Source organism: Leucobacter sp. USCH14 (genome assembly GCF_037619215.1).
Lineage (GTDB): Bacteria > Actinomycetota > Actinomycetes > Actinomycetales > Microbacteriaceae > Leucobacter.
The window spans coordinates 1-56,319 of record NZ_JAQPZP010000011.1 but is presented as its reverse complement, the minus strand read 5'-3'; the positions used below and the strand labels follow the sequence as shown (position 1 = coordinate 56,319).

Sequence of the window (56,319 nt, the reverse complement as noted above, 5' to 3'; positions counted from 1 at the left end):
GCAGCGTCGTGATGCGGCCGGCTTCGCGGTAGCTCCCGTATTCGGGGAAGGTCGGCTCGTGCTTCGGGCTTGGATGCGACATGATGAGACTCCATCCTATGCCGCCGTCGGCACGGCAGCGGCGATCCCCGTTCCGCTCGAGAGACGAGGCCGCATGTCCATCTCCACCGCATCGTACTCCCGCGTTGCGCTCATCACGGGTGCCGGAAGCGACAGCGGGATCGGCTTCGCAGCTGCGCGTGCGCTCGGGGAGGCGGGGTACCGTTTGGGCATCGCAGCCACCTCCGCCCGCATCGAGGAGCGGGCGGCCGAGCTGCGCGACACGGGGTGCGAAGTGGTATCGGTCGTCGCGGATCTCACCGATTCCGCCGAGGCGGATCGCGCGGTCGGCGAGGTGCTCGCGGCGTACGGGCGGCTCGATGTGCTCGTGAACAACGCGGGCATGACCTCGGTGAGCGACCCGGAGCAACCGGCGGGCATCGGCGACATTTCGAACACGCAGTGGGACTCCGCCCTGCGGCGCAATCTCGACACGATGCTCTTCGTCACCCGCGCAGCGACTTCAGCCCTGATACGCAGTGGATCGGGGCGCATCGTCAATGTCGCCTCGCTCTCCGGGCCGGTCACCGCGTATCCGGGCGACATCGCCTATCACGCAGCGAAGGCGGGAGCGGTCGGACTCACGCGAGCAGCCGCGATGGATCTCGCTGCGCACGGGGTGACTGCCAACGCAGTGGCCCCCGGATGGATCGCGACGGGTTCGTCCACTCCGCACGAGATCCGCATGGGCGACGCGACTCCAGTCGGCCGGTCGGGGCGGCCCGAGGAGGTCGCGAGCGCGATCGCGTGGCTCGCGGGGAAGGATGCGTCGTACGTGACCGGTCAGGTCATCATCGTCGACGGCGGGAATTCGATCATGGAGGATCGGGGAGCGGCGATTCGCGAGTGACGGTGCCGGGCCTCGTTCTCGATCGATGCGCATGTGCTTATATGTGCGTATGACTGAAGACCTCGAAGCCGCAGCGGAGCTGTTCAAGGCGCTGTCGTCGGCGTCCCGCCTGCGTCTGCTGACGATCCTCGCGGAAGCCCCGTCGACGGTGGGCAGGCTCGCGGAGGCGAGCTCCCTCTCCCAGCCGCTGGTGTCGCAGCACCTGCGAACGCTGCGCGCGGCAGGCCTCGTCTCGGTGCACCGGGAGGGGCGCGAGGCGCGGTACGAGATCGCCGACCTGCACGTCGCTCACATCGTCGCCGACGCCGTGAAGCACGCGCTCGAGCCCAGTTAAGAACGGTTCTCATTTGGCTGCACGTATTGCAATTTGTTTATATGTGTGGTCGACTGGTGTTGTTCGCGCCGCGGGCGATTGAAGAAGACACGATGAGATGAGCCGAGAGGGGCACCATGAGCGCCACCGACAACCACGCCGAGCACACCGTCGCCGAGCACGAGCACGGCACCGATTGCGGTCACGAGATCGTGCAGCACGGGGATCACGTCGACTACGTGCACGACGGGCACAAGCACGCAGCGCACGACGATCACTACGACGAGCACTAGGAGCGGCGCTGTCGCGCCGATGACGCACTGAGGGCCAGCGGATTCCGCTGGCCCTCAGTGCGTGAACGCGCATGATTCTCCTGCTCGGCGGAATCACGCGCCGCTCCAGGAAACGTTCAGTAGTGCGCGGGCGGGTCGCTTCCGGGGAAGGAATCCTCGCCCCATTCGTCCGCCACAGCGTCGGCGTGCTCGTGCGACACCTTGTCCGAGCCGGGGTTCTCCGCGATATCGTCGTGCGTCTCGGCGTTCTCGGTGACGTCCTGCGCCTCTTCGTCCCCGGGCAGTTGATCGTCGCCCACGTGATCAGCCATCAGTGCTCCTTCCTGTTCACACCTCGCGACGATGGATCCGCCGCGCAGTACCTCCATCGTCCGAGCGTCCCGGCCGCCGCGCAAGCCCCTGGCATCGCGAGTGCTCGATGTGCCTAGCCTCGCCGCGTCAGATCCACCCCTGCTGCCAGGCATGCTCGGCGGCGTCGTGCCGGTTGCTCATCCCGAGCTTCGTCATCGCGGCGGACAGGTAGTTGCGCACGGTGCCCGGAGAGAGGAACAGGGCGTGCGCGATCTCGCGCACGTTCGAATGCTCGCGCGAAGCGCGGAGGACGTCGAGTTCGCGATCGGTCAGCGGGCACTGCTCCGCGGTGAGTGCGGCCGCCGCGATCTCCGGGTCCACGTAGCGCCTTCCGGCTGCGACGTCGCGGACGACCTGCGCGAGTTCGCCCGCCGGCGTTGATTTCGGGACGAATCCGGCGACCTTCGCGGCGAGCGCACGACGCAGCACGCCAGGGCGCGCATGTCTGGTCACGATGATGACGCGCGCGTCGGGAGCGCCGTCGGCGATGAGCTTCGCGGCCTCGATGCCATCGGTGCCCGGCATCTCGAGATCGAGCAGACAGACGTCGGGTTGCAACTCGATGGCGAGCGCCGCCGCTGCGGCGCCATCGTCCGCGCCGGTGACGACATCGATGTCGGGCTCCAGTTCGAGGAGGGCTTCGAGAGCGCTGCGGATGAGCTGCTCGTCGTCGGCGATCAGGAGCCGGATCGTGCCGGTCATCGGGCCTCTCCATCTGGAATCCACGCGCTCAGTTCGAAGCGGTCAGGGCCGAGAGCTGCGTCCCGTCCGGCGGAGAGCGTGCCGTCCACGGCTGCGAGGCGGTCGCGCAATCCCGCGAGGCCGGATCCCTCGTTCGCGTTCGCCGTGTCTCCCGCGCCGTCGTTCGTCACCGTGAGTGCGAATCCCTCGCGGGACCGCGCGAGCACGATGGTCGCCCGGGCCGCGGTGCTGTGCCGCAGAATGTTCGTCGTCGCCTCCCGCACGGCGAAGGCGAGCACCTGCCGGGATGCCGGGTCGGCTGGAATGGCAGTGATCTCGAGCGCGCATTCGGCGCCCGCGAGCGTCAGCACCTCGCGGGCGTTCTCGAGTTCGTCGGAGAGGTCGACGTGGCGGAGTCCCGCGACGAGCGAGCGCGTCTCCTCCATCGCGTGCTTCGCGGTCAGGCGTATTTCGGCGAGTTGCGCGGCCGTGCGCTCGGCGTCGGCGCCGAGGGTGCGCTCCGCGAGTTCCGCCTGCAGTGCGATGACCTGCAGGTGATGCCCCTGGATGTCGTGGAGGTCGGCGGCGAAACGCAGCCGCTCCTGGGTGACGGCGAGTGTGGCCGCGAGAGCGCGTGCCTCATCGAGCCGACGGATGATCCGCCACAACCACAGGCTTGTGAAGAGCATGAACGGGAGCAGGGCCCCGTAGACGAGTACGAGCCAATCGGGGATCTCGATGGAGCGCTGGAGGGTCGCCGACCCCCGCGCAAGGTGGGAGAGCACGGGGAGTGCGGTCAGAATCAGCGTCAGGCCGGTGACTCCCCATCGGCGCGCTCCGGGGAGCACCGCGGCGAACAGCACGCCTGAGAACCAGATCTGCGCCGCCCCGTAGATCGAGAGTTCGGGCGAGGCGAAGGCGAGCGCCCACGAAGCAACTGCGGGAACGAACAGTGCGATGCTCCAGCCGAGCGGGGGCGTCGCGGCCGACTCGTCATCGCGCAGGAACCAGCAGTAGCGAATCCTGACTGCTGCGGCGAGCAGACCCGTCAGCAGCAGTGCGAGTACGAGCGGGCTTCGGGTCCTCGAGAACACGGCCAGGAAGTCGAGCGCGATGATCGCGTCGATGACGACGAACAGGAACACGATCGAGCCGAGCGTGTAGTTCCACGTCGCGGTGACACCGGCCGCTGGGGCCCGGTGAGTGTCGGCAGCATTCATAGCGCTGACCAGCCTACGAGGACCGGGGCGGGTGCGGCGGCAATGGGCGGTTCGTGTGACAGATGTCATGTCCGAGACGTGCAGATGCGCACGCCGTGAGGTGACGCGCGCGCACTACTGCACCGAAACGTCGCGGGGAACGATTGAGGTACTGCGCAAGCCGGGGCGCGTCTCGCCCCGGTGCAGCATGAATTCCCCTCGACACGAAAGGTCTCCATGATCACCACTCTCCAGGACTTCGCCGCTTCCCTCCCCGAACTGCTGCAGTGGCTCGGAGTGCTGATCATCGCCGCGATTCCCTTCGTCGAGTCGTATTTCGGCTCGGCGATCGGGGTGATCGTCGGAATTCATCCGGTCGTGGCCATCGCGGCCGCGGTCGTCGGAAACGTGATCTCGATGCTGATCTTCGTGCTCACCGCGCACGGCGTCCGTGCGAGTGCGACGAAGGGGAAGGCGGCGAAGCCGCTGAGCCCTCGCCGCGAGAAGCTGAAGCAGCGCTTCGACCGCTATGGAGTGCCGGGCGTCAGCCTGCTGGGGCAGCTGTTCCTGCCGAGCCAGATCACGTCTGCGGCGATGGTGTCGTTCGGTGCGCCGAAGAACCAGGTGATCCTCTGGCAGGTGATCTCGATCATCATCTGGGGCGTCGTGTTCGGTGTGCTCGCGGCCCTCGGCGTGGCCGTCGTCAGCTGACCATCAGGGCCCCGCGGGGATTCGCGCGATGAGCGCGGCGGCGCGGAGGTCATCGCCCCGCTCTCGCTATCGGCTCAGGCAGATGGTCCCAGCAGCAGGGCGACGGCGCCCCAGCCGTTGACGATGATGTGCACGACGATGATGGCGATGAGGTTGCGGTAGCGCCACCACATGATGCCGACGAAGAGCCCGAAGGATCCCTGCGCAACGATGACGCGGGCGATATCGAGCACGACCTCGCCGCTGCCGTGCGAGCCGAGGTGCATGAGCGCGAAGAGCAGCGCGGTGAGCGCGATGCCCGGCCACGCGCCGAGCGCGGCCTCGAGCCTCGTCTGAAGCCACCGACGGTAGAACAGCTCCTCCCCGACGCCGGCGGTCAGGGCGGTCAGCAGGGCGGCGACCGCGAAGTAGACGGGATCGATGTCCATCGCGGGCAGCGCGGGGTTCCAGGGTGCGACTTGCGACAGCACCGTCCACACCACGATCACGAGTGCCGGCGCCCACCACCTCCACGGTCCCGATGCTCGGTCGATGCGCACGCCCTTGGTTACCGCCACGACGACCGCAGCCGCGACGGTGATCACCAGGAACTTCATCAGGAGGTACTCGGGGGAGCCGCCGAGGTCGAGGGCGAGGACGAGTGCGGGGAAGAGCGCGGCGATCGCCACGAGCGCCCAGATCGACGATGCGAGACGAGCGGGTGACGTGCCGATCGCCGGTTGCGGCGCCGCCCGTGCCGGGAGCACGAGCGTAAGCAGGATGCCCACGGCGGCGGGCAGCAGCGTCACCCACCATGGAATCGCAGGGGCTCCCGGATCCCGTGATACGGGAGCCCCGTTCGGAAAAGCGATGAGTACGGTCACGAGCGACATCGCCCCGAGCGCCCCGCACGCGAGAAGAATCGCCCTGCCGAGACGATGGTGAGTGCGCATGCGTCCATCGTGCCAGGCCGGAGTCGCCGACATGCGGAAACGACAGAACCCCGCCGCATCTGCGACGGGGTTCTGAACAACTGGTGCGCCCCAAGGGATTCGAACCCCTGACCTTCTGATCCGTAGTCAGATGCTCTATCCAGCTGAGCTAGGGGCGCCCGTTGGTTTCCCAACTCGAAAGAGACTACACGAGACGTCGAGAAAACGAAAATCGGGCCGCAGGTGCGCCGGGACGCCGCGCGTGTCGCAGGCTCGCGGTAGCCTGGTTCGCGTGTCACTGAGCCCAGAACTCGCCCGCGCGGAAGCACTGATCCGCGAGATCGCCAACTATCCGTCGCCGGGCGTCCTGTTCCGCGACATCACGCCGTTGCTCGGCGATGCTGCCGCGCTGCGCGCGACCGTCGATGCTCTGATCGAGCCGTTCATCGGATCCTTCGACGTCGTGGCAGGGCTCGAAGCGCGCGGGTTTCTGCTGGCGAGCGCCGCCGCGTACGCCAGCGGCACCGCGCTGATGCCGGTTCGCAAGGCCGGCAAGCTGCCGCGGCCGGCGGCGAGCGTCGGCTACGAACTCGAGTACGGCACCGCGGAGGTGGAAGCTCACGACGACTTCGCGCCCGGCACTCGCGTGCTGCTCATCGACGATGTGCTCGCGACGGGGGGCACGCTCGCCGCCGCCCACGAGCTCATCGAGCGGCTCGGGTACGTCGCCTCCGGCACGTCGGTCCTCTTCGAGATCGAGGGTCTCGGCGGGCGCGAGACCGTCGGGGACGCCGCCCTGCACACGGTCTTCCGCAGCTGACGCTCATGCCCATGAGTCGACGAAATCGCGCAGCGTGAGCAGCCACCCAGCATGAGCCGGGCACCGAAGCGCAGCAGCGGGAGACTCCCGTCGCCGGATTTCTTCGATCTTGCGGGGAGCGACCCCGAAGTTCTCAGGTCCGGTAGGATCCCCGATCCGCAGCCCGGGCACACGCCGCTGTTCCGCTGGCTCGCTCGCGTGCTGCAGCTCGTCGAGACGCGCTTGCGGGCGCGCGGCGACACCACCATGCGGAATGCGATCCGCTACTTCTGGGCGCTCGTGGCTCTCGTGGGAGTGTTCCTCCTGGTCGGGCCGGTCATCAATGAGCCCCTCGACTTCGATGACGTCATCGCGTCGGCGGAGATCGACGACGTCGACTGGATCGCGCGCGACGCAGAGATCGATTACGTCGTCGACCGGGAGGCGGGCGGTGGATTCGTCGCGACGGTGAGCGAGCGCTTCGACGCGGATTTCCGCAACGGGCCGGAAGCGAGCGTGGCGCGCACGATCCTGAGCGAGTATCACGGGCACGACGTGCGGTTCGAGCTCACCAGCGGCACGATCGACGGCGCTGAGGCCGAGATCGACGTGCGACGCGCTCCGACCACCACCGAGGTGCGACTGGCTCGCGTCGACGGGGAGCCCCTGTCGGGCACGCAGGAGATCGCACTCACATACGAACTGCACGACCTCGTCACGTCCGACGTCGACGACGCGACCGATCGGGCCGTCGACAGTTTCGACTGGCCGCTCTTCGCCCCGACATGGCCGCAGGCCACGAAGGGCATCGACGTGTCGCTGACCCTGGCTCCCGAGGTCGACGACGCGCTCGTGCGGTCGCCTCAGGCGTACGTGGGATGGCTGCTGATCAGCGGCACCGAATGGCTGAGCCCAGAAGGGGAGAGCGCGGATGGGGTGCGATACGCGTTCTCGAACGACGACGCGCTTCCGCCGAACGCCGATCTCTACGTGAGTGCGTCGTTCGAGCCGGGCACCTTCACGCAACCCGAGACCACCGCCCTCTTCTGGGTGCAGACCTACGGTCCGCTGCTGCCGATGGTGCTGCTCGGCGTGCTCACGCTCTTCGCCTTCGCGGCGAGGCGCGTGGTGTGGGCGGATAGCGCAGGAGAGCCCTGGTACCTTCCTCGCAGTGAACCGCCCGATCAGATGCCGCCCGCGCTCGCCGCTGAGCTCATGGGCAAGCGGCGACACGTCGAACTGATCGGTGCACTCGAGCACCCGCCACGACGGTCACCGGCTCGTCGAGAGGCCTGGTTGCGGCGCCTCGCGCGAGCCGCGCGTCGGGCGGGAACCGCGGGCAATACGCCCACGGTGCTGCGGAAGACTCGTTCGTGGGGAGCGAGCGATGCCGCCGTGCAGGCAGGCCTTCGCTGGGCGCCCGACAGCTATGTGCGCGACTTCTTCACGGTGGCGCCGATTGCGATCATGCTGCTGCAGTGGGGCCTACTGCGCCAGCTCTCGCACCAGGTGATTCTCGCGGTCGTCTGGTGGCCCGCCGTTTTCGTGCTCGTCTCGACGGCGCTGGCGATCCTCTCGAACATCGCAGTGTCGCGGCCTCGCCCGCTCACACGCGCCGGAGCGCTTGCGATGCAGCAGCTCAAGGGCATCGACGTGTGGGCGAGGGGCACGCGACTGCTCGACCGCGGGCCGCTCGACGATCCGCTCCTGCCGTACGCGCTGCTCTTCGAACGCCCCCGCCGCGCGGGCCGCAAGGTGATGGAGCACGCGGCCGTGGAGGCCGGCGACCGCGGCGTTTCGCGCGGATGGCGCACCGAGCACTTCGTGAGCGTGCCCGCGCTGCTCGCCCTGACTGCGGCAGCCGCCGTGCTCGCGGGATCGATCGTCACCGTGTCCACGCAACCCGCCCCGTACGGCACCGACACGGAGTACATCACCTGGTCGAACGACCTTCCGGGCTCGTTCTACAGCGAGGTCTCCGGCTTCGACATCGAAGCCGAGCTGCGGCGCGGCGCCGACGGAGCGGCGCAACTGGAGGTCGTCGAGCGGCTCGACGTGATCTTCGACGATTCGTCGTCGCACGTGCCGCAATTCGCGAAGGAGTGGCCGAACGAGCGCCTCGGTCAATCGCTCGGGTTCGAGCTCCAGTCGGTCACGATCGACGGGGATCCGGCACCGTACACGGAGCTGCCGCAGCAGGGCACGCGCAGTACGGCGATGCTCACGCAGTTCTCCGAGGTGCTCTCGGGCGAGCACGAGATTGCGATCGCCTATTCCCTGAACAGTGCTGCGGTCGATGCCCCGGGCATGCTCGATGCCGGGCAGCAGGTGCGCTGGGCGGCCTGGCTGTCGCACTGGGAGGACGAATACTACGCGGAGCCCGGCGACTACTTCGGTGCGAAGCTCCCCGTGCGCCCGCTTCGGGTGCAGCTCACGATCGCCCCCGACCTCGTCGACGAGCTGACCGACGCGGGCTGGATCGACTCCGACCCGGACCGGCCGAAGATCCCGCTCGAACGGGGCAACGTGACCAAACCCTGGGTCGGCGAGCATAGCTTCTACACGGACGAGGCCGAGCTGGAGGATCGCACGCACTACGAACTGCGCATCGGCTCTGAGCGAGAGCGCGCCGACGGGGCGCTCGTCGTCGAGATCGACGCCGATCGCGTCGAGTCGCGAACTGCCGAGGACTATTCGACGGGCGCACCGGCAGGGGAGTGGTCGATCGATCCCGACATCAACGACTCGCTCGGCCAGTACGCGCTCGATCTGAACGGTGATCTCGGAGCGCTGCTGAACTTCTCGCCGGGCACATTCGCCGATGTCGAAGCGGAAGCCTTCGAGCAGTACGACCGCGCGGTCAACCTGCCCTTCGTCGTGCTCTTCGTTCTGCTGGGCGCGGTGGTCGCCGCGTCGGTGGGCGTCATCGCGTTCGTCGCTCGGGGGCGGCGATCGGCGAGCGCCAGCCTGCGTCTCACATCCTGGGTGTCGGTTCCCGTGCTGGCACTGGCGCAGTGCGTGCTGTTCTGCTGGGTCGTGCTGCCGATGCCCGGCGGGGACGTCAGGGGCGGAGGCGCCATCGCGCTCGGCGCGGTGATGCTGACCGCGGTGATCGCGCAGGCCGTGATAGTCGCGCGGCGAACGCGGCCGAGTCGGGCGAAGAGAGCAGAATAGAGGGCATGACCCACATCGACGCCACGACCGCGTTCTTCGCCGCCAGGGATCAGCTGCTCGCGCTCGCGGGAGAGCCGCAGCGCCAGCGCACCGAATTCGAGTGGCCCGACGTCGGGCCCGACTTCAACTGGGCGCACGACATCTTCGATGCGATCGCCGACGGCAACGATACGACGGCTCTGTGGATCGTCGAGGAGGACGGAAGCGAGCTCAAGCGGTCGTTCGCGCAGCTCAAGCAGCGCTCGGATCAGGTCGCGAACTGGTTCCGCAGCATCGGCGCGAAGCGCGGCGACGTCGCAATGCTCATGCTCGGCAATCGCGTGGAGCTGTGGGAGATCATGCTCGCCGCGATGAAGCTCGGCGTCGTGCTGCTGCCGACATCGGTGGTGCTCGGGCCGCACGAGCTCGTCGACCGCGTCGAGCGCGGCACGGTGCGGTGGGTGTTCGCCTCCGCCGAGGATGCGATGAAGTTCGGCGACGTGCCCGGCGACTACCGCGGCATCGGCGTCGGATTCGACGCGGCGCCGGCCGACCAGCGCGCCCGACTCTACGACTGGACGCGGTACGAGGAATCCTCGGCGGCGTCGCTCGCGCCGATCGCGAAGACGACGACGAGCGCTGATCCAGCGCTTCTGTACTTCACCTCGGGCACCACCAGCCTGCCGAAGATCGTGGTGCACTCGCACACGAGCTATCCGCTCGGACACCTCACGACGCTCTCCTGGCTCGGCGTGCGCCCCGGCGACACCCATCTCGTCATCAGCGCGCCGGGCTGGGCCAAGCACGCCTGGTCGAGCTTCTTCGGGCCGTGGCACGTCGGCGCGACCATCTTCGTCGCGAACTACGCTCGTTTCGACGCCGAGTTCCTGGTCTCCGAGCTCGACCGCGCGGGTGTCAACACGTTCTGCGCGCCGCCCACGGTCTGGCGCATGCTGATCCAGAGCAAGCTGACCCGCAAGCCGCGCGCACTGCGCGAGATCGTGTCAGCAGGTGAGCCGCTCAACCCGGAGGTCATCGCGCGCATCCGCGAGTGGTGGGGTCTCGAGATCCGCGACGGCTACGGTCAGACCGAGACGACGGCGCTCATCGGCAACCTGCCCGGCGAACCGATCGTGCCGGGAGCGATGGGCCGGGCGCTCCCGGGAGTCGCAGCCGTGCTCATCGATCCGACGACCGGCGAGGAGGCCGACGAGGGCGAGATCTGCCTGCGGCTCGAGCCCGAGCGCCCGGTCAATCTGATGCCGGGGTACTACGGGGACCCGGCGGCAACCGATCGCGCCACCCGGAACGCGCTCTTCCACACCGGCGACGTCGCGCACCGTGACGAGAACGGCGTGCTCACGTTCGTCGGGCGCACCGACGACATCTTCAAGTCGAGCGATTTCAAGGTGTCGCCCTTCGAAGTCGAGAGCGCGTTGATCGAGCACGCGTTCGTCGCCGAGGCCGCCGTCGTGGGCGCCCCCGACGACACCCGGCTCAACGTGACGAAGGCGTACGTCTCGCTCGCCGCCGGCGTCGAGGCGAACGAGACGACCGCCCGCGAGGTGCTCGCACACGCGCGCGGTGCGCTGCCCCCGTACATGCGGGTGCGTCGGGTCGAGTTCTTCGATCTGCCCAAGACGACCTCGGGCAAGATTCGCCGCATCGAACTGCGCCAGCGCGAAGAAGCGGCCCACGCGTCGGACGAGCGCATCGCGAGCGAATGGCGCGAGGAGGATTTCCCCGGCCTGAAGGGCTGATCCGCCGTCATGCGGCGTCACGCAATTGCAGTCCGGGCGATCCTGCCGGATAGTTTCGAGGTATGACGCAGATCGAAACCACAACCGCAGGGAGCCTGCCCCGCACGCAGGCGCTCATCGAGGCGAACGCCGCGCGCACCTTCGCCGACGACGGGCTGACGCTGCAGTCGACCCCCGAGTTCGACGCGCTCGTCGCCGAGGCCGTGCGCGACGTCGTCGCACGTCAGCGAGAACTCGGCATCACGCAGCCGGGCGACGGCGAATTCGGCAAGGCGATGTCGAACGCGGTCGACTACGGCGCGTGGTGGACGTACTCGTTCCAGCGCACCTCGGGGCTGACGGTCACCGAGCGCAACATCTTCACGCAGGAGCCCGTGCGTTCGACGCCCGGCAACATCCAGCTCACCTCGTTCCCGGATCGGCGCGACTGGGTGCGCTTCTCGGAGGCGTACCAGGACGGGATCAGCACGGGCAAGAACGCGACGCCGTTCCCCACCACGACCGATGCGATCACGTACACGGGCCAGGAGCTCGTCGCGACGGACACCCGCAACCTGAAGGCCGCGCTGCAGCCCGGCGAGCAGGGATTCATCACGGCGATCGCCCCGGGGTCGGCCGCGCGCATCCAGAACGACTTCTACGCCTCCGAGCAGGAGCACATCGACGCGTGGGTCGAGGCGCTGCGCGAGGAGTACCGCGCCATCACCGACGCCGGGCTCATCGTCCAGCTCGACGATCCGTCGCTCGCGGAGAACTGGGACCAGATCAACCCCGAGCCCTCGGTCGAGGATTACCTCGCCTTCACGCAGATCCGCATCGACGCGATCAACGAGGCGATCAAGGGTCTGCCGAAGGAGCAGGTCCGTCTGCACCTCTGCTGGGGGTCGTGGCACGGCCCGCACACCACGGACATCGAGCTGAAGCACATCCTGAAGACCGTGCTCGGCGCGAACGTGGGTCAGATCTCCTTCGAGGCGGCGAACGCCCGTCACGAGCACGAGTGGGCGGTGTGGGAGGAGAACAAGAGCATCATCCCCGACGACCTGATCCTCGTTCCGGGCGTGGTCGGCCACTCGACGAACCTCGTCGAGCACCCCGACCTCGTCGCTCAGCGCATCCAGCGCTTCACGAACGTCGTCGGTGCGGATCGCGTCATCGCTGCGACCGACTGCGGCCTCGGCGGGCGCGTGCACCCGCAGATCGCTTGGGCGAAGCTCGAGGCGCTCGGCGAGGGCGCGCGCCGCGCCGCGAAGCTGGTCTGAGCGGGGTCGCGCGGCTACCCCCACTCCGACTCGGACTCCTACTCGGACGCGGCCCGTGCGTTCGGCAAGCGATCCGCGTTCTGCAAGGTGTTTCCCGGGGTGGGGAGCTTGCGGAATGCGGATCGCTTGCGCGACGCGTCGGCGATCCGGCTCGTCCGGATCAGCCGCCGAACAGCCGCGCCCAGAAGCCCCGCTTCTTCCAGCCGAGCTGCTGCAGGGTCTGCTCGACGGGGCGGCGCATCTCCTCGCTGTCGAAGCGCCACCCGAACGTGTGGCCCACCTCCCCGTGGTCGCGGGCGATCGGAGCCGCGCTGCTGTCGAAGCTGCTGGAGCGGATGCGGCCGCTGAACTTCGTGTACGAGAAGCTGCCGCCGCCCGCGCCGGCCTGCACGTTCATCTGCGTCGAGTGATCGGTCATCGTGTACGTGCCGTCGGGCGACAGCACCACGTCCAGGGCGAAGGTGCGGTCCACGGCGCCCGCCGCGAGTACTCCCGCCCACTGGGCGTCGGCGTAATTCCACACTCCGGTGACTCCGGTCGACGTGGGCGCGAATGCGAAGGGCACCTGCGGGGAGTTCAGGGCCAGGATGGCGGCGATGGCGTCGTCGGGGGCGGCGAATGACATAGGGTTCCGATGCAGTGCGGTGGGGGGATGGGCGGATCAGATCAGCGCGTACGTGCGGGTCAGGCGGTCGCGCCACCAGTCCACGCGATCCGGCGCCGCTCGATAGCGGTCGAGCAGCGAGGGGTCGAGTGCGGGCCGCCGCACGGGGATCGACCCGCGCTCGGGCACGAGCGGTGAACGTGCGACGTCGCCGTCGAGCAGCGCGACCGTGCCGAGCCCGCACGCACCCGCGAGCAAGTCGTCGGGGAGTGCGGCCGCGAGCTGCAGCCCCATCGCGATGCCCGCAGAGGTGTCGAGCGCGCTGGAGACGACGACCGGCAGCCCCGCGCCCTCGACGATCGAGAGCGCCCTGCGCACGCCGCCGAGCGGTTGCGCTTTGACGATGAGCACGTCGGCTGCGCCGGCTCGGGCGACGGCGAGCGGATCCTCGGCTTTTCGCACGCTCTCGTCGGCCGCGATCCGCACGTCGATGCCTCGCTCGCCGATGCGCTCGCGCACCGCGACGAGGTCGCTGACGCTCGCGCTCGGCTGCTCCGCGTAATCGAGGCCGAAGCCGGCGAGCTGCGTCAGGGCCGTCACCGCCTCGTCCACGTTCCAGCCGCCGTTCGCGTCGACGCGCACGAGACCTTCGGGGCCGAGCGCGTCGCGCACTGCGTTCACTCGCGCGATGTCATCCGCGAGGCTCTGCCCGCGCTCGGCGACCTTGACCTTCGCGGTCGCGCAGCCCGGGAACCGGGCGAGGATCGCCTCCACCTCGTCGGCGCGCACCGCCGGAACCGTCGCGTTCACCTCGATGCGCTCGCGCCGAGCGTCCGGCTGCGGGGCCCACCCGAAGTCGAGCGCCGCCGCAAGCCACGGCGCGGCCTCGGCGTCGTCGTACTCGATGAACGGGGAGAACTCGCTCGCACCCTGGGGCGCGTCGAACACCACGGCCTCGCGCATCGTGATCCCGCGGAAGCGGGTTCGCGTCGGGATCGCGACGACGTGAGCGGCAGCGATCACCTCGTCGAGCGGCGGGAGCGCGGCAGAGGGCATGCTTCGATCCTGCCACGCCGAGTCGGGTGCGGCGTCAGCGATCTAGGCTAGGGGCATGACGCAGCAGGTATCCGAGCTCTTCGACCCCGCCGAGTGGGAGATCGCCCCCGGGGCCGACCGATACTCCGACATCACCTCGCACCTCAGCCTCGACGGGCGCATCGCCCGAGTGGCGTTCGATCGCCCCGAAGTGCGCAACGCGTTCCGCCCCCGGACCGTGGACGAGCTCGCCGACGCTCTGGAGCGCGCGCGGGTGAACCCGAGGGTCGGCGTCGTGCTGCTCACCGGCAACGGGCCGAGCCCCAAAGACGGCGGGTGGGCGTTCTGCTCCGGCGGTGATCAGCGCATTCGCGGACGCGACGGCTACAAGTACTCCGAGGATGAGGCGGCCGTGGGTCCGGAGGCGGCCGCCCGCGCCGGACGACTGCACATCCTCGAAGTGCAGCGGCTGATCCGATTCATGCCGAAAGTGGTCATCGCCCTCGTGCCCGGGTGGGCGGCGGGCGGAGGGCACTCGCTCAACGTCGTCTGCGACCTGACCATTGCGAGTCGCGAGCACGCGAAGTTCAAGCAGACGGACGCCGACGTCGGATCGTTCGACGCCGGGTACGGCAGCGCGTACTTCGCGAAGCAGGTCGGCCAGAAGTTCGCGCGCGAGATCTTCTTCCTCGCCGAGGAGTACTCCGCGGAGCGCGCGCGTGAGATCGGCGCCGTGAACGAGGTCGTGCCGCACGAGGAGCTGGAGCGGACGGGCATCGCGTGGGCGCGGACGATTCTCGGCAAGTCGCCGACCGCGATCCGGATGCTCAAATACGCGATGAACGCCGTCGACGACGGGATCGTCGGCCAGCAGCTCTTCGCGGGGGAGACGACGCGCCTTGCATACGGCACCGACGAAGCGGTCGAGGGCCGCGACTCGTTCCTCGAGAAGCGCGAACCCGACTGGAGCCCGTTCCCGTACCACTACTGAGCGGGGCCGGCGCGCAGCGGGGTCACTTTCGGAGTGTGTTGCAGCGCCTCACCCCGCCGACACACTCCGAAAGTGACCCCGCTCGCACACAGAGGGTGTGGGAGGGAGTGAGAGGGCGCGGGGGCCGCGGGCCGGCGCGGGCACGGAGCGCACTGGGGCCGCAGCAGCCGCACCGCGACGCGGAGTACCCTGGTCGGGTGACTTCGCCCCACCGACTCCGCGCGATCCCGACCGAAGACCGCGCCTGGTTGACTGCCGGCCTCGCCGACGCGCTGAACGGCGGCGCGCCGATCGTCCCGGTCGCGCCCGGCACGGACCCCGACGAGATCGCGGCGCTGCAGCAGCAGGAGCTGCCGGAGGGCACCGCGGTCGTCGTGCGCACCTCGGGGTCGAGCGGCACTCCGAAGGCGGTCGCCCTCTCGGCGGATGCCCTGCGCGCGAGTGCCGAGGCGACGGCCGAGCGGTTCGGGGGCCACGGACAGTGGCTGGTCTCGCTGCCGACGCACCTGATCTCGGGCCTGCAGATGCTGGTGCGCAGCGAACTCGCCGGCACCCAGCCCGTCTTCTTCGACGGAGGCTTCGATCCGGCGGTGTTTCTCGAGCAGGCCGAATCGCTTGACGCCGACCGGCGCTACGTGTCGCTGGTGCCGGTGCAGTTCGCGCGGCTGGTCGATCACGTCGAGCAGGATCGCGCAGCCGCCGATGTGCTGCGCCGGTTCGACGCGGTGCTGGTCGGCGGCCAGACGATGAGCCTGTCGCTGCGCAGCCGCGCGCACGTGCTCGGCGTCGGGTTGAAGCGCAGCTACGGCATGACGGAGACCGCGGGCGGCTGCGTCTACGACGGTGTCGAGATCGGTGATACGCGCGTGCGCATTCGCGCGGGCGAGGTGCAGCTCGCAGGCTCGTCGCTCGCCCTGGGCTACGTGGGCGACGCCGAGCTCGCCGATCGTGTATTCGTCACCGAGGAGGGCCGCGACGGAATTCCGGTCCGTTGGTATCGCACCGGCGATTCGGGTGAGCTGCTCGGCGGCATGCTGACGGTGACCGGGCGCCTCGACCGCGTCATCATCTCGGGCGGCGTCAACGTCTCGCTCGACGAGGTCGAGCGCGTCGTGCGCGAGCAGACGGGGTGGGAGAACGCGGTGGCACTCGGCGCCCCGCACCCCGAATGGGGCGAACGGGTCTCGCTCGTGGTCGACATGCAACGCGACGGGGCGGGCGAACGTCTCACCTTCGAGCGGGTGCGGGAGGCGCTGCGCGCATCGCTCGGCCCCGCGGCGATGCCCGAGTGGGTGACTGAGATGGAAGAGATTCCACGCCTGCCCGGCGGAAAGCCCGACCTTGCTGCGATCGGGGCCTGGATGGGCCGGCTGCGATCGAGTTTCGACGAGGTGCGGCGCAGCGCGCCCGTCGCGAATACGAGCGGCGCGAGCGCGCGACGAGAGAAGGATTAAGACGTGAACCAGGCGAGAGACCGACGACGCTCGGGCAATCCGGCGGCTCGGGCGGCCGCTGAGCGGCAGGCTGCAGCGGGCGCCCCGCCGCGCATCACCTGGCGCAACTGGGTCGGCGGCGCGCGCTTGCGCACGCTCCCCCTCGCCGTCGCGCCCGTTGCGGCGGGAAGCGGGATCGCGCACATGGTGCAGAGCTTCTCGCTCACGCTCAGTCTGCTCGCGCTCGCGGTTGCCGTGTTCCTGCAGATCGGCGTGAACTACGCGAACGACTACTCGGATGGGATCCGAGGCACCGACGAGTTCCGGGTCGGCCCCGCGAGGCTCACCGGCTCGGGGCTCGTCGCCCCGAAGCGTGTGCTCGCACTCGCGCTCGCCTTCTTCGCGCTCGCCGCGGTCGCGGGGATCATCGCGGTCGTGATCAGCGAACGCTGGTGGTTCCTCGCTCTCGGCGCGGTCGCGATCGTCGCCGCGTGGTTCTACACGGGCGGCAAGCGACCCTACGGATACGCGGGACTGGGCGAGGTCGTCGTCTTCGTGTTCTTCGGCATCGTCGCAACGGTCGGCACGGTGTGGCTGCAGACCGACATCGAGGTGCAGGAGCCGTGGATCGCCGGTGCCGGGGTGGGGCTCTTCGCCGTGGCGGTGCTCGTGGTGAACAACCTCCGCGATATCCCCACCGACCGCCTCGCGGGCAAGCGCACGCTCGCGGTGCGCATCGGAGATCGCGCGTCTCGCATCCTCTACGTCGTGTGCGTGCTGCTCCCGTTCGCAGTGCCCGCGCTCTACGCAGTGGCGCAGCCGGGCATGATCCTCGTCTGGTTCGTGCTCCTCATCGCGATCCCGGCCTCGATCATCACCCTCACCGCGAAGACGCCGCGCGAGCTCATCCTCGTGCTGCAGCTCACGAGCCTCGCCGCGCTCGCGTACGGCGTGCTGCTCGGGATCGCGTTCGCGTTCTGACGCCGGGCGATCCGGCGCAGGATCGCCTGGTGTGCGACGCGGTTCTTGTGCGCGGGCGCGCGGCCTGGCTAGGCTGAACAGCGGAACCCTGACCCCGGAGAGGAGCGCACCATGGCGATCATCGGCAAGCCACTGGCACTTCGGCTCTCCGGCCTTCCGAAGCCGGGGCACTAGCTCGCCGCAGCGTCCATTCCCGGGACGCCCTGCTCAGCTCCCCCTCAGTCTTTCCCCTCGCGTCTCGCGCCGCCCTCTGCAGAGCTGCGGCCCGGCGCCTCTGCACGTCAGGCATCATGAATCACCTCGCCGAACCTCAGCTCCCCTCGCGCCACCCCGTGCGCACCTCGACTCCCCGCGCCCTCGCGCGGTTGCTCCCCTTCGCGCGCCCGGCGCTCCCGAGACTGATCACCGGATTGTTCCTCGGCCTCGGCGCAGCCGTCGCGAGTCTCATCATCCCTCTGGTGCTGGAGTGGGCCGTCGACGGCCCCATCGCATCCGGCGACCGCACTCGCATCCTGTGGGCGACGCTCGGCGTGCTGCTGCTCGGCGTGCTCGAAGCACTGCTCGTGTTCTCGCGGCGGCGCATGGTGCTCGCGCCGTCGGCTGCGATCGAGTACGCGGTGCGGCAGTCGTTCTTCGAGCGACTGCAGCGACTGCCGGTCGCCTTCCACGATCGGTGGCAGTCGGGCCAACTGCTCAGCCGGATGATGCAGGACATCAGCTCGATCCGCCGCTGGCTGGCGTTCGGTCTGATCCTGCTGATCGTCAACGTGCTCACCATCGTCATCGGCATGGGGCTGCTCTTCAGGTGGCACTGGGCTCTCGGCGTCGCGTTCATCGTGTGCTCGCTCCCGATCTGGGTCGTGGGGTACCGCTTCGAGCAGCGGTACGGCGTGCTGTCGCGGCGCAGCCAGGATCAGACGGGCGACCTCGCGACCGCCGTGGAGGAGAGCGTGCACGGCATCCGGGTGCTCAAGGCCTTCGGTCGCGGCGGTCACGCGCTCTCGCAGTTCACCCGCAGCGCCGAGACGCTGCGCGAGACCGAGATGCGCAAGGCGCGGGAGGTCGGCGGGCTCTGGTTCTGGTACGAGCTCGTGCCGATCCTCGCAATGGGGGCGTGCTTCATCACGGGCGTCTGGCTCGCCGCGCACGATCTGCTCTCGACGGGAGAGCTCGTCGCGTTCTTCGCGATGGCGGCGGCGCTGCGCTGGCCGATGGGGTCGCTGGGCTTCCTCTTCTCCTTCTTGATCGACACGCGGACCGCGACGGACCGGGTCTTCGAGGTGTTCGATGCGGAGCAGACGGTGCGCGAGCCGGAGCATCCGAAGACGATCGAGCACGCGCGTGGAGCGCTCGAATTCCGTGACGTGCACTTCCGCTACCCCGACGCCGGCGCCCACGAGATCGACCTCATCGACGGCCTCGATCTCGCCCTGCAACCGGGGGAGACGCTCGCTCTCGTGGGCGCCACGGGCAGCGGCAAGACGACGTTCACGACGCTGCCGACGCGACTCTACGATGTGACCGGCGGAGCGATCGCACTCGATGGTGTCGACGTGCGCGATCTCGCGCTCGGCGATCTCAGGCGTCGGATCGGCGTGGCCTTCGAGGAGCCCATTCTGTTCTCGGCATCGGTGCGCGAGAACGTGCTGCTCGGCCGCGAGGATCTGCTCCTCGGCAGCGACGAGGCCGAGCGCGTGCTGCACGATGCGCTCTCGGTCGCTCAGGCCGGCTTCGTCTTCGATCTGCCACAGGGCGTCGACACCGAGGTCGGCGAGGAGGGGTTCAGCCTCTCCGGCGGTCAGCGCCAGCGGCTCGCGCTCGCTCGCGTGGTGGCGGCGGAGCCCGACGTGCTGGTGCTCGACGATCCGCTCTCGGCGCTCGACGTCGACACCGAGGCGCTCGTGGAGGCGGCGCTGCGTCGCGTGCTCGCGGGTACCACGGCACTCATCGTCGCGCACCGACCATCCACCGTCGCGCTCGCCGATCGAGTCGCCGTGCTGCGCGACGGGCGCATCGCCGCGATCGGTACCCATTCCGACCTCCTGCGCACGAGCGCGCACTACCGGCATCTGATTGCAGGAATCGAGCGGAATGCGTTCACGGCTGCGGCGGGCGACGACCCGAGCAGTGCTGCGATTCACGAGGAGGGAGGACGATGAGCCCGGAGAGCGTGCGCGGCACGAGCGGCGAGGACCGCAGCACCTACACGCGTGAGGAGAGCCGGGCGATTCGTCGGCGGTCGTTGCGACTGCTCGGTTCGATCCTGCGCCCGCTGAGGCGTCTCATCGCGCTGACCGCGGTGGTCGTCATCGTGTCCTCCGCGATGCGCGCGATCGGCCCCTCGCTGATCGCATACGGCATCGACGTCGCGCTCCCGGCCGCGCTGAACCGGGGAGACTGGCTCCCGGCGGCCGGTGTCACCGCCGCATTCGTACTGACCGGCGCCATCGGTTCGCTGCTGGTCGGCTGGTACGTGGTGCTCATCGCCCGACTCACGCAGGCGGTGATGATCGAGCTCCGCATCCGAATATTCCGTCACACGCAGCGACTCAGCCTCGAATTCCACGAGGGGTATACGTCGGGGCGCATCATCTCCCGGCAGACCAGCGACCTGGAGTCGATTCAGGAGCTGCTCGACGGCAGTCTCAACGAGCTCGTCGACGCGGTGCTCATCGGCGCGTTCACCACCATCATGCTGTTCCTGCTCGACTGGAAGAGCGGCCTCATCCTGCTGTTCATGGGGATCCCTCTCGCGATCCTGATGCGCTGGTTCGTCGTGGAATCGCAGAAGGGGTTCCGCTCGACCCGGGTCGTGAGCGCTCGTCTCATCGTGCAGTTCGTGGAGACGATGACGGGCATTCGAGCGGTGCAGGCGTTTCGCCGAGAGCGCCGAGGCGACGCCGACTTCGGGGCCGTGTCAGATGGCTATCGGAGCGCGAACCTGCGTGTGCTGCGGCTCTTCGGCGTGCTCGATCCGGGGCTGATCCTGCTCGCGAACCTCACCGTGGCCGCGGTGCTGCTCTGGGGTGCGCTGCGCGTGAGCGCGGGCGAACTCGCGATCGGCGTGCTCATCGCCGCGGTGCTCTACGTGCGCAACTTCTTCGGCCCGCTCGAGGACGTCGCCATGTTCCTCAACTCGTATCAGTCGGCGACTGCAGCGCTCGAGAAGGTATCCGGCGTGCTCGAGGAGGAGCCGACGGTGCAGGATCCCGTCGCCCCCGTCCGTCTCGAGCGCCCGCGCGGGGCACTCGACTTCGAGCACGTCAGCTTCGCGTACGGAACAGCCGGCGCCGCGGCACGCACGGTGATCGACGACTGCGACCTCGACGTGCCCGCGGGCCAGACCGTCGCGCTCGTCGGCACGACCGGTGCCGGGAAGTCCACGCTCGCGAAGCTGCTCGCGAGGTTCTACGACCCGACGGAGGGCACGGTGCGCCTCGATGGAGTCGACCTGCGCGAGCTCTACTCCGCGGATCTGCGGCGGGCGATCGTCATGGTGACGCAGGAGGCCTACCTCTTCAGCGGCACCGTCGCCGAGAACATCGCGCTCGGCAGGCCCGACGCCACGGCGGCGGAGATCCGGGCGGCGGCCCGCGCGGTCGGAGCCGAGACATTCATCGATTCGCTTCCCGACGGGTTCGAGACCGACGTCAACAAGCGCGGCGGCCGGGTCTCGGCGGGGCAGCGCCAGCTGATCTCGTTCGCGCGAGCCTTCCTGGCCGACCCGACCGTGCTCATTCTGGATGAGGCGACGGCGTCACTCGATCTGCCGAGTGAGCGCCTGGTGCAGCATGCGCTGCAGCGGCTGCTCGCCGACCGCACCGCGATCATCATCGCGCACCGGCTGTCGACGGTCGCGATCGCGGATCGCGTGCTGGTCATGGAGCACGGGCGAGTGGTCGAGGACGGCTCGCCGGCGGAGCTGGTCGCGCTCGGCGGCCGGTACGCCCAGCTCTACAGCAGTTGGGAGTCGACCCAGGTGTGAGGACGCTCGCCGCGCGTCGCGCGCAGGGCGGGCGAGGTGCGGAACCTCAGGAATCGTTCCTGCGCTGCTCCGCAGCGGGTGTCGCGCCGGATTCAGCACGGCTCGCGGGAGCGGGGCTCGGCGCATCGGCAGCGGACGCGCCGCCGTTCGACGCGCCCGCGTCGACGGCCTCGTCCTCGACGATGTCGTCGGCGGTGCGGTCGCGATTGCGCCACTCGTAGATGCTCTCCGAGGCCGTCGAGCGGGATCGTGCGAGGAAGATGACGGAGAGCGCCACCCCGATCAGAGCGGCGAAGACGGCCGCCACCCACGGGGTCAGGCCGATCGCGTAGAGCACCGCGAACGGCACTGCGAAGAACAGCAGGCGCAGTACGATGTACACGATCCAGGCGGTGCGGGGGTTGCTCACCCGCTCGAGTGTACCGGCGGCACCTGAGCCGGGGCTCCGCGCAAGCTTTCGCGAGCCCGTACGAGTACGATTAAGGGTATGGTGCGGTTCGTGATAATCGGGGTCGTCATCGCTGTGGCACTGACGCTGTACGCGCTGGTCGACGCTGCGATGACTGACGGATCGCGTGCGCGCGGGGTGAACAAGCCGGTGTGGATCGTCATCATCGCCGTGCTTCCGGTGATCGGGGCGCTGCTGTGGTTCTTCATCGGCAAGGGATCGGCGCGAGCGCAGACAGCCCGTCGTCCGGCTCCCGACGATGACCCGCGGTTCTCCGGAACGCGACTCTCGAGCTCGGACCTCGATGCGCACATGCGCGACCTCGAGGATCGGCTGCGCGAGCTCGACGATGAGACGTTCCCGGGCGAGGAACGCACGAGCCGAAGCGATGCTGCCGGCGGGCGAGCGAAGTCGACCGATCCGCAGGATACGAGGAGCCCCGGGGCCCCCGGCGACGCAGACCCGGGTGCCGATGCTGCGAATGCTGCGAACGATGATACGGATGCGGCGGCGCCCGGCGCGGAGGAGCCCGGAACGCGGTCCGACGACGACGCCAAGTCGTGAGCACGGCCCAGCCCGCAGCGGCTTCGGTCTTCGCAGTCGAGTTGCTCGCCGAACTGGTGCGGCGAGGCGTGCGCGACGCCGTGGTCTGCCCGGGGTCGAGGTCCCAGGCACTCGCTCTGGCGGCTGCGGCGGCGGGGGAGGCGGGTGCGCTGCGGCTCCACGTGAAGCTCGACGAGCGGTCGGCCGGGTTCTTCGCCCTCGGCGTTGCACGTGAAACGGGGATGCCTGCGCCGGTGATCGTGACGAGCGGCACCGCCGTCGCGAACCTCATGCCGGCGGCGCTCGAGGCGCATGAGGGTCGCGTGCCGCTGCTGCTCCTCACTGCGGATCGACCGGAGGAGCTTCGCGGCATCCGCAGCAACCAGGCGACGCACCAGGCGGGCATGCTCTCGCGGTTCGCCCGGTGGGCGGTCGACGTGCCGGCACCGGAATTCGCGGACGGTGATCTCGTGCGCGATGCGCAGCGCGATCCTGCGTCTCTTGCCGCTCGCGGCCTGGCTGCCTCGCTCGGTGCGCCCGGAAGTGCGCCTGCCGGGCCGGTGCAGCTGAACCTCTCGTTCAGAGATCCGCTCTCGGGCACCGCGGGTTTCGAGCGCATGATCGCGGCGGGATTCGAAGCGGCCGCCGGTGAAGCCGCTGAGCGGTCGATGCTCTCCGATGCCTCGGATACGGAAGAGGCCGTGAGTGACGCGGACTGCTACGTGCACGACGATGACAGCCTCGCGGTCGTCATCGCGGGCGCGGGCGCGGGCGCTGAGGCGGAGGACTTCGCGAGAGCAGCGGGATTGCCGCTGCTGGCGGAGGTGGTGAGCGGTTCGCGATTCGGCCGGGAAGCGATCGTCGGGTACGCCACGCTGATCGACGACCCGCAGATCGGCGGGCTCACCGAGCGCGCGATCGTATTCGGCCACCCGACGCTCACCCGGCAGATTCCTCAGTTGCTGCGCCGCGATGACGTCGAGGTGATCGTCGTCGACCCGCACCACGCCTCCGGCGCCGAGTACGTGGACCCGAGCCGAGACGCACGAGTCGTATCCGCAGCGCGCGTCGCCCCGAACCACGATGCTCGTGCGCTGCGCCGGTGGCTCGGCGCCTGGGTCGTCGCCGACCGCGCGCTGCAGCGCGAGCGCACGACCGTGCACGAACCCGACCTCGAGGCCGCGACGGCCGCGGGATACAAGGAGCGCAACGCGTACGCCCGCTCCGAGGTGGCCACGATGCGTGAACCGATCTCGCGAGAGATGCTCGTCGAGAGCGTGTGGCGCGGCACGTGGCCGCATGATCGTCTCGTCATCGCGGCGTCGCGGCTCGTCCGCGTGCTCGACGCCCTCGCACCCGCTCGCCGGTTGAGCGTGCACGCCAATCGCGGCCTCGCGGGCATCGACGGCACGGTGGCGACCGCGCTCGGCATCGCGACGACGAGCCAGGATGCCGATGATCCGGCACGAGCCGCCGGCACGACCCGCGTGCTCATCGGGGATCTGGCACTGCTGCACGACGCCGGATCGCTGCTGCTGCTCGAGGGCGAGCGCCGCCCGCGCGTGCAACTCTTCGTGGCGAATGATCGCGGGGGCACGATCTTCGACGGCCTGGAGGTCGCCGGGACGGCGGACCCCGACGCGTTCGCGCGCGTCATGCGGACGCCGCAGAGCGCCGACGTCGCCGCGCTCGCGACGGCCTATCAGTGGGAGTACCGCCGCATCGAGACGCGCAGCGAGCTCGAGCGCCTGCTCACCGAACCGGTGACCGGCCCGACCCTCGTCGAGATTCCGCTGACGCACTGACCGGGTCGTGCGCGGGCGCCGCACCCCCGTACAGTGGGAGACCATGCAACGTGAGGAGGCACCATGACGCAGGCGTTCTGGACCGATGAGGTGGGCGAGCTGCTGCGCGTGCGCCCGGGCTTCCGACTGAGCGAGGTCGACCCCTCCGCGACGCCCGGCACCGACGCTCGCAAACGCGACGGCTTCGAGGAGCTCGGCCGCGCTGCACAGGAGCTGCGCGTGCTGCAGGAGAAGCTGTTCGCGCAGAGCCGGCTCGGGGCGAAGGATCGGCTGCTCGTCGTGCTGCAGGCGATGGATGCCGCGGGCAAGGGTGGCATCGTCAACCACGTATTCGGGCAGACCGAGCCCTACGGCCTCGCGCTGACGGCGTTCAAGTCGCCGAGCGAGGAGGAGCGCGCGCACGACTTCCTCTGGCGGGTGGAGCGCCGCGTGCCCGAGCCCGGCGTGATCGGGGTGTTCGACCGTTCGCACTACGAAGACGTGCTCATTCAGAAGGTGCGGGGCTTCGCTCAGCCCGAGGAGATCGAGCGCAGGTACGGTGCGATCAACGATTTCGAGGCGAGGATCACCGCAGACGGCGTGCGCGTCGTGAAGATCATGCTGCACATCTCGCCCGAGGAGCAGGCCGAACGGCTCATCTCACGGCTCGACGACCCGGAGAAGCACTGGAAGTACAACCCGGGCGACGTCGACGAGCGTCTGCACTGGCCCGCCTACATGGAGGCGTTCCAGACCGCGATCGAGCGCACCCACTCCGACGACGCCCCGTGGTTCGTCGTCCCCGCGAACGCGAAGTGGTACGCGCGGGTCGCGGTGCAGCGCATCGTGATCTCGGAGCTCGCGAGGCTCAGCCCGCACTGGCCCGAACCCGAGTTCGACGTCGCCGTCGAGCGGCAGCGGGTCGTGGATTCTCTCGGTCTGCGCTGGCCGGGGTAGCCGGCCTCGCGATGGTCCCGACGGCGCTGCCGGGCGGGATTACGCGGCGAACGCCTCGGTGATGGGACGGAACTTCGACACGGTCTCGCCGAGCTCGTGCGCAGGATCGGAGCCGGAGACGATCCCGCCGCCGGCACTCGCGACGATCGACCGCGCGCCGGTCTCTGCGTCGGGCTCCCCGAGCTGGGCGCAGCGCAGGGCGATGACCCATTCGCCGTCGCCCTCGGCGTCGATCCATCCGACTGCACCGGAGTAGCGACCGCGGTCGAAGAGCTCGAGATCCGCGATCGCGGAGACCGCGGCGGACGTCGGGGTTCCCGCGACCGCGGCGGTCGGGTGCAGGGCGCCGACGAGTTCGATGGATGAGCTCTGCTCGCCGAGTGCGGCGCCCAGATCGGTCGCGAGGTGCCAGACGTTCGGCAGCTGCAGCGGGAAGGGCTCCTCGCTCGTGCGCAGCTCGCGCACGTGCGGCGAGAGCGCCGTCACGACGCTCTGCACCGCGAAGGAGTGCTCGTGCTGCTCTTTCGCGCTCGTCAGGAGCTCGTCTCGGGCGCGAGCATCGCGGGCCGCGTCCTCGGGGTGCCGACCGCGGGTTCCCGCGAGTACCCGTGCCGAAACCGCCCCGCTCGTCGAGCGGATCAGCGTCTCCGGGCTCGCCCCGATGAGTCCGTCGACGGCGAACGTCCAGCAGTCGAGATAGTGCTCGGCGAGCCGCGTGAGCGGCACCCGCAGGTCGGAGTCGCCGGGCAGCACCCCCTCGAGCTGCCGTGCGATGACGATCTTCTCGAACTCGCCGCGCTCGATGCGGGACCCCGCCTCCCGAACGCCCGCGAGGTACGACGCCACGGAGTCGCCGCCCGCGTCGAGCTCGCGGTCGTGGAGCGCGGTGCCCGCCCAGGCTCCCGAGGCCGCTGCTTCGGGAAGGGTGAACGAGTCTGCAGCGTCGGCGAGCGAGGCCGGCTCGGAGACGGCGGTGATCTCGGTGATCCACGCCCGGCCGCGGTGGCGCGCGACGAGTACGCGGGGAACGATGAGCACGCTCTCCGCCGAGCTCTCGTCGGAGAACGCGAATGATCCGAGGGCGACGAGACCGGAGCCGGGCATGCCGACGGGGTCGTCGACGATCGAGGCAGATGCGATCCTGCGCCATGCACCGGCTGCGTCGGAGAACCGTGTCGCTCCCCTGAACGTCAGGCGCAGCGCCTCGCCGATGCCGACGCACCCTCGGTCGCCCCTCGTCCAGATGAGCGGAGCGACGGGATCGGCCAGTGCGAGGAGGTCGGGAGCCTGCCCCAGAGGCCGAGTCGTCGCGCGCAGGCGGGGCGCCGGGGGAGTGCTCGTCACAGTGCCAATCTACTCCTCCCGCCTGGGCGCGATCGCCGTCGGCGGGGCGATGCCGAGTCGCGGACCGCGCCCCAGGAGGTGCATAGCCGTTCGAGATACGATGGAGCGGTGACCCGACCCGATACCGCGACCAAGCACGCCGCAGACGTCTCCGCAATGTTCGACGAGGTCTCGCCGCGTTACGACCTGATCAACGACGTGCTCACCGTTGGCAACGACCGGTTGTGGCGCGTCGCGACGACCCGGGCGATCGCTCCGCGCAAGGGCATGCGCGTGCTCGACCTCGCGGCCGGAACCGGAACGTCGTCGGCCGCGATCGCGGCGCACGGAGCGCACGTCGTCGCCGCGGACTTCTCAGAGGGCATGCTCGCCGAGGGGCGCAAGCGGCACGCGGGCAACGAGCTCATCGAGTTCCAGTGGGCCGACGCGACGCGGCTGCCGTTCGAGGACGACGCATTCGATGCAGCGACCATCTCGTACGGGCTGCGCAACGTGAACGACCCGAAGGCGGCGCTGCGCGAGATGCGCCGCGTCGTGAAGCCCGGCGGTCGCGTCGTGATCGCCGAATTCTCGACGCCCCCCTCGGCATTGGTGCGCGGCCCCTATGCGTTCTACGGCCGCCACGTGCTGCCGCGCATCGCCGGCGCGATCAATCGCGAGGCCGCGGCCGCGTACCGGTACCTGAATGAATCGATCGAGGCGTGGCCCGACCAGGCCGAGCTCGCCGCGTGGATGCGCGAGGCCGGCTTCGAGCGGGTTGTCTACCGCAACCTGACGTTCGGCATCGTCGCGCTGCATCGCGGATTCGTTCCGCGTGAGGCGCCCACGCCCGCGGTCGCGAAGAAGCCCGCGGAGAAGAAGGCTGCTGCGGCGAAGAAGCCCGCTGCCGTGAAGCCCGCCGCTGCGAAGAAGCCGGCTCCAGCGAAGAAGGCTGCGGCTGAGAAGCCCGCTGCGGCGAAACCCGCTGCCCCGAAGAAGCCGACCGCTGCGAAGCCCGCTGTTTCGAAGCCGACCGCTGCTGCGGCGAAACCCGCGGCACCGAAGCCCGCGGCACCGAAGAAACCCGCCGCTCCGAAGCCGCAGGCCGCGCCCGCAGCCGCGGCACCGAGCGAGACCACCCCTCGACCTGGAGACACCCCGTGAGTCGTCCCATCGCCGAAGATACGGCAACGCAGGCGCTCCCGATGCGCCTCTTCCGCGGAGCGGCTGACCGCAGGCACGCGAAGGAGATTCAGCAGCAGCTCGAGATCGTCGAATCCGAGCTGCTCGAGCATCTGCGCTTCGCGTCGCCGGTCGCAGACGCACCCGCCCGCTACTTGATGGGTGCAGGAGGCAAGCGGATCCGGCCCCTGCTCACCTTGCTCACGAGCGAGCTCGGCACCGGCCCGAATGAGCTCGTGCGCCGCGCAGCGGAGGCCGTCGAGATGACGCACCTCGCTTCTCTGTACCACGACGACGTGATGGACGACGCGAAGCTGCGACGCGGCGTCGACGCCGCCCAGACCGTGTGGTCGAACTCGGTCGCGATCCTCGCCGGAGACCTGCTCTTCGCGCGCGCATCGTCGCTCGTCTCGGGGATGGGCGAGGAGGCGATTCTGCTGCAGGCTCGCACCTTCGAACGGCTCTGCCTGGGGCAGCTGCACGAAACGGTGGGGCCGCAGGAGGGCGACGACCCGAAGGCGCACTACATCCAGGTGCTGGCCGACAAGACCGGAGCGCTCATCTCGACAGCTGCACGCATGGGCGTGATGTTCGGGGGCGCTCCCGCCGAGTTCGCCGACCCGGTCACGGAGTACGGCGAGCGCATCGGCGTCGCATTCCAGCTCATCGACGATGTCATCGACCTCTCGCCGAAGAAGGAGCAGACCGGCAAGCGGGCGGGCACCGACCTGCGCGCCGGAGTCGTCACGCTGCCCTACCTGCTGCTGCAAGACAGCGCGGCGGCCGGCGACGCCGATGATGCGGCGCTGCTCGCGCGCATCGAGGCGGGAGTCGCCGAGATCCGCGACGGCGCCGACCCCGCACTGCTCGACCCCGAGGTGCAGGCGCTGCAGACGCACGCGGTCACGCGGGAGACCGAGGCCACGGCGCACCGCTGGGCGGAGGAGGCGGTTCGCGCGCTCGACGCGCTGCCGAAGTCGTCGGTGAAACGCGCGCTCGAGCGCATGGCCGACTCGATCGTCAACCGCGAAGGCTGACCGGCGCGCTCAGCACGACGCGACACCTACACCCGATTCGCGAATCCCCGCGGAGAATACCGCCAGGGGAATGGAAGGAAGAACCGAGCGATGAGCAAGATGCGACTGGCGATCGTGGGGGCAGGGCCGGCGGGGATCTACGCCGCCGATCTGCTGCTGAAGGCGGAACGCGATTTCGCGGTCGAGATCGACCTCTTCGAGCAGCTTCCCGCGCCGTACGGGCTCGTGCGCTACGGAGTCTCGCCCGATCACCCGCGCATCAAAGGCATCATCACCGCGCTGCGCGACGTGCTCGATCGCGCGAGCGCGGGGGAGACCGGCGAAGACTCGATCCGCTACTTCGGCAACGTGCGGTACGGGCAGGATCTGAAGCTCGAAGACCTCAAGCGGCACTATCACGCGGTGATCTTCTCGACGGGCGCGATCCGGGATGCGGCCCTCGATATTCCGGGCATCGACGCCGACGGCTCGTACGGCGCCGCCGATTTCGTGAGCTGGTTCGACGGGCACCCCGATGTGCCGCGCACGTGGCCGCTGGAGGCGAAGTCGGTCGGAGTCATCGGCAACGGCAACGTCGCGCTCGATGTCTCGCGCATGCTCATCAAGCACGCCGAAGACCTGCTCCCCACGGAGATTCCGCAGAACGTGCACGAGGGACTCGAGGCGAACCCGATCGAGGAGCTGCACCTCTTCGGGCGGCGCGGCCCCAAGTACGTGAAGTTCACGCCGCTCGAACTGCGGGAGCTCGGCGAGGTGCGCGACGTCGACATGGTGATCGATGAGCGCGACTTCGCCCACGATGATGCGTTCGCCGACGAGACGCTCATGAAGAACAAGCAGGTCATCGTGATGACCCGCATCATGGACAAGTGGCGCGACGAGCAGCGCGCTCGCGAGGCGGGGGAGGTCGAGCCGTCCTCGCGCCGTCTGCACCTGCACTTCTGGTCGAAGCCGGTCGAGGTCGTGGTCGAGGGCGGGCGCGTCGCGGGCCTCAAGATCGAGCGCACCGCCCCCGACGGCCAGGGCGGCATCATCGACACGGGCGAGTTCGAGATCGTGCCCATCCAGTCGATGTACCGCGCGGTCGGCTACTTCGGCTCGCCGCTCGACGAGATCCCCTTTGACGACGCGAAGGGCGTGATCCCGAACACGCAGGGGCGAGTGCTCGACCTCGAGGGGCAGCAGATCCCCGGCATCTACGCGACCGGGTGGATCAAGCGCGGCCCGATCGGCCTCATCGGGCACACGAAGTCGGACGCGATGGAGACGCTCGAGTGCCTGCTCGAGGATCGCGATGCGCTGTGGACGCCCGAGGACGTCGACCCGCTCGCGATCCCCGCACTGCTCGAGGAGCGCGGCGTTCCGTACACGACGATCGAGGGCTGGCACCGTCTCGATGCGCACGAACTGGGTCTCGGCGAGCCGCATGGTCGTACGCGCATCAAGGTCGTGCCGCGCGATGAGATGACGCGCATCTCCCGCGGCGAGTAGCGCCGCGCGTTACCGCAGGAGTCCTTCGAGCCCCTCGAGCGTTTCGGCTGCGCCGCCCTCGATGCGCACCGTGACCGACTCGCGCGCGTCGATCGCGGTCGGCCCGCGGTTGATCACCGCGATCGGGATGCCGCGCAGCTGCGCGCGGTGCACGAGCCGGATGCCCGTGTTCACCGCCAGCGACGTGCCGATCAGCAGGAGGCCGCCCGCCGCCGCGACGAGCGCCTCGGCAGTCTCGAACACGGGCCGCGGCACGAGCTCGCCGAAGTAGACGACGTCGGGGCGCAGGATCGACCCGCACTCCGGGCAGCTCGGGGTTTCGACGGTGTCGGTCTCGCTCACGAGGGCGTCACCGTCGGGCGCGATCTCGGCCCCCGCGTTGCGCACCGCGAAACCCGGGTTGAGCCGGTCGAACCAGCCGAGCACCTGATCGCGGGTGAAGCGGTGATCGTTCTCGGTGCACCTGATCACGCTTCCGTTGCCGTGCAGTTCGACGACGCTCCGGGATCCTGCTCGACGATGCAGGTTGTCGACGTTCTGAGTGATCACGCCGTTCGTGAGCCCCGCGGTCTCGAAGCGGGCCAGTGCGAGATGCCCGGCGTTGGGGGTGACGCCCGAGGAGCGCATCGATCCGACGCGCGCGCCCGCCCAGAAGCGACGCCGGTAAGCGGGGTCGCTCATGAACTGGGCGATGCTCATCGGTGTTCGCGGGGGAGTGCCCGCGCCCCGGTAGTCGGGAATGCCCGAATCGGTGCTGATGCCCGCCCCGGTCAGCACGGCCAGCGGCGCGGCGTCGAAGAGTTCCGCGAGCCGCTCGAGTTCGCCCGAATGCGCCATGTGACCCCCTGTTCGGCATTCACGCTAGCGCACGGCGGTGCGCGAGGTCAGGGGCTTCCGCCGAGGGCGCACACCGGATTCCCGCGCGCGAGCGGTGCAGACGCCCCCGGTAGAATCGGCGCTATGACCAGCGCGCGCGAACAGCTCATCGACCTCATCACGAGCGAGGCCGTCTTCCACGGCGACTTCACCCTGACGAGCGGCAAGAAGGCGACCTATTACATCGACTTGCGCAAGCTGAGCCTCGACCACCGTGCGGCCCCGCTCATCGGCCGGGTCATGCTCGATCTCATCGACGACATCGACGGGGTCGTCGCGGTCGGAGGCCTGACGATGGGCGCCGACCCGATCGCGTCGGCGATCATGCATCAGGGCGTTGCGCAGGGCAAGGTCTACGATTCCTTCGTCGTGCGCAAGGAGCCGAAGGATCACGGGCGCGGTCGTCAGGTGGAGGGCCCCGATCTCGCGGGCAAGCGCGTCGTCGTGGTCGAAGACACGTCCACGACGGGCGGCTCGCCCCTGAAGGCGATCGAGGCGCTGCAGAAGGTGGGGGCCGAGATCGCCGCAGTCGCGGTGGTCGTGGATCGCCAGGCGCCCGCCAAGGAGCGCATCGAGGCGGCGGGCTTCGAGTATCGCTACGCGATCGGACTCGACGACCTGGGGCTCGACCCGCAGTAACGCGGATCCGTGCGCCGCGCCGCCGTGCGCCGCGTTCCGCGAGACCGACGGCCCCCGATCCGTGAGGAGATCGGGGGCCGTCGGTGGTTCTGCGGAACTCAGAGCACCTTCGACAGGAACTGCCGTGTGCGCTCGTGCTTCGGGTTCGTGAAGACCAGCTCGGGGTCTCCCTGCTCGATGATGGCGCCCGCGTCCATCACGATGAGCCGATCCGCCACCTCGCGCGTGAAGCCCATCTCGTGGCTGACGATGATCATCGTCATGCCCGCCTTCGCGAGATCCTGCATCACCTGCAGCACCTCGCCCACCATCTCGGGATCGAGCGCGCTCGTCGGCTCGTCGAACAGCATCAGCGCGGGGCGCATTGCCAGGGCGCGCGCGATCGCCACACGCTGCTGCTGCCCGCCCGAGAGCGAGCGCGGCCGCACGTCGGCCTTGTCGGCGAGCCCGACCCGGTCGAGCAGCTCGCGAGCGTAGGCGACGGCCTCAGCCTTCTTCTCGCCCTTCACCCGCACGGGCGAATGCCAGATATTCTCGAGCACCGTCATGTGCGGGAACAGATTGAAGTGCTGGAAGACGAAGCCGATGTCCGCCCGCTGCGCGGCGAGCGCCTTCGCGGAGATCTCGGAGACCTTGCCGTTCTCGTTCACCCGCTCCCCGATGCGCTGCCCGTCGACGTAGATCTCTCCGCTGTCGATGGGCTCGAGCCGGTTCAGTGTGCGCAGGAAGGTCGTCTTGCCGGCACCGGATGGGCCCACGAGCACGACGACCTCGCCGCGTTCGATCTCGAGTGACACGTCGGTGAGGATGTGCCGATCCCCGAACCACTTGTTCACCTCGACGGTGCGCACGATCGGGCCGTCGGAGACCGATACCGGGGCGGTGTACTCGCTGAGCGCGTTCATGCCGCGACTCCTTCCAGGTCGGCGATCGGGCTCTTCGGGGCGACGCGATCCCGCTTGCTGCGGAAGCCGAAGAGACGCTTCCAGACGGATTCCGCCTTGGGCAGGCCGGCCTTCGCGTTGAGCCAGTTCTCGATGAAGGTCTGGATGACCGTCCACACCGTGGTGAGCAGCAGATAGTACAGCGCGACCACGATGTAGATCTCGAACACCTTGAAGGTGGCCGCACTCATCGAGCTGCCCACCTGGAACATCTCGGCCACGCCGATGATGGAGAGGATCGAGGTGCTCTTCATCAGGCCGTTGAACGAGTTGCCGAGCGGCGGCACCATGACGCGGATCGCCTGAGGCACGATGATCCACCGCATGGAGGCGAGGGGGGTCATGCCGAGCGACAGCGCCGCCTCGGTCTGCCCCTTCTCGATCGACTCGAGGCCGCCGCGCACGATCTCCGAGATGTAGGCGCTCTCGTTGAGCATGAGGGCGACGATGGCGGCCTGCACGGCGCCCTTGATGAGGATGCCGACGGTGACGTCTTCGAGGCGGAGCCCCAGCGTCAGGTCTTCGAATCGGAAGAGGTTCGCGGCGGCGAACCCGGTGTAGATGATGACGAGCTGGACGAGCAGCGGGGTGCCGCGGATGATCCAGATGTACAGGCTTGCGAAGATGCGCAGCGGCACGAACCGACTGCGGCCCATGAGGGCGATGAGGAGGCCGAGGATCAGCGCGAGCGCCATCGCCGCGATCGAGATGACGATGGTGAGCGCGAGCCCGTTGAGGAAGCTCTCACTGGGCGTGAAGAGGCTCTGCCAGAAGTAGTCCCAGTCGAATTTCATGAAGTGTCTTTCCTGTTGCCGATGTCTGCGGCGACCACGGGGCCGCCGCAGACATCGGATTACTCGGGCTGGGTGATGTCGTTGCTCTCGACGCCCCACTCGGCGAGGATGTCGGCGTAGGTGCCGTCCTCGACCATGGCGGCGAACGCCTCGTCGAGTGCGTCGTTCAGCTCGGTGTTCTCCTTCAACGTGGCCGCGCCGATGCGGATCTTGCCGAACGGTTCGCCCACCGCCATCAGATCGCCGTCGGACTGCTGCTCGTAGTAGCTCATGATCTCGGTGGTGTCGATGAAGGCGTCGGCCTGACCGGCGAGCACCTGCTGCAGTGCGCTCGTGGCCTCATCGACGAGCGTGATGGCGAGCGGCTCCTCGCCGTTCGCGACGCACTCGTCCGACTTCTCCTGCGCCGAGGCGGCTCCCGTCGCGCCGGTGATGCCGACGACCTTGGTGCCGCACAGGGAGTCGTCGAACCCGGTGACATCCTTCGGGTTCTCCTTGCTCACCGCGACGGCGGTGCCGGAGTAGAGGTAGGGCACGAAGTTCGCGATCTCCTCGCGCTCGGGCTTGATGTAGAGCGAGCCCATGATGACGTCGCACTGCTTGGCCTGCAATGCCGGGATGAGGCCGGCGAATGCGTACTCGCCGAGCGTGGTGGTGACGCCGAGCTTGTCGGCGAGGGCGTTCGCGATGTCGATCTCGACGCCCTGCAGCTCGTTGTTCTCGTCGTAGTAGATGTTGGGCGCGCTGTCGCCGGTGCACACCGTCAGCGTGCCCTCCGTGATGATCGTCGGCGGCGCGAGCGTCGCTTCTGCGGTGTCCGTGCCGCCCGAGCCGCCCTCGCCGCCGGCGTCGTTCGAGGTGACGGTGCATGCTGCGAGCGACAGCATGAGGCCGGCCGCTGCGGTCAGCGCCAGCGCGGGCGCGAAGCGCCGCTGTGCTTGGGGGAAAGCCACGATGATTTCTCCGTTCGGTGAACCCGGCTCGTGCCGGGAGAAACGTTGCATACTCCTGAAGCTTCGGGTGTATGCTGCGATCAGCAGATGGTCAGACCAACTGTTGAACTGAATGGAACATACATCGGCACCGGGTCCTGCGTCAACGGGCAGGCCGAGCCGAAACGGAACTGAAACACGATCCGGCCCAGCGCGGGGTCGGATAGCATCACGAGGGCGCGAAACCGCATCCCGCGAGCACAATGGAGGCGTAGTGGATTGGAACGACATCAGTCGAGCGACGACGTTGTCGCTGCCTGATCGGCTCTCGGTCGACATCGAGCGGCTCATTCTCGACGGCAAGCTCGAACCGGGGGAGCGCCTGCCGCCGGAGCGCGAGCTCGCCGACCATTTCGGCGTCTCCCGCGTCTCCATACGCGAGGCGCTGCGCGAACTCGAGAACCGCGGTCTCATCGATCGCCGACCGGGGCGCGGCACGATCGTGCTCAGCCCGGGCGAGCGCGCCGGGTTCACCGATGGCGCACTCGACGAACTCGCCGCGCTGCAGCCCGAGCTGCACGACATCATGGAGCTGAGGGCCATCGTCGAGCCGCCGATCGCCCGCATCACCGCCGAGCGCGCGACCGACCGCGACGTCGCGCAGCTGCGCGAGCTCGTGGAGGCCATGGAGATCGACGTCACGAAGGAGCGGTACGCCGAGCTCGACCGCGCCTTCCACCAGGCCATCGCGCAGTACGCGCACAATCCGCTCCTCGAGTTCATCAACGAGCAGATCGCGCAGCGCATCGCGCCCAGCAGGGCGAGTCGATACCAGACGCGCGCCCGCCGCAGGGCCTCGAGCATTGCGCATCGACGAATCTTCGAGGCCATCGCCGCCGGAGACGCGGCCCGCGCCGAAGAAGAAGCGCGCGCCCACGTGCTCGACATCAGCAATCAGATCGCGAACGCCGCGACGACCCAGGAGGAACTCCCCGCATGACGACCGCATCTGCCGCCCGCGGAGCCATCTCGACCTCGCACCACCTCGCCACTGAGGCCGGGGCAGAAGTGCTGCGCGCCGGGGGCAACGCCATCGACGCGGCGCTCGCCGCAGCGGCGACGCTCTGCGTGGTGTACCCGAACAACGTCGCCCTCGGCGGCGACCTCGTCGCCCTCGTGCGCAACCCCGAGGGCGAGGTGCGGTTCTTGAACGCCACCGGAACCGCGCCGGCCGATCAGTCGATCGACGTGCTGCGCGAGCGCTACGGCGATCTGCTGCCGGTGCGGGGGATCGACACGGTGACGGTGCCCGGCGGCATCTGCGGTTGGAACGCGCTGCACGAGTACGGGGCGACGCGCCGCTGGGAGCAGCACCTCGAAGCGGCGACGCGCCACGCCGAAGAGGGGGTGCCGACCGCGCGTTCGGTCGCCGCGGCGATCGTCGAGAACCGTGAGGTGCTCGAACTCGACGCGGGGTGCCACGGGGTGTTCTTCGATCAGGGGCTTCCGCTCGTCGAGGGAGCCCCGTTCGTGCAGCCGGCGCTCGCCGCTTCGCTGAAGCGTCTCGCTGCCGGAGGGTCGGCCGAGTTCTACGAGGGCGAACTCGCGAAGCAGTGGGTCGCCGGGCTGCAGAAGCTCGGATCCCGTATCACGCTCGACGACACCGCCGCCTACGCCGCAGAGTGGGGCGAGCCGCTCGAGGGCGCCTTCCGCGATCACCGAGTGCTGACGGGCCCGCCCAACACCTCGGGGTTCATGCTGCTCCGTGCGCTGCGCGATATCGAGGCGGGCATCGAAGACCCGCTGGGCGCCGGCGCCGGGGATCTCGCCCGATCGTTCCGCGCGAGCAACGCGGTGCGGGCGGCGTCACTCGCCGATCCTCGTTTCGGCGGAGCGACGGGCCGCGAGCTCATCGAGGCCGAAGCGCCCGAGCATCCCCCCGTGCGGGAGGCCAAGCCGAGCGGCGACACCGTCGGTCTCAGTGCGGTCAGCGCCGACGGCTGGGCGATCTCGCTCATCAACTCCGTGTACTTCGGGTTCGGCGCTGCCGTGCTCGAACCCGAAACCGGCATCCTCTTCCAGAACCGGGGCACTTCGTTCTCCCTCGACCCTGCTCACCCGAACGCCTTCGCCCCCGGCAAGCGCCCGCGCCACACGCTCATGCCCGTGCTCGTGCTGCGCGGCGATGAGCTCGCGTGGGTACCGGCGACGATGGGCGGATCGGCGCAGCCGCAGATCCACACCCAACTCCTGGTGCGCTCCCTCGCCGGTGCCGCGCCCGAGGAGGCGACGCACGCGCCCCGGTGGATCGTCGACGAGCCGGGCGCCGACGGCGTCGTGCGCGTGACGATCGAGGAGGATGTGCCCGCCGCGGTGCATGAGGCGATCGCCGAAGCGGGGTTCCCGCTCAAAGTGGTGCCGCCCGCCGACGAGGATCTGGGGCACTCGAACCTGATCCGGCTCGCTGCGGACGGCGTCGACGCCGCGAGCGATCCGCGATCCGACGGCTCAGCGATCGTCGTGTGAACCGCATGCGCACGCCCGCCGCTCAACCCACTCCCTCTGCCCGAGCTTCACTGAGAAAGCAGCCCATGAACCAGACCGTCCGCCCCGGGTTCTTCCCGCTCCTCCTCGTCGGCATCGCCGGCGGCATCCTCTCCGGGCTCTTCGGGATCGGCGGCGGCACCATCATCGTGCCGGCACTCGCGCTGTGGCTCAGCATGCCGCAGAAGCTCTCGGCCGGCACCTCGGTCGCGGCGATCCTGCCCACGGCGATCGTGGGCGCGACGACGTACGGGTTGCAGGGCCACGTCGACTGGATCGCGGGCGCCTGCCTCGCGATCGGCATCGTGCTCGGCGCTCAGCTGGGTGCCGCACTGCTCGCGAAGCTGCCGGTCGGCGCGATTCAGTGGGGATTCATGGTGTTCCTCGCGATCGTGATCGTGAGCCTCTGGTTCGTGGTGCCGCAGCGCGGCGACGAGATCGAGATCAACCCGCTGACGGTGTCGCTGCTCATCGTCACCGGATTCATCACCGGCATCCTGTCGGGGCTGCTGGGAGTCGGGGGCGGCGTCGTCGTCGTACCGGTGCTCATGTTCTTCTTCGGCTCGAGCGACCTCATCGCGAAGGGCACCTCGCTGCTGATGATGATCCCCGGCTCGATCTCGGGCACCATCGGCAACTTCCGCAGGCAGAACGTCGATCTGCGCGCGGCGGCGATCGTCGGTCTCGGTGCGTGCGTCTTCGTGCCGGTCGGCAACCTCTTCGCCGTGCTGGTCGACCCCTTCTGGGGCAACGTGGCGTTCTCGCTGTACCTCGTCTTCATCCTCGTCCAGATGCTGGTGCGCAAGCTCCGAAAGAAGAAGTAGGCGGTGGGCGTGGCGCCGCTCGCCGCCCTCAACCCCAACCTTCTGCGGATCGGGGTCACTTTCGGAGTGTGTCGACGCACTGCACAGCTCCGACACCCTCCGAAAGTGACCCCGCTGCGGAATTCGTCGTGCGGAAAGGGGCGCTGCGCAGGGCGGGCGCCAGCCGGCGGTTCTAATTGTTTCATTTAGGCATAATTGTGCTTGAATGAGGGTATGACCGAAGCCGTTCGCCCCCTGGTGGTTGCCGCGTGGCAGGCCGCCAGCACGCCCTGCGACGTCGACGCGAACCTCGCCGCGCTCGACGACGCCGCCGCCCAGGCCGCCGCGCAGGGGGTGGATCTCCTGATCACGCCCGAAATGTTCATCAGCGGGTACAACATCGGCGACGCTATGGACGGCATCGCCGCGGCGCAGCCGCTGGAACGCGTGCGCAGGATCGCCGAGCGCCACGCGATCGCCATCATCGCGGGCGGGCCCGAGCTGCTCGCCACTCACGAGCCCGACGGCGATCCGAGTGCCCCGGCCCCGGTCGCGAACGCGGCGTGGTTCATCGACGACGCCGGCGACGTGATCGCCCGCCACCGCAAGATCCAGCTCTTCGGCGATCTCGACCGAGAGCTGTTCGTGGCAGGCGAGCTGCCGCTCACCATCGCGGAGTTCCGGGGGCACCGCATCGCGATCCTCATCTGCTTCGACGTCGAATTCCCGGAGACCGTGCGCGCCGCGGCGCTCGCAGGAGCCGACCTCGTCGCCGTGCCGACGGCGCAGATGGAGCCGTACGGCTTCGTGAACGAGCACGTGATCCGCGTGCGCGCCTGGGAGAACTCGGTCTACGTCGCCTACGCCAATCAGCACGGGCCCGATGGTGATCTCGAGTACGTGGGGCGCAGCGTCATCGCGGACCCGTTCGGCGAGCATCTCGCTCAGGCCGACTCCGCGGGTGAATCGATGATCGTCGCGACCGTCGACCAGGCCACCCGTGAGCGGGCGCGGCTGCAGAACCCCTACCTCGACGAGGTGCGCTCGGCGCTGTTCCGCGCCGGCGAGCATTCCTGATCCATCGGGCCACCACGCACCGAAACCTACCGAACGAGGACGTTCCATGGCACATCAGTCAACGCCAACCGAACCCGCCCAGCGCTCGCGCCTGTCGGGCAATCTCGGCACCGGCAGCATCGCCTTCATGGTGATCGCGGCGGCCGCGCCCCTCACCGTGATCGGCGGCAACGCTCCGCTCGCCATCGGCCAGGGAAACGGCGCTGGGGCTCCCGTCGGCTTCCTGATCGCGTCGATCGTACTGCTGCTCTTCGCCGTCGGATTCGTCGCGATGACGCCGTATGTGAAGGAGGCCGGCGCGTTCTTCAGCTACGTCACCGTCGGGCTCGGCAGCCGGCTCGGCATGGGCACCGCGTACGTCGCGCTGATCGCGTACACCGCGATTCAGGCGGGCATCTACGGCTACATGGGCTGGGCCGTCATGGATCTCGTGCGCTACTACGGCGGCCCTGAGATCCACTGGTCGGTCTTCGCGATACTCGCGCTGCTCGTCGTCGGACTGCTCGGATACCGTCACATCGACCTCTCATCGAAGGTGCTCGGAATCGCGCTGCTGCTCGAGATCCTCGTCATGATGATCGTCAATGTAGCCGTGCTCGTGAGCGACGGCCCGGAAGGCCTCGCGCCGCAGTCGTTCGACCCGCAGGTGTTCCTCACGTCGGGCATCGGCGTGGCGATCCTCTTCGCGCTCACCGGCTTCATCGGCTTCGAATCGACCGCGATCTACCGCGACGAAGCGCGCGACCCGAGCCGCACCATTCCGCGCGCCACGTACCTCGCGGTTGCGATCATCGGCGTCTTCTACACCCTCTCGGTGTGGGTGCTGGTCGTCGCAGCGGGAGCGAGCAACGTGACCGAGGTCGCGCAGCAGACGCTCTTCGGATCGAAGAACATGCTGCTCGACACCGCGGGCGATTTCGCCGGCTCGCTCACGCGCAACGTGATGCAGATCCTGCTCGTCACCAGTCTGTTCGCCTGCGTGCTGAGCTTCCACAACATCGTCGCGCGCTACCAGTTCGCGCTCGCGAAGATCGGCTCCATGCCGGCGCCGCTCGGGCGCGTGCACGTCAAGCATCAGAGCCCGGCGCTCTCATCGCTCGTGCAGAGCATCACGGCGCTCGTGATCATCGGAGTGTTCGTCGTGATCGGCCTCGACCCCCTCGTGGAGGTCTTCGGATACATGGCGGGCGTCGCGACGATCGGCATGGTCATGATGATGCTGCTCACGACCATCGCGGTCGTCGTGTTCTTCCTGCGGAACCCGAGCCTGCGGAAGAACGTCTGGACGGGCACGGTGCTGCCGGTCGTCGCGGTCGTCGCACTGGGGCTCGCCGCCTGGCTGGTGCTGTCGAACTTCACCATGGTGACAGGAGGCAGCCTCGCCGTGAGCATCGCGCTCGCGCTGATTCCGCCGGTCGCGCTGATCGCGGGCGTGATCGTGAACCGAAGGGACGGCGGGCGCACCGTCGACATCCAGCTCGATCGGGTGCTCGAGGCCGAGACGCGGAAGTGACGTCGCGCCGGTGACGCCGCACGGGTGACGCCGCACGATCGTCGCCTAAGCTGATGAGATGACCGGTGCGAAGCGGCGCGAGGATGTGCCGGATCGCGCCCGCCCCCTGGAGGCGCCCCGTGTGGCCGCGATCGCGCGTTTGAGCGCCATCGACACCGTGCGTGCGCGTATTACGATGGCGATCGACCTCGGGCTGCTGCTGCCCGACGAGCGACTGCCCGCGACGGAGGAGATGGCCGAATCCTTCGGCGTGAGCACGACGTCGGTGAGTCGCGGGCTCGCGCTGCTGCAGGAGGAAGGCGTCATCGTGCGCAAGGCCGGGCGCTACGGCGGGAGCTACGTGCGCGGGGCGAGCGGGCCCGGCCCGGGGGAGGGGCGAGGCGCGGGGCGAGGCGCAGATGCCCCCGTGCAGTCGTTTCTCGACGACGACTCCCACGTGCACACCCTGATCGACGAGCGGGCCGTGATCGAGGCCGGGTTCGCGGCGCTGGCCGCGCACGAGCGGTCGGCCGGTGCGCTCGCGGAGTTGCGAGAGCTCACCGCGCGCATGGCGCAGACTGAGAGCTGGGCCGAGTTCCGCAACCTCGACCGCGCGTTCCACCGGGTCGTCGTCGAGGCTGCCGGCGCGCCGCGCGCCGTGTCGCTCGCCGCGCGGGTGAACGCCGAGCTCGATCCCTACTTCCTCCCCTACAGTATGGGACTGCTGCGCGACAGCAATCGCGAGCACGCGGAGATCGTCGACGCGCTCGAACGCGAGGACGCGGGGGCCGCAGCTCGGCTCACCGCCGCGCACGTGCAGGGCCTCCACCACTCGATGTACGTCGGGCTGACGAACGCCGGGTGATCCGCCGCTGCCGTCGCCGCCCGGCCGCCCACCCCCACCCTTCTGCGGAGCGGGGTCACTTTCGGAGTGTGTCGCGGTCGTGCGCAGCTGCGACACCCTCCGAAAGTGACCCCGCTGCGGAATGGGCCGGAGCCTGAGGCGGTCGCCGACTACAGCAGGTCGGCGACCGAGCCCAGCACCTCGTCGGGGCGGAAGGGGAAGCGCTCGATCTCGGCGCGATCCGAGATGCCGGTCATCACGAGCACCGTGTGCAGCCCCGCCTCGATGCCCGCGACGACGTCGGTGTCCATGCGATCGCCGATCATGCCGGTGTTGTGCGAGTGCGCGCCGATCTGGTTGAGCGCCGAGCGGAACATCATCGGGTTCGGCTTGCCGATGATGTACGGCTGCTTGCCGGTCGCCTTCGTGATGAGGGCGTTGATCGCCCCCGTCGCCGGGAGCGGACCCTCGTGGCTCGGTCCCGTCGCGTCGGGGTTGGTCGAGATGAACCGGGCCCCCTTGATGATGAGCCGGATCGCCTTCGTGATCGCCTCGAACGAGTAGTTGCGGGTCTCCCCGACGACCACGAAGTCGGGGTCCGTCTCGGTCATGACGTACCCCGCATCGTGCATGGCGGTCAGGATCCCGGCCTCGCCGATCACGAACGCCGAGCCTCCGGGCTGCTGCTGCTTCAGGAACGCCGCGGTGGCGAGCGCGCTCGTCCAGATTCGATTCTCGGGCACCGAGATTCCCGAGGCCGCGAGGCGGGCGCTCAGGTCGCGCGCGGTGAAGATGGAGTTGTTCGTGAGTACGAGATACGGGATCTCGTTCTCCTGCCAGTGCGCGATGAGGTCGGACGCGCCCGGGATCGCGCGGTTCTCGTGCACCAGCACGCCGTCCATGTCGGTGAGCCAGCATTCGATCTCGGCGCGGCGAGGGTGCGGGTCGTTCTGGGTCATGCGTTCAGCGTAGTCCGCACGTGTGAACGCGCGGTTTCGCTTCGTCGCCGACCGAGGCGCCCGTCAACCCCGGCCCGGGGCGGGCGGGCGCCTGGCACACTGGGATCATGCACGAACGAGCCGGAACTCCAGCGCGCCCCGAAGACTTGATCGACCTCGACGAGCTGCTCGCCGCGTACACCGGGATCGTTCCCGACGCGTCAGCGGCTGAGCAGCGCGTGGTCTTCGGCACGTCCGGCCACCGGGGCTCGGCGCTGCACGCGTCGTTCAACGAGGCGCACATCGCCGCCATCAGCGCAGCGATCGCGGAGTACCGCGCGGCGCAGGGCATCACCGGCCCGCTCTACATCGGCGCCGACACGCACGCGCTCTCGGCGCCGGCTCAGCGCACCGCCATCGAGGTGCTGCTCGCGGCGGGCGTACGGGTGCTCGCGGCTGCGGGCGAGGGCGACGCGGCGTTCGTTCCCACGCCCGCACTCAGTCACGCGATCCTGCGCTACAACCGCGGCCGCGACGACACCGACCCGGGCCGCGCCGACGGCATCGTGGTCACCCCGAGCCACAACCCGCCGAGCGACGGCGGCTTCAAGTACAACCCGCCCCACGGAGGGCCCGCGGGCAGCGATGCGACGGGGTGGATCGCCGATCGCGCGAACGAACTGCTCGAATCGGGGGTCGAGATCGCGCGTGCCGATGACGCGGCGGTGCGGGCCGTCGAGCGCTTCGACTTCATGGGCGCGTACGTCGACACCCTGGGCGAGGCGATCGACCTCGACGCGATCCGGGCAGCGAAGGTGCCGCTCGCGGTGCACCCGCTGGGCGGTGCGAGCGTCGCCTACTGGGCGGCGATCCGCGACCGTCTCGGCATCGAGCTCACCGTGCTCGGGCCCGGCGTCGACCCGCGGTGGGGGTTCATGCATCTCGACTGGGACGGCAAGATCCGCATGGACCCCTCGTCGGCGCACGTGATGTCCACGGTCGACGAGCATCGCGGCCCGTTCGCGATCATCGCGGGCAACGACGCCGACGCCGACCGCCACGGCATCGTCACCGCCGACGGCCTGATGAACCCCAACCACTACCTCGCGGTGGCCATCGACTACCTGCTCGCGCATCGCCCGGACTGGTCGCCCGAAGCGGGCATCGGCAAGACGCTCGTCTCGTCGGGAATCATCGATCGCGTCGTCGCTGCGCAGGGGCGCGAGCTGCTCGAGGTGCCGGTCGGATTCAAGTGGTTCGTGCCGGGCCTTGCCGACGGCAGTGTCGTGTTCGGCGGCGAGGAGAGCGCCGGCGCGTCGTTCCTCTGCTTCGACGGCAGCGCCTGGAGCACCGATAAAGACGGCATCCTGCTCGCGCTGCTCGCCGCAGAGATCCAGGCGGTCACCGGGCAGTCGCCCTCGGAGCGCTACCGCGAGCTCACCGCGCGGTTCGGCGAACCGGCGTACGCCCGCGTCGACGCAGCGGCGACGCCCGAGCAGAAGGCGCGGCTCGGCGCCCTGTCGCCCGACGACGTCACCGACACGGAGCTCGCGGGGGATCGCATCACCGCGATCCTCACCGAGGCTCCCGGCAACGGGGCGCCGATCGGGGGACTCAAGGTGCAGACCGAGCACGCATGGTTCGCGGCACGGCCGTCGGGCACCGAGGACGTCATGAAGATCTACGCGGAGTCGTTCCGCGGGGACGAGCATCTCGCCGAGGTGCAGGCCGCGGCGCAGGCCCTCGTCGGGCGCGTACTCGCCGACTGACGCCGGTACGCTAAGAGGCATGTCGCACGCCTCAGCAGCCACCCGTCGGTACTCCTACCTGGGGCCCGCGGGAACGTTCACCGAGGCGGCGCTGCGGCAGGTGCCCGAAGCCGAGGGGCAGGAGTGGAACCCCGTCGACAACCTCGGCGAAGCGCTGAGCGACGTGGTCTCGGGGGCCAGCGATGCGGCGATGATCGCGATCGAGAACTCGATCGACGGCGGTGTCACCGTCGCGCAGGATGCGCTCGCCACGATTCCCGGCCTGCGCATCATCGGCGAGTACCTCGTGCCGGTGCGCTTCGTGCTCGTCGCGAAGCCGGGAACCGCGCTCGCCGACGTGAACGTGGTGTCGGGCCACCCGGTCGCCTACGCCCAGTGCCGCGCGTGGCTGGACGGGGCCGCGCCCACGCATCGTCACCTCGTCGCGACGTCGAACGTGCAGGCCGCGGCCGACCTCTTCGACCCCGAGAAGGGCATCGACGCCGCGATCGCGCCCCCGGGCATCGAGGCGCACTACGACGTCGAGGTGCTCGCAGAGGGCATCGCCGAGAACCCCGACGCCGTGACCCGCTTCGTGCTCGTGAGCCGCACCGTGCCGGTGGGGGAGCCGACCGGGGCCGACAAGACCTCGCTGATGGTGGAGCTGCCCGAGGATCGGCCGGGCGCGCTGCTCGACCTGCTCGAGCAGTTCGCGGCGCGCGGCGTGAACCTGACGCTGCTGGCGTCTCGCCCGATCGGCGACCGGATGGGGCGATACCGCTTCGTGATCGACGCCGAAGGGCACGTGAAGGACGAGCGGGTCGCCGACGCGCTGCTCGGCGTGAAGCGCTTCAGCCCGAAGGTCGTGTTCCTGGGGTCGTACCCGCGGGCGGATCGCGTTGCGGCGACGATCCGCGACCTGCACGACGACGACACGTTCCGGGATGCGCGCGATTGGCTGCGCGGCGTCATCGAGGGGACCGGCGACGGAGAGGCGTAGTCGGTCTAGGCTCTCGCGCGCCACTCGGGCAGCACGCGCACGATGAGCGATCCGGGATCGACATCGCCGCTCACCGTGAGCGCGTATCCGAAGTCGTCGCCGTCGAGCTGCACCGGTTCGGGCTTCGCCACCGCCAGCGCGTAGCGCTCGGCGCGCAGGTACGAGACGCTGCGCGTATCGCGTTCGAGGTCGATGATCCTGCGCCCCGCGCGCGAGCGCCGCAGCACCCCGTTCTCCCACCCGATCTTGCGCCAGATGCGCAGCCAGGCGAACCGGCCGAGCGGGTGCAGCGCGACGACGTCGAGCTTGCCGTCGTCGAGGCGGGCGTCGGGAATCAGCAGCACGCCCCCGGGCATCAGCCCGCAGTTGCCGATCATCACCGTGTAGACCGAGAGCGGGCGCACGGGCGAGCGGTCGACGGAGTAGTGGATCTGCAGCGGGCGATCGGAGATCATGGTGCGCACCCCGGCGTCGACGTACGCGAGCCACCCGAGCCGCTTCTTGAGCGTCGCCTTCGTGGCCGAGATGGCGCGCGCGTCGAGGCCCATGCCCGCGAGCACGAGGAAGACGTGCTGGCTCTCGGACTCGTCTTCGCGCACGATGCGAACGATGCCGAGGTCGATTGCGCGGTTGCGGCCCGTGAACGCCGCGCGCACGACCTCGTCGAGGCGATTGAGCGGGGCTCCGAGGTTTCTCGCGAGCAGGTTGCCGGTGCCCTGCGGCACGATGGCGACGGGGATCCCGCTGCCCCTGAGCGCCTCGGCCACCGCCCGGATCGTGCCGTCGCCCCCGCTCGCGAGCACGACGTTCGCCCCGTCTTCGACCGCCCGGCGCGCGGCGGCCACCCCGGCGTCATTCGCAGCGGTCTCGTACCAGCGGGACCCGCCCCAGCCGGATGCGCGCTCCTCGTGCGCAACGGCCGCGCGAAGTGCCGGTACGTCGGTCTTGAACGGCTGGTACACGACCGCGGCCCACGGAATGTGATGCGAGCGGGTACCTGGCATGGCTCCAGGGTACTGCCGGGCAGCCGTTCTCACGCTGGGCGCGGGTAAGCTGGAGCGCGTGATCGATCCAGTCCTCCTCCGCAACGATCCCGAAGCCGTGAAGCGCTCGCAGCGCGCCAGAGGAAACGACGAGGCGGTGGTCGACGAGGCGCTCGCCGCAGATGCGAATCGTCGCGCAGCCCTCGGCGAGTTCGAGTCGTTGCGTGCCGAGCAGAACGAGTTCGGCAAGCAGGTGAAGGCGGCCTCGAAGGAGGAGAAGCCGGAGCTGATCAAGCGGGCGCAGCAGCTCGCCGCCTCGGTCAAGGCGGCGGATGCCCGCGCGAAGGAGGCCGAGGCCGAGTTCGACGCCGTCTCGCAGCGCATCGAGAACCTGGTCATCGAGGGCGTGCCGTCGGGCGGCGAGGAGAACTTCGTCACCCTGCGCGAGGTCGGCGAGCAGCCCACCTTCGACTTCGAGCCCCGCGACCACCTCGAACTGGGCGAGATGCTGGGCGCGATCGACATGGAGCGCGGTGCCAAGGTGTCGGGAGCGCGCTTCTACTTCCTGCGCGGCGTGGGTGCGCGGCTCGAACTGGCGCTCATGAACATGGCGCTCGACCGGGCGCTGCAGCACGGCTTCACCCCGCTCATCACGCCCACGCTCGTGAAGCCCGAGATCATGCAGGGCACCGGCTTCCTGGGCGAGCACGCCGACGAGGTCTACCACCTTCCGGCGCAGGATCTCTTCCTCACCGGCACCAGCGAGGTCGCCCTCGCGGGGTACCACGCCGACGAGATCATCGACGTCTCGGGCGGGCCGATCCGCTACGCCGGATGGTCGACGTGCTACCGCAGCGAGGCCGGCTCGCACGGCAAGGACACGCGCGGCATCCTGCGCGTGCACCAGTTCAACAAGCTCGAGATGTTCGTCTACGCCGACCCGGCCGAGGCCGAGGCCGAGCACGATCGCCTCGTCGGGTGGCAGGAGGAGATCCTCCAGGCACTCGGGCTGCACTACCGCGTCATCGATGTCGCGGCCGGCGATCTGGGGTCGAGCGCCGCGCGCAAGTTCGACATCGAGGCGTGGGTGCCGACGCAGGATGCGTACCGCGAGCTCACCTCGACGAGCAACTGCACGACCTACCAGTCGCGACGGTTGTCGACGCGCTACCGCACGGAGAGCGGCAAGACGGCGGCTGTCGCGACGCTGAACGGCACCCTCGCCACGACGCGGTGGATCGTCGCGATCCTCGAAACGCACCAGCAGGCGGACGGCAGTGTGATCGTGCCCGAGGCGCTGCGCCCGTACCTCGGCGGCCTCGACGTGCTCACGCCGATCGCGGAGGCCTGAGCCGATGACCGCCGCGCCCCGCATCCCCGCCGCCGAACGTCACCTCATCGCGCTCGACATCGACGGGACCGTGCTGAACCACGGGTTCGGCGCCGGGGCGGGGGACGACGCGGGCGGCGGACACATCGACGCCGACCTGGCCGATGCGATCCTCACCCTGCACGAGATGGGGCACGAGGTCGTCATCGCGACCGGGCGTTCGGTCGATGCAACGCTCCCCATCGTCGAGCGGCTCCGGATCCGCCCGGAGTGGGTCGTCTCGGCCAACGGCGCGGTGACGCTGCGTCGCGACCCGCTCGCGAACCGCGCGTACCGACGGGAGTTCGTCGAGGCGTTCGACCCGAGCGACGCGCTGCAGAAGATCCGCACCCAGCTCGTGACGGCGCGCTTCGCGGTCGAGCTGGCCGATGGCGGGTTCCTCTACACCGATGACATCCCCACGGGCACGCTGCCGTCGCGCCAGCGCCGCGTGCCGTTCGAGCAGCTGCTCGGCGTGCAGGCGTCGCGCGTCGTGGTCGTGTCGCCCGATCACCGTCTCGAGGAGTTCCTCGACGTGGTCGAAACGCTGGGGCTCACGCACGTGTCGTACGCGGTCGGCAGCACGTCATGGCTCGATATCGCCCCGCACGGCGTGACCAAGGCGAGCGCGCTCGAGGTCGTCGCGTCGCACCTGGGCATCGACGGATCGCGCGTCTTCGCCGCCGGTGATGGGCGCAACGACATCGAGATGCTGCAGTGGGCGGCGAAGCGCGGCGACGCGGTCGCGATGGGGCAGGCCGTCGACGACGTGCGGGCCGTGGCCACCCGCGTGACGGGCACGATCGACGAGGTGGGCCTGCTCGCCGCGCTACGCGACCGCTTCCCGGTGCTGGGGTAGCGGGTCTGAGCGCGGATCCCGGCCGTCCGAGCGCCTGCGCCCCGTTTGCTAAGCTCGTTCGCGGAGGGTTGTCCGAGCGGCCGAAGGAACTTGTCTTGAAAACAAGCAGGCGGTAACCCCGTCTCAGGGGTTCAAATCCCCTACCCTCCGCGGAAACCCCAGATCAGAGGCCGAAAGCCCTGAACCTGTCTAGACCCAGGTTCGGGGCTTTCATTCTGCCTCTCACAAAATCAATCACAACCCGAGGAATGCAGCGTCTAGACCTTGCCCGCTGCCGCCTCCGGTACATCTGACTCTCACGCCGAACGCTTCCCCACCTTCGCCGCTACCGCCGCGATGCCGCTTGCTCCACCTTCAGGCAGGTACGCGCCCAAGAAGGTCTCGACGGTATGGCCGAGCCAGGCCGCGGCATCGGTCGGTGCCACCCCCGCCGCGATGAACAAAAACGCGTTCGTGTGGCGGAGCGAGTGGAGGTGGATCTTCGGCACAGACGCGGATGCGCAGAGCTGCCGGAACCTGGGTCTGATGCACGTTTAGGTGGCAGTTGGGTTAGGCAGCGAGTGCGACCTGATTGTTCATGATGGTCTCGTACTCGAGCGGCGTCAAACGTCCCAACCGTCCCGTCTTCGGCTAAGCTTCAACCGTGGTTGAACCCTCTGCGATCGTGCCGACGAAGGTCTCCGTGCAGCCCGATGTTCGCGTTCTCGGGGCCCGCGAACATAATCTGCAGGATGTCAGTCTCTCGGTACCGCGCGATGCAACGGTCGTGTTCACCGGGGTGTCTGGATCGGGAAAGTCCTCGCTGGCGTTCGGGACGCTGTACGCCGAGTCGCAACGACGCTATTTAGAGTCGGTGGCACCGTACGCCCGCCGTCTGATCGATCAGGCGGGAGTGCCCGATGTCGACTCGATCACGGGGATGCCGCCTGCGGTTGCGCTACAGCAGCAGCGCGGTGCCGGCAACGCACGATCGACCGTGGGCAGCATCACCACGTTGTCGAGCTTGATACGAATGCTGTACTCGAGAGCCGGGGACTACCCGGATGGGCAGCCGATGTTGTATTCGGATGACTTCTCCGCGAACACGGTCCAAGGAGCCTGCTCGGAGTGCCACGGCATCGGCCGCGTGTACACGGTGAACGAGCAGCAGATGGTCCCGGACCCATCGCTCACCATCCGCGAACGCGCCATCGCTTCCTGGCCGACCGCGTGGCACGGCCATCAGCTGCGCGACGTACTGGTTGCTCTCGGTTACGACGTCGATGTGCCGTGGCAGGACCTGCCGCGAAAGGACCGTGACTGGATCCTGTACACCGATGAGACCCCGTTCGTTCCGGTCCACTCCCGGCTCACCCTCTCCGAGTCCAAAGCTGCGATCGAAGCAGGTGCGGAGCCGAGCTACTCGGGCACGTTCGTCGGGGCTCGTCGGTACATTCTGGACACGTTCGCGAACACAAAGAGCGCATCGATGAAGCGGCGCGTCGCGCAGTTCCTCACCGCTGCGATCTGCCCGGTCTGTCATGGTAAACGGCTGAAGCCCGAGGCGCTGTCTGTAACGTTCGAAGGATTCGACATCGCCGAATTCTCCCAACTGCCGCTTCGGGAACTTGTCACGACGCTCTCGGGTGTCATCGCACGCATAGAGCGGGAGGCCGCTTCTTCTGGGGCGGTCTCTACACGAGCCGCATGGGAAGATCGAATCGCTGGTGGCGAGTCCCCGCAGGCCTCCGCGTCGGATGTGCGACCCACAGTGCGTCCCGCGCCAGAGAAGCGTGCCGCTGCGGTCCAGCTCGCTTCAGGGGTGCTGCAGCGGCTTCGTCCACTGGTCGATTTGGGGCTGGGCTACCTTTCATTGAGTCGGACGACGCCGACGCTGTCTGGTGGTGAGCTACAGCGTTTACGGCTCGCGACGCAACTCAGCTCTGATCTGTTCGGGGTGGTCTACGTCCTCGACGAACCATCGGCGGGGCTGCATCCGCAGGATGTGGCGGCGCTCCTCGGGATCCTGGATGGGCTCAAGGGGCGAGGGAACAGCCTGTTCATTGTCGAACACTCCGTGGCTGTGATGCGGCACGCGGACTGGCTGGTCGACATCGGCCCCGGTGCCGGTGAACACGGCGGCCGAGTGCTCTACAGCGGCCCGCCCGACGGGCTCGCCGATATCACGGAGTCGGTGACACGCGGATACCTGTTCGGCGGCCGCGGTCTACCTCTTCGCACACCCCGTGAGGCACGCAGTTGGCTGCGCCTGGAGAACGTGACGCGGAACAACCTGCACGACCTCACGGTCGATATCCCGTTGGGTGTCTTCACCGCGGTTACGGGCGTGTCCGGGTCCGGCAAGTCGAGTCTGGTCAGCCAGGCGCTTCCGTCGCTGCTTGGCGATCGCCTTGGCCGGGCCGTCCCGGCCGATGACGAGCCGGTCAGCGACGAGTCACTCCTCGCGCATGCGCCGGAACGTCTTGATGGACGGATTGCCGGGCCCGTCACCGGTGTACGGCGGCTGGTAGTCATTGACCAGCGGCCCATCGGCCGGACGCCGCGGTCGAACGTCGCCACCTACACCGGGCTGTTCGACCATGTCCGTCGTCGATTCGCAGATACCCCGGAAGCTCGTTCCCTCGGGTACAAGCCCGGCCGATTCTCCTTCAATGTCGCCGGCGGGCGCTGCCAGACCTGCGAGGGCGAGGGATCGGTGATGGTCGAGCTCCTCTTCCTGCCTTCCGTGTACACCGAATGCCCCGACTGCCACGGCACCCGATACAAGGCGTCAACGCTCGAGATCACGTGGCGGGGGCGCACGATCGCTGACGTGTTGTCGATGAGCGTCGAGGAGGCGAACCTGTTCTTCGTGGGCGATGAGGAGATCACGCGATCGCTGGCCGCTTTGTCGGACGTTGGACTCGATTACCTCCGACTGGGTCAACCGGCAACGGAACTCTCGGGGGGTGAGGCCCAGCGAGTCAAGCTGGCGACCGAGTTGCAGCGTGCGCAGCGTGGGGACACGCTGTACGTATTGGACGAGCCAACGTCCGGGCTTCACTGCGCCGACACGGATCGTCTGATCGTGCATCTGCAGACGCTGGTCGATGCGGGCAACACGGTCGTCGCCGCGGAGCTGGACATGCGCGTTGTCGCGGTGGCCGATCACGTGATCGATCTTGGACCCGGCGCGGGCGACGCCGGCGGGACGGTGGTTGCAGCTGGTACGCCCGCCTACGTCGCGGAAGAGGGCGTCGGTGCTTCCGCGGGCTACCTTGCCGCCGCACTGCAGGCAGCCGCCAACGTGACCCCATCGTGACGAGTGTGTGGTCTCAGGCGGGGAGCTTAGAGGCCAGGACGTCCAACTTCTCGATCGTGGGTTCGCTGAACAGTTTGCCGGCCAGAATCGCGGGTCACCCCCCCCGCGATTGGGAGACACGCCCTAGCTCTGGGCCTCGCCGAGGCGCGCTTCGGGCGTGAGCTCGGCGCGGAGACCGCCGCCGGTCGCAGCCCGGGCAAGAGCGCGACCCAGCGCAGGTGCCTGCTTGAACAAATTGTGGCCGGCCACAAAAAGGACAGAGCCCGCCTCCCACACGGCCACGCCGTCCTCACTCCACGGGAGGTCGGTCACCCAGCAGTGAAGGAAGTCGCGCGGCTCTGGGTGGAGACCGGGCAGGGCCCGTGTCACGTATTCGCGTGCGCGTTCGTCCAGCGATCGAATCGCCGCCGGGTCGATGAAAGTTCCGTCGTCGCGGACGCCGACGGTGTCGCTGAGTCCGACCGAATAGTTGCTGTTGCCCGGTAGCGGCGTCGCGTAGACGCCGACTTCGCCGAAGACGCCGCTGCTGTCCTGCAGGCACGCGACTCGTGCCGGGGCGGCGGCTTTCACATCGAAGGTCAGCCTGACGTGCGCGGCAAGGCGAACCGGCAGCGACAGGCCGACGCTGCGTGCCAGGCGGGCGGTTTCGCGGCCGGCGCACACGACCACCTTGGAGTAGACAGCCCGGTCGGTGACGCTGCGCACCTCGACCGTCCCGTCGGCGCGGGGATCGATGGAGATGACCTCACCGGTGGTGACCGCATCTGCGAGGGCACCCGTGAGTGCCGTGATCGCGGCGCGGGTGCGGATCGCGCCGCCCGACTCGTCGAGCACCGCTGGCCCCGAGTACCCAGCGAGCAGCGGCATCCGCTGGGCGACCTCGGCCGCGTCGATCTCGTGCGCTTCCACGCCGCCGACATGGTCGAGCACCCGCAGCCGCGCCAGGGCGCTGTCTCCGATCGCCAGGACACCGTCTGATGAGATCAGCTCGACGTCGAAGTGTTCGGCCCACTCATCCCATACGCCGCGGCTTTCGCGCGCGAAAGCGACGAGTCGCGGGTCGTCGTGGGCATGCCGGAAGATCCGCGCCTCGCCTGCGGACTGACCCGTTCCGGGCAGACCAGCCTCGTACAAGCGCACCGGTACGCCCTGCTCCCGCAGCGCGTACGCCGTCGACAGACCGACGATCCCGCCCCCGATCACTGCTACCTCGGGTGAACGCGTCGTGGCAACGCCGTGGTCAGTTCCTGTCATCGCGGTTCCCCGATAAGTTGGTGATTAGCGATAGGCCGCAAGAGAAGGGGCCGCTGCCACGACGTCAGCGGGCTGTGTAAGCCCGAAGTCACCGCGCGCAGCGAACCCCTCCTTTCTGGGCCAGTACTCCCGGTCTGTGGTGTCAGGCGGGGAGTTTGGAGCCCAGGACGTCGAGCTTCTCGATCGTCGGTTCGCTGAACAGTTTGCCGGTCTGCTCGCCGAGAGCGGCAGCGACTGCGCCGGACAGGTGCGCGTCGCGGCCGGCGTCATCGGGGAACACATCGAAGATCCCGAATGAGGACGGGCCTAGACGGATCGCGAACCACGCGACGGTGGCCGGTTCCTCCTCGACGAGCCCTCGTCCGATGCCGAGGAATTCCTGGACCTCGTCTTCCTTACCGGGCAGGGCCTCCAACCTGACCAGCAGTCCCTTTGTCACGCTCATGACGTCACCTCTTCCTGGTTCGAATTACTCGCAAATTTCGCTACGATCGTCTCGCAGAACGTATGCAGGTCGTCGGGTGAGCGGCTGGTGATTAGGTTCCTGTCGACCACGACGTCCTGGTCGACGACGTCCGCACCCGCGTTGCGCAGGTCCGTGCGGATGCTCGGGAAGGACGTCAAGGTGCGACCTTCGACCACGCCAGCCTCGATCAACGTCCAAGGCCCGTGACAGATCGCCGCCACGGTCTTGCCACTCTCGACGAAGTCGCGGACGAAGGAAACGGCGTCCTTGTCGACCCGGAGCTGGTCAGGGTTCACCGTGCCGCCGGGAAGCAGCAGGGCGTCGTAGTCGCCCACCGAGGCGTCGGCGACCAACCCGTCAACGGTGAACGTGCCTGCTGCATCCAGGTCGTTCTCACGGGCCTGAATCTCACCGTCATGGATCGAGAGGACCTCGGTCTGTGCACCAGCCTGCTCCAGTGCCTCGCGAGGCTTTTCGAGTTCGACTCGCTCGACCCCGTCGGCGGCGAGGATGGCGATTCTCTTGCCCTGTAGCGTCTCGGTCATATCAGTTCGCCTTCTTCTCGGTCGACATGCCGGGCTTGATGAGGACCTTGGTCCAACCCTTGGACCGGGCGTCGAAGTTCTTGTAGGCATCGGCAGCCTGGTCCAGCGAGATCTCGTGGGAGACGATCCACGAAGGGGTCGCCTTGCCGGCGGCGATCAAATCCCGCAGCTGGCGGTTGTACCGCTTGACCGGGGCCTGACCGCTCCCCATGGTCTGACCCTTGAACCAATGCGTTCCGAAGTCGATGGCCGCCTTTCCCTGCTTGGCGAGGTCATCCTTGGCTCCGGGGTCTTGGGGGACGAACACGCCAACGGTGCCGATTCCTCCGGTGAAACGCACCGCGTTGATGAGCATGTTCATAGTAGCGGCCGTGTCCTCGTTGCCTTGGGGATCGTGGGCCTGGTAACCCACGCATTCGCAGCCACGGTCAGCTCCGAGTCCCATCGTCTCGTCGAGAACGGCTTGCACGGGGTCGACCTTGGAATCGTCGATGGCGATCGCGCCGATCTGCTCGGCCAGCGCGAGCCGGTCAGGGTGGCGGTCGACCACCATCACCTTCGCTGCGCCCTTGATGATCGCGGACAGGGCGGCCATCAATCCGACCGGACCCGCCCCAGCGATCACAACGCTATCGCCCGGGATCACGCCGGCCATCTCGGTGGCGTGGTAGCCGGTGGGGAAGATGTCAGAGAGCATGACGTAGTCGTTCTCTCTCTCCTCCGCATCCTCGCCCAGGCGCAGCGCGTTGTGATCACCGAAAGGCACACGGAGCAGTTCCGCTTGGCCACCGCCATAGGGACCCATGTCGGCGAACCCATAGGCCGCACCGGCGAATGATGGTTCGGGCTGGGTGGTGAGACAGTAGTTGGTCAGGCCGCGTTCGCAGTTCTTACAGAACCCGCACGAGATGTTGAACGGCAGCACAACCCGGTCTCCGACCGTAACCTTCTCCACGCCACTGCCAACCTCGACGACCTCCCCCATGTTCTCGTGACCGAACGTCCGACCTACCTCGAAGGAAGTCCGCCCCTCGTACATGTGGAGGTCCGAGCCGCAGATGTTCGTCGTCGTTACCCTGACCAGGACATCGGTGGGTCGCTCGATCTTCGCGTCCGGGACATCTTTCGTGCTGACCTGACGGGGTCCCTCGTACACCACTGCTTTCATGTCTGCTCCGATCCGCTAGTGTTGCTCGATAGTCCTTCTAGGGGGCGCTAACGATGTCGGTCCCTCCGGGATACACACAACGCTCCTAGAGGCCACATGTCAAGGAGGTTTACCTGACGATCGCCCGACTCCTTGTCGTTGAAACGCCCACCGAAACCAGGTTCTAAAGCACGTTTGAACCGCTATGGGTGTGATGGAGACTCGCTTTATTTGATTCCCAGCCGCCGATCGGCGGCTGTTTGGCCAGCATAGAACGCTCCATCGAACTCGACTGGTGGGACGCCGCCGAGGTAGCCATGGAGGCGTTGCGTGTTGTGCCAGTGCACCCAGCCGAGGGTCGCCAGTTCGAGATCTTCGACTGTTCGCCAGGGTCCGGATCTGCCGGGCCCGCGGACCAGTTCGGTCTTGTAGTAGCCGTTCACCGTCTCGGCCAGGGCGTTGTCATACGAATCCCCGACGGTTCCAATCGATGGTGTCGCGCTGCGCGGCGTTCCCGTAGCGGATCGACGTGAATTGAGCCCCTGCGTTGCTGTGACATCGCAAACCCTCGTGATGGCGGCCTCTCGACTAGCGGGCCATCTCAATCGCGTCGAGGACCATCTCAGCACGCATATGTGACGCGCACCGACACCCCATGATCATCCGGCTGAACGCGTCGATGATGAAGCAGACGTATGCGACCCCGGCCCAGGTCGGCACGAACGTCAGGTCGGTGACACAGAGCCGGTTCGGCGCGACCGCGGTGAACTCCCGCTTCACCGGGTCAGGATGCCGCGCCGAGGTCGGATCGGGCCGTGTGGTCTTCACCCGCTTCGACCGAATCGCCCCCTCGATACCTACCGCCCGCATAAACCGGCCCGTCTGGTCCCGACCGATCTCGCTCCCGGCGCGCCGAGCCGCCTTCCAGAGCTTCCGGACCCCATAGACGCGGTAATTGTCTTCCCGGACTTCGACAAGCTCAGGGATCAGGACAGCGTCGCTGATCGCCCGCGCTGACGGAGCACGATCTTTCGCGGCGTAATACGTGCTCGGAGCTACGCGCAACAGGCTGCAGATGGGCTCGACTCCGAGCGGGCGACCCTCGATGACGTCGTTCTTGTTCGCGTCGATGAACGCGACTACTTCCGACGTTGGCGGTCGAGCTCCGCCCCGAAGAAAGACGCCGCTCTCTTCAAGATCTCGTTGGCTCGCCGCAACTTACGAACCTCTTGCTCCAGCTCTCGCACCCGACAGGCCCCCGCCGTCACCCCGGCAACGTGACCGTCATCAACATCCGCTTGCTTGAGCCAACTCCGGACGGACTCGAGCCCGTAACCGAGCTGCGTCGCCACGCGCCGCACCGTCCCGTGCTCGGTTCCGAGCTCCGCGCGCAACGTCCTGATCATCCGCACCGCAGACGCCTTCTCCTCCGGCGAATACCTACGCCCCGTCGACCCACCAGATCCCTGCTTCGACACCATGACTCCATCCTCGTTTCCAAGCTCAAGAGCTGAAGCGCTCTGGGTTTGTTGGAGACTCCTGACCTTGGAAACGAGGATGGAGTTATGCCGAAAGAGCAGACATCAGG

At 68.6% G+C, this 56,319-nt stretch carries 51 protein-coding genes, 2 tRNA genes and 1 pseudogene (1 of these 54 only partly in view); 32 read left to right on the top strand and 22 right to left on the bottom strand.

Annotated elements, in window-relative coordinates; genetic code table 11:
• Positions 1-82: the 5' end (the start) of a Na+/H+ antiporter NhaA gene (gene nhaA, locus PQI23_RS11330; RefSeq protein WP_339974586.1), read on the bottom strand. It extends 1,256 nt beyond the left edge of the window; 82 of the gene's 1,338 nt are visible here — the first part of the coding sequence; it begins with the start codon at positions 80-82; its stop codon lies beyond the left edge, outside the window.
• Positions 83-154: 72 nt separating this feature from the next.
• Between nhaA and PQI23_RS11325 the strand changes: the two genes are divergently transcribed.
• From PQI23_RS11325 to PQI23_RS11315, 3 genes are all read left to right on the top strand, one after another.
• Positions 155-949, top strand: coding sequence for an SDR family NAD(P)-dependent oxidoreductase (locus tag PQI23_RS11325; RefSeq protein ID WP_339974585.1), 795 nt, complete (start codon positions 155-157; stop codon positions 947-949).
• Between the two features lie 49 nt (positions 950-998).
• Positions 999-1,283 carry an ArsR/SmtB family transcription factor gene (locus PQI23_RS11320; protein ID WP_339974584.1) on the top strand — a complete coding sequence of 95 codons (285 nt, stop codon included), beginning with the start codon at positions 999-1,001 and terminating at the stop codon, positions 1,281-1,283.
• 116 nt (positions 1,284-1,399) lie between these two features.
• Positions 1,400-1,555 carry a zinc transporter permease gene (locus tag PQI23_RS11315; protein ID WP_339974583.1) on the top strand — a complete coding sequence of 52 codons (156 nt, stop codon included), beginning with the start codon at positions 1,400-1,402 and terminating at the stop codon, positions 1,553-1,555.
• 116 nt (positions 1,556-1,671) lie between these two features.
• On the opposite strand, the gene PQI23_RS11310 is transcribed toward PQI23_RS11315, so the two are convergent.
• The 3 genes from PQI23_RS11310 to PQI23_RS11300 all read right to left on the bottom strand — a co-directional run bounded on the left by PQI23_RS11310 (position 1,672) and on the right by PQI23_RS11300 (position 3,807).
• Complete coding sequence (locus PQI23_RS11310) at positions 1,672-1,866, bottom strand: hypothetical protein (protein WP_339974582.1); 195 nt, start codon at positions 1,864-1,866, stop codon at positions 1,672-1,674.
• 127 nt (positions 1,867-1,993) lie between these two features.
• On the bottom strand, positions 1,994-2,608 hold the full coding sequence (locus tag PQI23_RS11305; RefSeq protein WP_339974581.1) for a response regulator transcription factor: 615 nt from the start codon (positions 2,606-2,608) through the stop codon (positions 1,994-1,996).
• Positions 2,605-3,807 carry a sensor histidine kinase gene (locus tag PQI23_RS11300; RefSeq protein ID WP_339974580.1) on the bottom strand — a complete coding sequence of 401 codons (1,203 nt, stop codon included), beginning with the start codon at positions 3,805-3,807 and terminating at the stop codon, positions 2,605-2,607. Before PQI23_RS11300 ends, PQI23_RS11305 begins: the two co-directional genes overlap by 4 nt.
• 216 nt (positions 3,808-4,023) lie before the next feature.
• Here PQI23_RS11300 and PQI23_RS11295 point away from each other — a divergent pair, with 216 nt between their 5' ends.
• Positions 4,024-4,497 (top strand): small multi-drug export protein, encoded by a 474-nt coding sequence (locus PQI23_RS11295; RefSeq protein WP_339974578.1) that lies wholly within the window; start codon positions 4,024-4,026, stop codon positions 4,495-4,497.
• 74 nt (positions 4,498-4,571) lie between these two features.
• On the opposite strand, the gene PQI23_RS11290 is transcribed toward PQI23_RS11295, so the two are convergent.
• Together PQI23_RS11290 and PQI23_RS11285 are read right to left on the bottom strand one after the other, a co-directional pair.
• Positions 4,572-5,429 (bottom strand): CPBP family intramembrane glutamic endopeptidase, encoded by an 858-nt coding sequence (locus PQI23_RS11290; RefSeq protein WP_339974576.1) that lies wholly within the window; start codon positions 5,427-5,429, stop codon positions 4,572-4,574.
• 81 nt (positions 5,430-5,510) lie between these two features.
• Positions 5,511-5,587 (bottom strand) — tRNA-Arg (locus PQI23_RS11285).
• 113 nt (positions 5,588-5,700) lie between these two features.
• Here PQI23_RS11285 and PQI23_RS11280 point away from each other — a divergent pair.
• The 4 genes from PQI23_RS11280 (at position 5,701) to PQI23_RS11265 (ending at position 12,382) form a co-directional block, all read left to right on the top strand.
• Complete coding sequence (locus PQI23_RS11280) at positions 5,701-6,228, top strand: adenine phosphoribosyltransferase (protein ID WP_339974574.1); 528 nt, start codon at positions 5,701-5,703, stop codon at positions 6,226-6,228.
• 51 nt (positions 6,229-6,279) lie between these two features.
• On the top strand, positions 6,280-9,381 hold the full coding sequence (locus tag PQI23_RS11275; RefSeq protein WP_339974572.1) for a hypothetical protein: 3,102 nt from the start codon (positions 6,280-6,282) through the stop codon (positions 9,379-9,381).
• Between the two features lie 5 nt (positions 9,382-9,386).
• Positions 9,387-11,120, top strand: a complete 1,734-nt coding sequence (locus tag PQI23_RS11270; protein ID WP_339974570.1) for an AMP-binding protein — start codon at positions 9,387-9,389, stop codon at positions 11,118-11,120.
• 62 nt (positions 11,121-11,182) lie between these two features.
• Positions 11,183-12,382 carry a cobalamin-independent methionine synthase II family protein gene (locus PQI23_RS11265; protein ID WP_339974568.1) on the top strand — a complete coding sequence of 400 codons (1,200 nt, stop codon included), beginning with the start codon at positions 11,183-11,185 and terminating at the stop codon, positions 12,380-12,382.
• A 160-nt stretch (positions 12,383-12,542) separates the two neighbouring features.
• Here the strand turns inward: PQI23_RS11265 and PQI23_RS11260 are convergent, their stop codons facing one another.
• Together PQI23_RS11260 and PQI23_RS11255 are read right to left on the bottom strand one after the other, a co-directional pair.
• A complete protein-coding gene (locus PQI23_RS11260) occupies positions 12,543-13,007 on the bottom strand; it encodes a hypothetical protein (protein ID WP_339974566.1) in 465 nt (154 codons plus the stop codon).
• A 36-nt stretch (positions 13,008-13,043) separates the two neighbouring features.
• Positions 13,044-14,042, bottom strand: a complete 999-nt coding sequence (locus PQI23_RS11255; RefSeq protein WP_339974564.1) for an o-succinylbenzoate synthase — start codon at positions 14,040-14,042, stop codon at positions 13,044-13,046.
• Between the two features lie 55 nt (positions 14,043-14,097).
• Between PQI23_RS11255 and PQI23_RS11250 the strand changes: the two genes are divergently transcribed.
• The 5 genes from PQI23_RS11250 (at position 14,098) to PQI23_RS11230 (ending at position 21,411) form a co-directional block, all read left to right on the top strand.
• Positions 14,098-15,012 carry a 1,4-dihydroxy-2-naphthoyl-CoA synthase gene (locus PQI23_RS11250; RefSeq protein WP_339974562.1) on the top strand — a complete coding sequence of 305 codons (915 nt, stop codon included), beginning with the start codon at positions 14,098-14,100 and terminating at the stop codon, positions 15,010-15,012.
• 197 nt (positions 15,013-15,209) lie between these two features.
• Positions 15,210-16,466: an AMP-binding protein gene (locus PQI23_RS11245; protein WP_339974560.1), complete on the top strand. Its 1,257-nt coding sequence runs from the start codon at positions 15,210-15,212 to the stop codon at positions 16,464-16,466.
• A gap of 3 nt (positions 16,467-16,469) precedes the next feature.
• On the top strand, positions 16,470-17,426 hold the full coding sequence (locus PQI23_RS11240) for a 1,4-dihydroxy-2-naphthoate polyprenyltransferase (protein WP_339974558.1): 957 nt from the start codon (positions 16,470-16,472) through the stop codon (positions 17,424-17,426).
• A 290-nt stretch (positions 17,427-17,716) separates the two neighbouring features.
• Positions 17,717-19,585 carry an ABC transporter ATP-binding protein gene (locus PQI23_RS11235; protein WP_339974556.1) on the top strand — a complete coding sequence of 623 codons (1,869 nt, stop codon included), beginning with the start codon at positions 17,717-17,719 and terminating at the stop codon, positions 19,583-19,585.
• Complete coding sequence (locus PQI23_RS11230; protein ID WP_339974554.1) at positions 19,582-21,411, top strand: ABC transporter ATP-binding protein; 1,830 nt, start codon at positions 19,582-19,584, stop codon at positions 21,409-21,411. Before PQI23_RS11235 ends, PQI23_RS11230 begins: the two co-directional genes overlap by 4 nt.
• Before the next feature lie 46 nt (positions 21,412-21,457).
• Here the strand turns inward: PQI23_RS11230 and PQI23_RS11225 are convergent, their stop codons facing one another.
• Positions 21,458-21,820 carry a DUF4229 domain-containing protein gene (locus PQI23_RS11225; RefSeq protein ID WP_339974553.1) on the bottom strand — a complete coding sequence of 121 codons (363 nt, stop codon included), beginning with the start codon at positions 21,818-21,820 and terminating at the stop codon, positions 21,458-21,460.
• Positions 21,821-21,910: 90 nt separating this feature from the next.
• On the opposite strand from PQI23_RS11225, the gene PQI23_RS11220 reads away from it, so the two are divergent.
• From PQI23_RS11220 to PQI23_RS11210, 3 genes are all read left to right on the top strand, one after another.
• A complete protein-coding gene (locus PQI23_RS11220) occupies positions 21,911-22,423 on the top strand; it encodes a PLD nuclease N-terminal domain-containing protein (RefSeq protein WP_339974551.1) in 513 nt (170 codons plus the stop codon).
• Positions 22,420-24,207 (top strand): 2-succinyl-5-enolpyruvyl-6-hydroxy-3-cyclohexene-1-carboxylic-acid synthase, encoded by a 1,788-nt coding sequence (gene menD / locus PQI23_RS11215; protein WP_339974549.1) that lies wholly within the window; start codon positions 22,420-22,422, stop codon positions 24,205-24,207. Before PQI23_RS11220 ends, menD begins: the two co-directional genes overlap by 4 nt.
• A gap of 63 nt (positions 24,208-24,270) precedes the next feature.
• Complete coding sequence (locus tag PQI23_RS11210; RefSeq protein WP_339974547.1) at positions 24,271-25,143, top strand: PPK2 family polyphosphate kinase; 873 nt, start codon at positions 24,271-24,273, stop codon at positions 25,141-25,143.
• Positions 25,144-25,182: 39 nt separating this feature from the next.
• On the opposite strand, the gene PQI23_RS11205 is transcribed toward PQI23_RS11210, so the two are convergent.
• Positions 25,183-26,487: an isochorismate synthase gene (locus tag PQI23_RS11205; RefSeq protein WP_339974545.1), complete on the bottom strand. Its 1,305-nt coding sequence runs from the start codon at positions 26,485-26,487 to the stop codon at positions 25,183-25,185.
• 108 nt (positions 26,488-26,595) lie between these two features.
• On the opposite strand from PQI23_RS11205, the gene PQI23_RS11200 reads away from it, so the two are divergent.
• The 3 genes from PQI23_RS11200 (at position 26,596) to PQI23_RS11190 (ending at position 30,176) form a co-directional block, all read left to right on the top strand.
• The gene (locus PQI23_RS11200; protein ID WP_339974543.1) at positions 26,596-27,630 is read left to right on the top strand and encodes a class I SAM-dependent methyltransferase; all 1,035 of its coding nucleotides are present in this window, start codon (positions 26,596-26,598) and stop codon (positions 27,628-27,630) included.
• A 41-nt stretch (positions 27,631-27,671) separates the two neighbouring features.
• On the top strand, positions 27,672-28,685 hold the full coding sequence (locus tag PQI23_RS11195; RefSeq protein ID WP_339974672.1) for a polyprenyl synthetase family protein: 1,014 nt from the start codon (positions 27,672-27,674) through the stop codon (positions 28,683-28,685).
• Between the two features lie 90 nt (positions 28,686-28,775).
• On the top strand, positions 28,776-30,176 hold the full coding sequence (locus PQI23_RS11190) for an FAD-dependent oxidoreductase (protein ID WP_339974541.1): 1,401 nt from the start codon (positions 28,776-28,778) through the stop codon (positions 30,174-30,176).
• Positions 30,177-30,185: 9 nt separating this feature from the next.
• Here the strand turns inward: PQI23_RS11190 and PQI23_RS11185 are convergent, their stop codons facing one another.
• Positions 30,186-31,013, bottom strand: coding sequence for a Sir2 family NAD-dependent protein deacetylase (locus PQI23_RS11185; protein WP_339974539.1), 828 nt, complete (start codon positions 31,011-31,013; stop codon positions 30,186-30,188).
• Positions 31,014-31,136: 123 nt separating this feature from the next.
• Here PQI23_RS11185 and pyrE point away from each other — a divergent pair, with 123 nt between their 5' ends.
• Positions 31,137-31,691: an orotate phosphoribosyltransferase gene (gene pyrE, locus PQI23_RS11180; protein WP_339974536.1), complete on the top strand. Its 555-nt coding sequence runs from the start codon at positions 31,137-31,139 to the stop codon at positions 31,689-31,691.
• A 98-nt stretch (positions 31,692-31,789) separates the two neighbouring features.
• Here pyrE and PQI23_RS11175 read toward each other — a convergent pair whose 3' ends face one another.
• Genes PQI23_RS11175 through PQI23_RS11165 form a run of 3 tightly spaced genes read right to left on the bottom strand, consistent with a single transcriptional unit; the run spans position 31,790 to position 34,382 of the window.
• Positions 31,790-32,596: an amino acid ABC transporter ATP-binding protein gene (locus tag PQI23_RS11175; RefSeq protein WP_339974534.1), complete on the bottom strand. Its 807-nt coding sequence runs from the start codon at positions 32,594-32,596 to the stop codon at positions 31,790-31,792.
• Entirely contained in the window at positions 32,593-33,429 is an 837-nt protein-coding gene (locus tag PQI23_RS11170; protein WP_339974532.1) for an amino acid ABC transporter permease, read from the bottom strand. Before PQI23_RS11170 ends, PQI23_RS11175 begins: the two co-directional genes overlap by 4 nt.
• A 59-nt stretch (positions 33,430-33,488) precedes the next feature.
• On the bottom strand, positions 33,489-34,382 hold the full coding sequence (locus tag PQI23_RS11165; RefSeq protein ID WP_339974530.1) for an ABC transporter substrate-binding protein: 894 nt from the start codon (positions 34,380-34,382) through the stop codon (positions 33,489-33,491).
• Positions 34,383-34,635: 253 nt separating this feature from the next.
• Between PQI23_RS11165 and PQI23_RS11160 the strand changes: the two genes are divergently transcribed.
• The 6 genes from PQI23_RS11160 to PQI23_RS11135 all read left to right on the top strand — a co-directional run bounded on the left by PQI23_RS11160 (position 34,636) and on the right by PQI23_RS11135 (position 41,142).
• Positions 34,636-35,361 carry a FadR/GntR family transcriptional regulator gene (locus PQI23_RS11160; protein WP_339974528.1) on the top strand — a complete coding sequence of 242 codons (726 nt, stop codon included), beginning with the start codon at positions 34,636-34,638 and terminating at the stop codon, positions 35,359-35,361.
• Positions 35,358-36,887 (top strand): gamma-glutamyltransferase family protein, encoded by a 1,530-nt coding sequence (locus tag PQI23_RS11155; RefSeq protein ID WP_339974526.1) that lies wholly within the window; start codon positions 35,358-35,360, stop codon positions 36,885-36,887. The genes PQI23_RS11160 and PQI23_RS11155 overlap by 4 nt, the downstream gene beginning before the upstream one ends.
• A gap of 65 nt (positions 36,888-36,952) precedes the next feature.
• Positions 36,953-37,729, top strand: a complete 777-nt coding sequence (locus tag PQI23_RS11150; protein ID WP_339974524.1) for a sulfite exporter TauE/SafE family protein — start codon at positions 36,953-36,955, stop codon at positions 37,727-37,729.
• Between the two features lie 213 nt (positions 37,730-37,942).
• Entirely contained in the window at positions 37,943-38,785 is an 843-nt protein-coding gene (locus PQI23_RS11145; RefSeq protein WP_339974522.1) for a nitrilase-related carbon-nitrogen hydrolase, read from the top strand.
• 46 nt (positions 38,786-38,831) lie between these two features.
• Entirely contained in the window at positions 38,832-40,298 is a 1,467-nt protein-coding gene (locus PQI23_RS11140; protein ID WP_339974520.1) for an APC family permease, read from the top strand.
• A gap of 58 nt (positions 40,299-40,356) precedes the next feature.
• The gene (locus tag PQI23_RS11135) at positions 40,357-41,142 is read left to right on the top strand and encodes a FadR/GntR family transcriptional regulator (RefSeq protein ID WP_339974518.1); all 786 of its coding nucleotides are present in this window, start codon (positions 40,357-40,359) and stop codon (positions 41,140-41,142) included.
• Positions 41,143-41,291: 149 nt separating this feature from the next.
• Here the strand turns inward: PQI23_RS11135 and PQI23_RS11130 are convergent, their stop codons facing one another.
• Positions 41,292-42,080: an HAD-IIA family hydrolase gene (locus PQI23_RS11130; protein ID WP_339974516.1), complete on the bottom strand. Its 789-nt coding sequence runs from the start codon at positions 42,078-42,080 to the stop codon at positions 41,292-41,294.
• A gap of 107 nt (positions 42,081-42,187) precedes the next feature.
• Here PQI23_RS11130 and pgm point away from each other — a divergent pair, with 107 nt between their 5' ends.
• On the top strand, positions 42,188-43,828 hold the full coding sequence (pgm, locus tag PQI23_RS11125; protein WP_339974514.1) for a phosphoglucomutase (alpha-D-glucose-1,6-bisphosphate-dependent): 1,641 nt from the start codon (positions 42,188-42,190) through the stop codon (positions 43,826-43,828).
• A gap of 19 nt (positions 43,829-43,847) precedes the next feature.
• Entirely contained in the window at positions 43,848-44,807 is a 960-nt protein-coding gene (pheA, locus tag PQI23_RS11120; protein ID WP_339974512.1) for a prephenate dehydratase, read from the top strand.
• Between the two features lie 5 nt (positions 44,808-44,812).
• Here the strand turns inward: pheA and PQI23_RS11115 are convergent, their stop codons facing one another.
• The gene (locus tag PQI23_RS11115) at positions 44,813-45,811 is read right to left on the bottom strand and encodes a diacylglycerol/lipid kinase family protein (protein WP_339974510.1); all 999 of its coding nucleotides are present in this window, start codon (positions 45,809-45,811) and stop codon (positions 44,813-44,815) included.
• Between the two features lie 58 nt (positions 45,812-45,869).
• Between PQI23_RS11115 and serS the strand changes: the two genes are divergently transcribed.
• From serS to PQI23_RS11100, 3 genes are all read left to right on the top strand, one after another.
• The gene (gene serS, locus PQI23_RS11110) at positions 45,870-47,141 is read left to right on the top strand and encodes a serine--tRNA ligase (RefSeq protein ID WP_339974508.1); all 1,272 of its coding nucleotides are present in this window, start codon (positions 45,870-45,872) and stop codon (positions 47,139-47,141) included.
• A 4-nt stretch (positions 47,142-47,145) separates the two neighbouring features.
• Positions 47,146-48,018, top strand: coding sequence for an HAD family hydrolase (locus tag PQI23_RS11105; protein ID WP_339974506.1), 873 nt, complete (start codon positions 47,146-47,148; stop codon positions 48,016-48,018).
• A gap of 62 nt (positions 48,019-48,080) precedes the next feature.
• Positions 48,081-48,168, top strand: a tRNA-Ser gene (locus tag PQI23_RS11100).
• Positions 48,169-48,314: 146 nt separating this feature from the next.
• Here the strand turns inward: PQI23_RS11100 and PQI23_RS11095 are convergent.
• The gene (locus tag PQI23_RS11095) at positions 48,315-48,506 is read right to left on the bottom strand and encodes a hypothetical protein (RefSeq protein ID WP_339974504.1); all 192 of its coding nucleotides are present in this window, start codon (positions 48,504-48,506) and stop codon (positions 48,315-48,317) included.
• Positions 48,507-48,661: 155 nt separating this feature from the next.
• Between PQI23_RS11095 and PQI23_RS11090 the strand changes: the two genes are divergently transcribed.
• On the top strand, positions 48,662-51,319 hold the full coding sequence (locus PQI23_RS11090) for an excinuclease ABC subunit UvrA (RefSeq protein ID WP_339974502.1): 2,658 nt from the start codon (positions 48,662-48,664) through the stop codon (positions 51,317-51,319).
• A 123-nt stretch (positions 51,320-51,442) separates the two neighbouring features.
• On the opposite strand, the gene PQI23_RS11085 is transcribed toward PQI23_RS11090, so the two are convergent.
• From PQI23_RS11085 to PQI23_RS11065, 5 genes and pseudogenes are all read right to left on the bottom strand, one after another.
• Entirely contained in the window at positions 51,443-52,573 is a 1,131-nt protein-coding gene (locus PQI23_RS11085) for an NAD(P)/FAD-dependent oxidoreductase (protein WP_339974500.1), read from the bottom strand.
• Positions 52,574-52,715: 142 nt separating this feature from the next.
• Complete coding sequence (locus PQI23_RS11080; protein ID WP_184324588.1) at positions 52,716-53,018, bottom strand: putative quinol monooxygenase; 303 nt, start codon at positions 53,016-53,018, stop codon at positions 52,716-52,718.
• A complete protein-coding gene (locus tag PQI23_RS11075) occupies positions 53,015-53,584 on the bottom strand; it encodes a type 1 glutamine amidotransferase domain-containing protein (RefSeq protein ID WP_339974496.1) in 570 nt (189 codons plus the stop codon). Before PQI23_RS11075 ends, PQI23_RS11080 begins: the two co-directional genes overlap by 4 nt.
• Position 53,585: 1 nt before the next feature.
• The gene (locus tag PQI23_RS11070; protein ID WP_339974494.1) at positions 53,586-54,752 is read right to left on the bottom strand and encodes a glutathione-independent formaldehyde dehydrogenase; all 1,167 of its coding nucleotides are present in this window, start codon (positions 54,750-54,752) and stop codon (positions 53,586-53,588) included.
• A 206-nt stretch (positions 54,753-54,958) separates the two neighbouring features.
• Positions 54,959-56,212, bottom strand: a pseudogene (locus tag PQI23_RS11065) (IS3 family transposase).
• Between the last annotated feature and the right edge of the window lie 107 nt (positions 56,213-56,319).

What these genes read in the sequence shown, in the direction of transcription:
- PQI23_RS11185 (WP_339974539.1), bottom strand. Translation starts at nt 31,013, where the DNA reads ATGGCGCATTCGGGCGAACTCGAGCGGCTCGCGGAACTCTTCGACGCC.
- PQI23_RS11105 (WP_339974506.1), top strand. Translation starts at nt 47,146, where the DNA reads ATGACCGCCGCGCCCCGCATCCCCGCCGCCGAACGTCACCTCATCGCG.
- PQI23_RS11260 (WP_339974566.1), bottom strand. Translation starts at nt 13,007, where the DNA reads ATGTCATTCGCCGCCCCCGACGACGCCATCGCCGCCATCCTGGCCCTG.
- PQI23_RS11320 (WP_339974584.1), top strand. Translation starts at nt 999, where the DNA reads ATGACTGAAGACCTCGAAGCCGCAGCGGAGCTGTTCAAGGCGCTGTCG.
- PQI23_RS11275 (WP_339974572.1), top strand. Translation starts at nt 6,280, where the DNA reads ATGAGCCGGGCACCGAAGCGCAGCAGCGGGAGACTCCCGTCGCCGGAT.
- PQI23_RS11270 (WP_339974570.1), top strand. Translation starts at nt 9,387, where the DNA reads ATGACCCACATCGACGCCACGACCGCGTTCTTCGCCGCCAGGGATCAG.
- PQI23_RS11070 (WP_339974494.1), bottom strand. Translation starts at nt 54,752, where the DNA reads ATGAAAGCAGTGGTGTACGAGGGACCCCGTCAGGTCAGCACGAAAGAT.
- PQI23_RS11290 (WP_339974576.1), bottom strand. Translation starts at nt 5,429, where the DNA reads ATGCGCACTCACCATCGTCTCGGCAGGGCGATTCTTCTCGCGTGCGGG.
- PQI23_RS11140 (WP_339974520.1), top strand. Translation starts at nt 38,832, where the DNA reads ATGGCACATCAGTCAACGCCAACCGAACCCGCCCAGCGCTCGCGCCTG.
- PQI23_RS11155 (WP_339974526.1), top strand. Translation starts at nt 35,358, where the DNA reads ATGACGACCGCATCTGCCGCCCGCGGAGCCATCTCGACCTCGCACCAC.
- PQI23_RS11305 (WP_339974581.1), bottom strand. Translation starts at nt 2,608, where the DNA reads ATGACCGGCACGATCCGGCTCCTGATCGCCGACGACGAGCAGCTCATC.
- PQI23_RS11190 (WP_339974541.1), top strand. Translation starts at nt 28,776, where the DNA reads ATGAGCAAGATGCGACTGGCGATCGTGGGGGCAGGGCCGGCGGGGATC.
- PQI23_RS11250 (WP_339974562.1), top strand. Translation starts at nt 14,098, where the DNA reads ATGACGCAGCAGGTATCCGAGCTCTTCGACCCCGCCGAGTGGGAGATC.
- PQI23_RS11255 (WP_339974564.1), bottom strand. Translation starts at nt 14,042, where the DNA reads ATGCCCTCTGCCGCGCTCCCGCCGCTCGACGAGGTGATCGCTGCCGCT.
- PQI23_RS11145 (WP_339974522.1), top strand. Translation starts at nt 37,943, where the DNA reads ATGACCGAAGCCGTTCGCCCCCTGGTGGTTGCCGCGTGGCAGGCCGCC.
- PQI23_RS11300 (WP_339974580.1), bottom strand. Translation starts at nt 3,807, where the DNA reads ATGAATGCTGCCGACACTCACCGGGCCCCAGCGGCCGGTGTCACCGCG.
- pheA (WP_339974512.1), top strand. Translation starts at nt 43,848, where the DNA reads ATGTCGCACGCCTCAGCAGCCACCCGTCGGTACTCCTACCTGGGGCCC.
- PQI23_RS11265 (WP_339974568.1), top strand. Translation starts at nt 11,183, where the DNA reads ATGACGCAGATCGAAACCACAACCGCAGGGAGCCTGCCCCGCACGCAG.
- PQI23_RS11195 (WP_339974672.1), top strand. Translation starts at nt 27,672, where the DNA reads ATGCGCCTCTTCCGCGGAGCGGCTGACCGCAGGCACGCGAAGGAGATT.
- PQI23_RS11210 (WP_339974547.1), top strand. Translation starts at nt 24,271, where the DNA reads ATGACGCAGGCGTTCTGGACCGATGAGGTGGGCGAGCTGCTGCGCGTG.
- PQI23_RS11230 (WP_339974554.1), top strand. Translation starts at nt 19,582, where the DNA reads ATGAGCCCGGAGAGCGTGCGCGGCACGAGCGGCGAGGACCGCAGCACC.
- PQI23_RS11310 (WP_339974582.1), bottom strand. Translation starts at nt 1,866, where the DNA reads ATGGCTGATCACGTGGGCGACGATCAACTGCCCGGGGACGAAGAGGCG.
- pyrE (WP_339974536.1), top strand. Translation starts at nt 31,137, where the DNA reads ATGACCAGCGCGCGCGAACAGCTCATCGACCTCATCACGAGCGAGGCC.
- PQI23_RS11315 (WP_339974583.1), top strand. Translation starts at nt 1,400, where the DNA reads ATGAGCGCCACCGACAACCACGCCGAGCACACCGTCGCCGAGCACGAG.
- PQI23_RS11175 (WP_339974534.1), bottom strand. Translation starts at nt 32,596, where the DNA reads ATGAACGCGCTCAGCGAGTACACCGCCCCGGTATCGGTCTCCGACGGC.
- PQI23_RS11135 (WP_339974518.1), top strand. Translation starts at nt 40,357, where the DNA reads ATGACCGGTGCGAAGCGGCGCGAGGATGTGCCGGATCGCGCCCGCCCC.
- PQI23_RS11115 (WP_339974510.1), bottom strand. Translation starts at nt 45,811, where the DNA reads ATGCCAGGTACCCGCTCGCATCACATTCCGTGGGCCGCGGTCGTGTAC.
- PQI23_RS11325 (WP_339974585.1), top strand. Translation starts at nt 155, where the DNA reads ATGTCCATCTCCACCGCATCGTACTCCCGCGTTGCGCTCATCACGGGT.
- PQI23_RS11130 (WP_339974516.1), bottom strand. Translation starts at nt 42,080, where the DNA reads ATGACCCAGAACGACCCGCACCCTCGCCGCGCCGAGATCGAATGCTGG.
- PQI23_RS11170 (WP_339974532.1), bottom strand. Translation starts at nt 33,429, where the DNA reads ATGAAATTCGACTGGGACTACTTCTGGCAGAGCCTCTTCACGCCCAGT.
- PQI23_RS11150 (WP_339974524.1), top strand. Translation starts at nt 36,953, where the DNA reads ATGAACCAGACCGTCCGCCCCGGGTTCTTCCCGCTCCTCCTCGTCGGC.
- PQI23_RS11235 (WP_339974556.1), top strand. Translation starts at nt 17,717, where the DNA reads ATGAATCACCTCGCCGAACCTCAGCTCCCCTCGCGCCACCCCGTGCGC.
- PQI23_RS11080 (WP_184324588.1), bottom strand. Translation starts at nt 53,018, where the DNA reads ATGAGCGTGACAAAGGGACTGCTGGTCAGGTTGGAGGCCCTGCCCGGT.
- PQI23_RS11085 (WP_339974500.1), bottom strand. Translation starts at nt 52,573, where the DNA reads ATGACAGGAACTGACCACGGCGTTGCCACGACGCGTTCACCCGAGGTA.
- PQI23_RS11075 (WP_339974496.1), bottom strand. Translation starts at nt 53,584, where the DNA reads ATGACCGAGACGCTACAGGGCAAGAGAATCGCCATCCTCGCCGCCGAC.
- PQI23_RS11295 (WP_339974578.1), top strand. Translation starts at nt 4,024, where the DNA reads ATGATCACCACTCTCCAGGACTTCGCCGCTTCCCTCCCCGAACTGCTG.
- pgm (WP_339974514.1), top strand. Translation starts at nt 42,188, where the DNA reads ATGCACGAACGAGCCGGAACTCCAGCGCGCCCCGAAGACTTGATCGAC.